This window comes from Microbispora sp. H11081 (assembly GCF_012999535.1).
In the GTDB taxonomy this organism is placed as follows: Bacteria; Actinomycetota; Actinomycetes; order Streptosporangiales; family Streptosporangiaceae; genus Microbispora.
Window position 1 is genome coordinate 1 of sequence record NZ_JABBWV010000004.1, and the last position, 55,956, is coordinate 55,956.

Here is a 55,956-nt window from a genome sequence, read left to right on the forward strand (position 1 = left end):
GTTACGGCGGTTATAGCGGTAGGGAAACACCCGGTTACTTTCCGAACCCGGAAGTTAAGCCTGCCAGCGCCGATGGTACTGCACCGGGGACGGTGTGGGAGAGTAGGACGCCGCCGGACAATCTTTCAAGTAGTACATGTGTGAAGGCCATCCCTCTGGGGTGGCCTTCACGCGTTTTGAGCCCCGGCCGACGGCCGGGGCTTTCGCATACCCAGGACCAACGCGCACACCGTCCAAGGCTCATGAGGGAGGCAGGGCATATAGTCGCGACCTGCCGGTATCCAACGAGGGAGACAGGGGGATCTTCCTGATGAGCAGCCGCTTCGGTCCGATCGCAAAACTGAGCGGTTGGTGGACGTCCGCACTGCTGACGGGCCTGGGACTCGGTGTTGTCACCAATCTTGCCCAGGGCTGGCTTCCAGGCGCCTGGAACCAGGTCGCCAACTCCGGTGCTGTCTGGTGTGTCCCGGCGTTCGTCGTCGGCGCCGTGCTTGCCGACTGGGCGTCAGCGCGGTCAGCCGCCGTCGCCGGCCTGTGTGCCTCGGTCGGTCTGGTCGTCGGTTATTACGGGTACGCGGAGTTCGGCCGTGACGGCATGGGCAGCCTCGCCTATCCGCTGATGTGGCTTGTGATGGCGGTCATCAGCGGCTCGTTGTTCGGTGTGGCCGGGCTGTGGTGGCGGAACGGACGCACCGTCCGTAATCGTGTCATCGGGCTCGCCGCGCTGGGCGGTGTCTTCGGGATGGAAGGCATCATGTATGCCTTCGTCCTGCATTACGCCCCGCAGGCATGGGCCTGTCTGGCCATCCTCGTCCTTGTGCCGCTGGTGATGGCACATCGGCGTAGAGAGCGGTTGCCGACCCTGCTGACGGCCCTGGCCCTCGCGCTACTGGCGTACTTGGTCGTCGAATTCCCACTTCAGTACGTGACGATATGAGGTGGATCGCAGACCGCGGGCGCAGTGGGGCCGGTCTCCTTGCCGACCACACGCTTCGTTTGTTCAGGCGTTCTGAGTCGCCGGGGCGTTAGCACCGAGGGAGCGGAGCGGGCGGGAGGGAGGACCGCAGCGAAGGCCCAGCGAAGCGGGCTTCGCGAGGACCGGACCTTCCGGCCGGCGCAGTGACACCCCACAATGCCGAGTCCGAAAAGGCCAACTCCCCGACGCACCCACGGCTCTATGCCGAGAGGCCGACGCTCGGCACTGTGAGGCTCTCGAAGGCTCGCTAGTGCTCGCGAAGGCTCGGGGAGACGCGCGGAGACGCGCGAAGGCTCGAGGAGACGCGTTGGGACGCGGGGAGCGGGCTCTTGCCGCCGTTGGGGTCGAGCCCTGATTTCTGGGGGTGGGGGGCCATCGACCGCGCTGTGGTCCCCGCGAGAGAATCGGCGGGTGCTACTGGAGACGAGCGGCGAGGCCGAGGATCGACGGCAGGGCCGGATGCGGATGCCTTGCCATCCTCTTTTCGCTGGCCGGGCCGGCGTTCGATACCGCTCGGCAGGCGTGAGGGGAGGCTTCGTCCGGGGTCGATATCGGTGCGGAGGGACAGGCCATGTGGAAAGCGCGGCTATCAGCCGCACTGCTGCAGTCGTACTCCCAGTGGTGATCATTAGCGGTCGTACCGGTGCCCCGGACGGTGCTACCGGGCCGGTCCGACGATATCGAAAATGCTTTCGATATCGAAATTATGTGGGTCTTCCCGGCGTAATTCGATCTTCCTTGGCGTTGTCGGTAATCGCACCTCATGGGAGTCCCATGGCCGGCCTACCAGCAAGATCGTGTCTTGGGGAACCCGTCCTCCACGGCGTCCGTTGTGATCTACTGAAGGCGTGCCGTCGTTCGGGATGACTGTGAAAAATGTTTGCGAAGGGTTCCGTGGGGTAGGCGGGTTTAAGAGTTACCCTGGAAGGGCTGACGGAATTGGCGATGAAGACACGAGCACCCGGCCTGTACATTATCCAGCCAGCAACGCTTAAACGGCCGGGCGTGTCGGTGGGGGTTCGCTGAATCGTCGATTACGGTTCCGTGTGTCGGGACGAGCCCGGAAAAGGACAAGCCGGAAAAGGACGAACCGATGGGGGCTGTGCGCAAGGTGGCGAGCTACCTTGGCCTAGGTGGGGCAGACCAGTACGACGACGAGACCTATGCCGAGGACGAGTACGAGGACGACTGGATGCCGGCGGCCGAGCGTGCCGCCAAGCGGTGGCAGCCCAATGCTGACCCCGCCCGGATCGTCATGGTTCGCCCACGGAAATACGACGACGCCCTGACGATCGGCCGGCACTTCCGTGAGGGCCACACGGTGGTCATGGATGTGGTGAGCATGTCGACGGCTGAGGCCACGCGAATGGTCGACTTCGCCGCGGGGCTCGCCTACGGCTGTGAGGGCCGTATCGAGCGGATCGCGGACAAGGTGTTCCTGATCACTCCGGCCACGGTGGAGGTTTCCACCGCCTGAAGCCGGGCCTGAGCCGGGCCTGAAGCTGGGCCTAAGGCCGAGATCGAAGCAGGGCCCGAAGGCATGGCCGGAAGCACCGCCTGAAGGCTGAAGCGCGGCCGTGGTGACCGCTGAGGCGTGTTTCTGAAGAAGAGCGAACTGTGCCCGCCACCCGGAAGGGTCGGCGGGCACAGTCGTCCGTGGTGGCGTGTCGCTACGCGGCCCGTGGGCCCCGGCGCAGGAGCGTGGAGACCTCGGTCAGGTCCCGGGCGGCGGCGGAGGCGCGTTCCTCGGACTCCCTGGCGTACTCGTGCAGGGCCCAGACGGCTTTGTCCGCGAGGTCGGAGAGCTTGCCGGCCCGTGTCTGGACGTACCGCACGTCCGAGTGTTCCTTGATGCGGTGCCGCCACAGCAGGTGCCCGCCCGCGGCGCCGATCATCAGGCCGACGAGGGCGAGCGGCAGCGAGACCACGAACCCGGCGGCGAGGACGGCGACGGCGAGGACCAGGAGGACGTATCCGGCCCAGGGCCGCCCACGCTTGGGCACGTGGTCGGTGACGAGCCGTTGCTCGGCCGCCGCCATCGTCTCCTGGTCGGGGCCTTCGGGCCTGAGCGTGATCGGGTAGCCGAGGATCGGCACGCGCAGGGTGTCGGGCGGCGGTTCGCGCACGACCTCGACGAGAGACTCGGCGGCCGCCCTGATGGCGGGCGCGGCCACGTGCAGGGCGAGCGCCGCCAGGTGGGGGTCGGCGTCGGGGCGCAGATCCTGGAGCAGATGCCCGGTGAGCGAGCTGAGCGGCCCTTCCTGGCCGCCCTGGCCCGCCAGGGCGCGGAGCACGGCAAGCGGCTCGTCGTCGGCCCACACCGTGCCTGCCACGACCTTGGTGACCTCGCCGGCCTTGCGGGTGGAGGTGATCTCGGTGCAGCGCTCGCGCAGCCGGTCGAGGGTGACCGAGGCCCGCAGCGACCGCTCGATCTCGGGGACCTTGGCGAGCTCGGGGAACGCGGCCAGAGAGTCGGGCACAGCCGTTTCCGGCAGGCCGGGCACCAGTGCCTTGAGCCACCGCTCGTCGGTGGCCGGCACGTTCACCGCGTCCAGCTTGCGCAGTACGAAGATCTTGCCGACCGGTCCGTACGCCCCGCGGGCGGCGGCGAGCCACAGCGCCCGCTGACCGGGGGCCACCGGACGGTCCTCAGAAAGGTCGCCGAAGGCGGTGCCGAGCCATGAGGCGTGGATCCGGTCGCCGTGGCCGCATACGGCGAGGGCCAGGCAGAGGAACAGCGCGGTGCGCCGCTCGTCGAGCTGGTTGGCCAGCGCCAGCGGGTCCAGGGCGTCCTTGCCCGACATGATGAGGACGAGGGCCTCGACGGCGGGCCCCAGCCAGTAGCCCGGCACGTCCGTGATCCCCGGAGGCAGGTCGGGCACGATGCCTTCGGCCGCCAGGCTCACGATCAGCGCCTCGGCGTACCGGTGTAGCTCCGTGGCCTCGGCCAGGTTTCCAAAGTCCGGACTTGTGGTCAGGTCCATGCTCACGCGGAACGCTCCCCGAGGGGTCGGCTGGCACTCCCTTGACCGCGCCAGACTAGACGCTTGGTGCGACAGTCACGGGCGAGGCGCGCCGTGGCCGGCCCTGACCCGGGGAAACGGGGCGGCCATACCGCCGCAGAAGGGGCGGCGGGCCCCGATGAGAGGGGAACGCCATCCCCGGAGACGGGGATGGCGTTCACGGTTCCGACGGGGCCGCTCCCGGTTCCGGGGAGGTCCTCCCCGGTGTCCGCCGGAGCGGGATCGGGCACCGCGCTCACATCCGCTCGGGGACTTCGATGCCGAGCAGGTCGAGCCCGCGCAGCAGCACCCGCAGGGTGAGCGCGGACAGAGCCAGACGCGACTGCCGTACGGACTCCTCCTCGGCCTTGAGGACCGGGCAGCCCTCGTAGAAGGAGGTGAACGCCTGGGCCACGTCGAACAGGTAGTTGCACAGCCGGTGGGGCTCGGAGAACTCGGCGACGGCGGTGACGACCGAGCCGAATCCGAGCAACTGCAGCGCGAGCGCCCGCTCGGCCGGGTGGCCCAGCGTGATCGGACCGGTGACCGACTCCGGCTCGATGCCGCCGTTGCGGAAGATCGACCGGATGCGGGCGGTGGCGTACTGGAGGTAAGGCCCGGTGTTGCCGGTGAGGGCGAGCATGCGGTCGAAGTCGAACACGTACTCGCTGTCGTGGCTCACCGACAGGTCGGCGTACTTGACGGCGCCCATGCCGACCTGGCGCGCGATCTGCCGGCGGGCCTCCGGGTCGTACCCGCGGTCGGCGATGACGGCCTCGGCCCGCACGATGGCCTCGTCCAGCAGTTCGGTGAGCTTGATCGAGGCGCCGCTGCGGGTCTTGAACATCTTGCCGTCGCTGCCGAGCACGCTGCCGATCTGGACGTGCTCCGCCTTCACGTCGTCGTGCAGCCAGCCGGCCATCCGCGCGGAGGCGAACACCATCTGGAAGTGGAGCGACTGGGTGGCGCCCACGACGTACAGGATCTGGTCGGCCTTCAGGTCGCGCACCCGGTAGCGGATCGCCGCGAGGTCGGTCGTGGCGTAGCCGTACCCGCCGTCGCTCTTGCGGACGATGAGCGGCAGCGGCTGGTCGTCACGGCCCTTGAATCCGGGCGGGAACACGCACAGCGCGCCCTCGCTGATCTCGGCGACGCCGGTGCGCTCCAGTTCGTCGCAGACGTCGGCGAGCATGGGGTTGTACATGCTCTCGCCGGCGATGTCGTCGTCGGTCAGCGTGACGCCGAGCATGGCGTACACGTTGTTGAAGTACTGCTTGGTGTTGTCGATGAACTCGTGCCAGAGCCGCAGGGTCTCCGGGTCGCCGCCCTGCAGCAGCGGCACCCGGCGGCGGGACCGCTGTTGGAACTCGGGGTCGTTGTCGAACTTGTGCCGCGCCGCCTGGTAGAACGCGTTGCCGTCGCCGGCGGCGAGCATGCCGAGGGCCGCCTCCTCGCCGATGTCGAGGAGGTGCTCGATGAGCATGCCGAACTGGGTGCCCCAGTCACCGAGGTGGTTCTGCCGGATCACCCGGTTGCCGACGTGTTCATGGGTGCGCGCGAGGGTGTCGCCGACGATCGTGGTGCGCAGGTGGCCGACGTGCATCTCCTTCGCGGCGTTCGGCGCCGAGTAGTCGACGATCACGGTCCGCGGGGCAGGCTGCGGCACGCCGACGCGCTCGTCGAGCAGCCGCTGCGCGGCCTGCTCGGCGATCCAGCCGTCGCGGAGCGTCAGGTTGAGGAACCCGGGGCCGCTGACCTCCACGCTCACGTCGTCCGTGCCGAGGTGGTCGGCGATCGCCTGGGCGACCTCCCGCGGGGCACGTCGGAGCCGCTTGGCCAGGCTGAGCGCGACGTTCGCCTGGTAGTCGGCGAACTGGGAGGGCCTGATCAGCGGATCTTCTGTGGCGTACTCCGGACCGAAGGCGGAACCCAGCGCCTGCTGGACCCGCTCGGTGAGCACGAGCTGCGGGTCGGTCATGCGTCAAGCTTATCGGCGCGCGGCTTCCGCCCGCCGTCCTATATACGCCGGTCACCGGCGGCGGTGCTGCTTGCCGCCGGAGGCGAACCGCTCGCCGATCCTGGCGACGATGCCCTGGGCCGACAGGCGGGCCGCGAGCTCGCAGGCGGCGGCCACGCCACGCGCCCGCGACGACCCGTGCGCGATCACCACCGTGCCGTTCAGGCCCAGCAGCACGGCCCCGCCGTGCGACTCGGGATCGAGCCGGCCTGCCAGCTCCCTGAGCCGGGCCCGCTGCAGCATCCCGCCGAGCCTGGCCGCGCGGCTCTCCGCGATCGTCTCCCTGAACTGCTCGAAGGCGTACCGCACCGCGCCCTCGACGGTCTTGAGCGCCACGTTGCCGGTGAACCCGTCGGTGACGATCACGTCGGCTCTGCCGCTGAGCAGATCGTGCCCTTCGATGTTGCCGGTGAAGTCGATGCCGGGCGTGGCGGCGAGCAGTTCGTGGGCCCGTTTGGCGAGTTTGTTGCCCTTCGAGGCCTCGGCGCCGATCGTGAGCAGGCCGACCCGGGGACGTCGCAACCCGAGCGCCGCCTCGGCGTACGCCACCCCGAGGTGGGCGAACTGCACCAGCATCTCCGGCTTGGCGTCGGCGGTGGCGCCCGCGTCGAGCAGCACGGTCGGATGGGGCAGGGTCGGCAGGCCGACCGCGATCGCGGGGCGCATGACCCCTTGCTGGGCGCGCAGCCGCAGCCGGCCGGTGGCGACGACGCCCGCCGTCGACCCCGCGGACACCACCCCGCAGGCGTCGCCGCGCCGGACGAGGTGGCAGGCGACGGCGATGCTGGACCGGGGCCGCCTCAGGCTCGCCAGCGCGCCCTCGTCCATCGCCAGGGCCTCGTCGGCGCGGACGATGGGGATCTCGGTGACGGCGTCGTGCTCGGCCAGTTCCTGGTAGAGCACACGGGGGTGGCCGACGAGCACGACGGGCACGCCCCGCTCCCGTACGGCCCGCACCGCTCCCGCGACGATCTCCGCGGGTGCGTTGTCGCCGCCCATGGCGTCGAGTGCCACGGGAAGCGCACGGCCGGTGGGCTGCATGGCCGCATCGTAGGCCGTCAGCGACGTCTCCCGCGGTAGACGACTATCTTGCCGAACCTCGCGTTGCCGGTGACGCGGATCAACGGGCCGTCGCTGTCGCCTTCGCCGTCCCCGCCGGTCACCGAGCGCTTCGAGAAGACCGCGCTGCCCTCGTCGATCACCCTGGCGTCGGCCGGAACGGCGACGATGACCTTCCCGCAGAAGGAGTTCAGCTCCAGCGTCACCTCACGCCCGGGCAGGACCGCGTCGGTGAGGTCCACGATCAGCGCCCCGAAAACCGCGCTGAGCTCGGTGTGCCGGCCAGGGACCCAGCGCCCGCGCCGAATGATCTTGCTGCCCACCGCGGCGATCCGCTGCCGCTCGGTGGAGGGCGTGCCCGGGGGGCGGGCCGCGTCGGGCAGGTCCCTGACCAGGGGAACGAGGTCTCCGACGGTCATCGCGCTGTAGGCGGCTTCGAGCCGGTCGGAGTGCTCGACGCTCGTCAGGCGGCCGGTGGCCAGCGCCTCTCCGAGGATGGCCGCGACCCGGTCGCGGTCGGCGTCCGAGGCGCGCTGTGCGGGGTCGTCGCCCGCATGGGGGATGAGGGACGTCACTCCGCCAGCGTAACTCCAATCGAGATATGTCGCGATAGTGCGCGCGCTCGTGGACGGCTCGAACGGGCCGGGTCGCGCGGCCCGCCGGCGCGTCGCTAAAAGCGAGCGGAAAGATCTGTCGCCGGGCCTGGGCGTCGTGTTTACCGTGGCTTTCTCCTGAGGCGGGATTGCGGTGACCGTGAAGTGGTTGTCCGATGCTCGATATACCGACTTTCCGGGCGGGCGCGGGCCGGGGATCCCCTGGTCGGCACGGCTTTCGGCCGTGATCGGGGGTGATAGAAATGCCGACGTCTTTGTCGGCGGGCTCGCCGACGCACGGGGGTTCTTGGGTTCGTCATTCCCACTCTCGTGAAAAGGAATATGAACCGGGGGCAAGTTAATGAAACGAGTGGTTAGGACAGCCGTCGTCGCCGTCGCGATCGGCATCGCCGGCATGCTCGCCGCGCCCGCGCAGGCCGACGCGTGCGCAGAGAAGTGCACCGAGCACCGGGTCGCGTCGCTGGCGAGGCTCCTCGCCGATCTTCAGGGCACGGCCGTCGGCGGGGTGACGAGCGGCGTCGCCGCGCAGGCCGACGCGGCCGCCGAGGTGGCGGTGAACCTGACCGCTGACATCAGGGCCGACCTCGTCGCCGTCGCGAAGCTCAGCGGCACGGTGACGGCCGCTCTGTCGGCCGAGGCGAACGCCCAGATCAACGCCGCGGCCGACATCGCGGCCGACATCGTGGCCGACGCCACCGTCACCGTCAACGCCAACGTGGTCGCCCGGCTGCAGGCACACCTGACGGCCGCCCTGGTCGCGGTCGCGGACGTCAACGCCAACGTCAACGCGGCCGTGGCCGCCAAGGCGAACATCGCCGCGGACCTGGCGGCCCAGGTCGGCAAGCCGGTCGTCGCGGCCTCCGGCCAGGCCGCCGCCGCCGTGGACGCCTCGGCGGCGGCCGTCGCCACCGCGGGCGCCGCGGTCAACGCCGGGCTCAACGTCACCGCGAGGCTCAACGCGCTCCTCAGCCTCAAGGGCGCCGTCGCGGCGACCGCGGGCAGCGCGGGTGGCCTGCTGGCTCTGGTGCCGTGCGAGACCCCGGCGGACGCCGCCGTGAGCGGCGCGCAGGCGACCGTCGTCGACGCCGCCGCCAAGGCCGACGCCAACGCCAACGCGACCACCAAGGTCGTCAGCGGCACCACGGACGCCCCGGCGCAGGGGGCCGCCGCGACGGCGGGAGCGGCCGCCGATCTCGCCGCCTCCGCGACGGCCACGGCCGACGCCGCGGCGTCGAGCACGGTCTCGTCCGCCCCGGGCACGGTGTCGAACCTCGCGCCGCAGAACGCGCGCAAGGGCGCGTACAACAGTAAGTGATCCCCGCCTGAGGCTGCTGTCGACCGGCGTCTGAGGCTCCGCGTACGGCAGGGCCGTAAGAAGACGGCGATGACGCCGATGACGAAAGCGGCCGGCGCCCCCTGAGGGGGCGCCGGCCGTCCGGCGTCTTGCCAGAACCCTGAACCGTCGTCGCGGCTCTAGTTCGGTGAGTCGGAACGCGCGCGCAGGTGGGTGCGCCTGGCGATCTGGGCCTGCAGACGGGCCATCTGCCAGTGCAACTCGATGAGCTGCTCGGCGATCAGTCCGACGGGAAGCTCCGAGGGATCTTCGGTGGCCAGGTTGTCGATCGCCGTCGCCAGGTCGCTCATCCGCCCCTCCCCTATGTCGAATCTCCGTTCGAATCATAGTGGAACGAGCGGCGCTCGCGCATCAGGTTTCGTACACAGGTGCGATATAGCCCCGGGCGAGCGTGTTGGCCGTGACGTTGAACCCGACCACGGCCGGCGGCGTGTCGGTGTCGACGCCGAGGGACTCCACGCCGAGGGCGTGCACGGCGAAGAGGTACCGGTGGGGGTAGCCGGGGGGCGGCGCCGCCCCGCCGTACTCCTTGGTGCTGAAGTCGTTGCGCGCGTGCTTGGCGCCCTCGGGCAGTCCCTTGAAGTCGGGGCCGTTGCCCGCGCCCGCCGGCAGTTCGGTGACGCCGGCCGGGATGTCGAACAGCACCCAGTGCCAGAAGCCGCTGCCCGTGGGCGCGTCCGGGTCGAAGCAGGTGACGGCGTAGCTCTTGGTGCCCTCGGGGGCGCCCGACCAGCGCAGGTGCGGGGAGATGTTCTGCCCGCCCATGCCCCAGTCGTCGAACACTTGGGCCTCGGGGAGCCGCTCGCCGTCGCGCACGTCGTCGCTCTCGACGGTCAGCGCGGGCACCTCGGGCAGATGGTCATACGGGATCGGTGGCGGCGTCGGCACGGTCGCCCCTCCGTTTCTCTCAGGCTTTGTTGTACGCCTCCAGGACCTCCTGGGGGTCGCCTTCCATTCTGATCTTCCCCTTGTGCAGCCAGATCACCCGGTTGCACGTCTCCTCGATCACGTCGAGGTTGTGGGCGACCAGGAAGACAGTGCCGGCGGAGTCGCGCATCTGCTTGATGCGCTGCTGGCTCTTCCGCTTGAAGTCGCGGTCGCCGGTCGCGAGTGCCTCGTCGATGAGCAGCACGTCGTGCGTCTTGGCCGAGGAGATGGCGAAGCGCAGTCGCGCGCCCATGCCGGACGAGTACGTCGACATGGGGAACTGGACGAAGTCGCCGATGCCGGAGAAGTCCACGATCTCGTCGTACTTCTCGCGGACCTCGGCCGGGGACATGCCCATCGCGTAGCAGCCGAGGATGATGTTGCGCTCGCCCGTCAGTTCCTTCATGAGGGCCGCGTTGACGCCGAGGAGGGACGGCTGGCCGTTGGTGTAGACGGCGCCCTTGTGCGGGGGCAGGAGGCCGGCGATCGCGCGCAGCAGGGTCGACTTGCCCGAGCCGTTGCGGCCGATGATGCCGATGGCGTCCCCGTGGTGGGCGACGAAGCTCACGCCCTTGACGGCGTGGACCTCTTTCATCTGCGGCCGGCCCTGCCGCCGCAGGATGCGCATGAGGGCGTTGGCGGCGTTGCCCTTCTCGGACTCGCTCGCGGCGCCGTACACCTTGTAGACGATGTGCAGATCGTCGACGATGACCGTCGGGCTCCCGACCTTGGGATTGCGGGTCTCGGAATTCTGGGTCTTGGAATTCTGGGTCTCGGAATTCTGGGGCGCCACCTGTGACAGCTCCTCGGTCAGCTCAGCCACGGCCGTACCTCTCCTCGGCCCGCCAGAAGTACCAGAAGCCGACGATCAGCGCGAACACTGCCCAGAATAGACAGGTCACCCAAGCCCAGCGCTCGGGGAACCGCTGGTAGATCAGCAGATCGCGCATGAACTCGATGTAGGCGGCGGCGGGGTTGAACTCCAGGACCCAGCGGAGGATCTCCGGCAGGTCCCTGGTCTTGTCGTCGATCGCGTAGAAGACGCCGGAGGCGTACAGCCAGGTGCGGGTGATGAACGGCATGAGCTGGTTCAGGTCCCGCATGAACGCGCCGAGGCGTGCCATGAACATGGCCATGCCGATGTTGAAGACCAGCTGTGTGAGCAGTGTCACGGGGATGAGCAGCCATAGCCAGGTGATCGGCTCTCCGGTGACGAGCACCAGGAGGACGAGCACGGCCATGGAGTAGCCGAGCTGCTGGAGCTCCTGCATGGTGTACGCGAGCGGGAGCGAGGCGCGCGGGAAGTGGAGCGCCCGGATGAGTGACAGGTTCGACGAGATGGACTTGGCGCCGCTGATCACCGTGCGCTGGGTGAAGGTGAAGACCATGACCCCGGTGATGAGGAACGCGGGGTAGTTCTCGATCGACTTGCTCTGCCCCAGGATGACGCCGAACATCAGCCAGTACACCGCGGCGTTGAGCAGCGGGGTCAGCACCTGCCAGAGCTGCCCGAGCATCGACTCGGAGTACTTCGAGACGTTGCGCGAGGTGGCGTACGTGAGGATGAAGTGCCGCCGGTCCCACAGTTGACGCAGGTAGGCGGGCATGCTGGGGCGTGCGATGGCGCGTCGTAGTCCGTGACGCTCGGCTAGCGCGGCCAGCGACTCCGGGGCTCGGCCGCCACCCTGGGCCTCCGCGAGCGCGGATTCCGGCTGGCTCATGGCATGGACTCTATTGGATGGAGGTCGGTGGGACGGCTGTCGCACCGAACGTGGCTGCGACTGGTCAAAGGTAGCTCAGGACACCGCCGTCCGGGGACCGGGAGGTGGGGTGTTGCCACCCAGATTGGGGCAAGGACCTGCAATTTGTCGGTATATGTACGTTAAAAGAGAGTTTGATGCCGTGCTGGGCATTTAGGGTTGGGCCCACAGGAATGTGTGTGACGCCCGACTGACGCACGTGTGACCGAACTGCAACGTGCTGGAGACTCCTCTGGTGCGTCCGGTAAGGGATGCTCCGGACGACTGGCAGGACGTCATCTGGATTGACGAAACCCGGCAAACCGGGGTCGACCAGCATGAACGCCCATCCTTAGAGGGAGGACCAATCCACTATGCGCGTGACTAAGGGCGCGAAGATCGCCGCCGGCACCGCGCTGCTTGCGCTCGGCGTCGCCGCGTGCGGCGGAGGCGGCGGCGGGGAGGGCGGCTCCAGCAGCGGCGGGGACAACCCCAGGGCCGCGTCGGGGACCGTCTACATCCGTGGCTGTGAGCCCCAGACCGGCTTCGTTCCCGGAAACATCAACGAGACCTGCGGCGGCACGATCAACGACTTCGTGTACAGCAAGCTCGTGAAGTACAACTCGGACACGGCCGCTCCCGAACTCGACCAGGCGGAGTCGATCGAGACCACCGACAACAAGGTGTGGACGATCAAGCTCAAGCCCGGTCTCAAGTGGACCGATGGCACGCCGGTCACCGCGAAGAACTACGTCGACGCGTGGAACTACACGGCCTACTCCCCGAACGCCCAGCTCGGCAGCTTCTGGTTCGGCGACATCGTGGGCTACGACAAGGTCAACACCGCCGACCCCGACGGCCCCGACGGGCCGAAGGAGGCTCCGAAGCCGGAAGCCGACAAGATGGAGGGCCTCGAGGTCGTCGACGACCTCACCTTCAAGGTCACGCTGACCGCGCCCATCTCGGTGTTCCGCACCAAGCTGGGTTACTCGACCTTCTCGGCGCTGCCGGAGGCGTTCTTCAAGGACCCGAAGGGCTTCGCGCAGAAGCCGATCACGAACGGCCCCTTCAAGTTCGTGCAGTGGGACCACAACTCGCAGATCATCGTCGAGGCCAACCCCGACTACCCCGGGCCGGAGAAGCCCAAGGTCAAGAAGATCGTCTACAAGATGTACAAGGACGACAACGCGGCCTACGCGGACCTGGTCTCCAACAACCTCGACTTCACCGAGCTGATCCCGCCGTCCGCCCTCGCGGGTGACAAGTGGAAGACCGACCTCGGCGACCGCGCCATCGACGGCCAGCAGGGCGTCATCCAGACGCTCACGTTCCCCGTGTACAACAAGGAGTTCGGCGGCAACGCGGACTTCCGCAAGGCCGTCTCCCTCGCGATCGACCGGAAGACGATCACCGAGAAGATCTTCAACAGCGGCCGCACGCCCATCAACGGCTGGGTCTCCCCGATCGTCGAGGGCTTCAAGGACGGCGCCTGCGGCGACCTGTGCGCCTACGACCCCGCCAGGGCCAAGGAGCTCCTCGCCAAGGCCAAGGCCGAGGGCTACACCCCGCCGGCCGAGTACCCGATCTGGTCCAACGCCGACGGCACGCACAAGGACTGGATCGAGGCCACGGTCAACAGCATCAACCAGGCCTTCGGTCCCGACGCCGGCTTCAAGTTCGTGCACAAGGACATGCCCACCTTCGCCGAGCTGCGCGACGTCGTCACGCAGCACAAGCTCAAGGGCGCGCACCGCACGGGCTGGCAGATGGACTACCCGCACATCGAGAACTTCCTGAACCCGCTGTACAAGACCGGCGCGTCCTCCAACGACGGTCTCTACAGCAACAAGGCTCTCGACGAGAAGCTCCACGAGGCCGACACCACCACCGACCCCGCGCAGGCCAACGCCCTCTACCAGGAGGCCGAGGCTATGCTGCAGCAGGACATGCCCGCGATTCCGCTGTGGTCGTACGGCCTGCAGGCCGGCACCTCCAAGTGGGTGACCGGCGTGAAGGTCACCCCCTTCGGCGTGCTCGACCCGCTGTCGATCGCGATCAAGGAAGCGTAAGGACAGCTCGTACGTGAAACCCCCGAGGCCGGTTCCCCACCGGGGCCGGCCTCGTGGGCTGTCCATTCGCGAAATCCCGTGTTGACCCACGGGGTGCGTGTGTACGACCTTTAGCGTCAGATCGGAGGTGCGCATGGGCCGATACGCGATCCGGCGCCTGTTGCAACTCGTGCCCGTCGTGCTCGGCACGACGTTCATCATCAATTTCATGGTCTGGCAGCTGCCGGGCGACCCGTTCGCGGGACGATGCGGCCAGCGGCCGTGCCCGGATGCCTACATCACGGCCATGCGCGAGCAGTTCGGGCTGGACCAGCCGCTCCTGGTGCAGTACTGGAACTTCCTGAAGAACCTTCTCACCGGCAACCTCGGCACCGACTTCAACGGGGTGTCGGTGGCGGGCCAGCTCGGCGACGCCTGGCCGATCACCATCAGGCTCGCGCTGATGGCGGTGGCCTTCGAGGCGATCATCGGCATCGGCGCCGGCGTGCTGTCCGGGCTCAAGCGCGGCGGCTTCATCGACAACGTGGTGACGCTCTCCACGCTGTTCCTGCTCTCCATGCCGATCTTCGTCACCGGCTACCTGCTGCAGTGGCTGCTCGGCGTGCGCCTCGGCATCATCACGCCGACCGTGCCGGACGAGGCGACGGTCCCGCAACTGATCGTGCCCGCCCTGGTGCTGGCCAGCCTCAACATGGCGTTCACCGCCAGGCTGACGCGTACCAGCATCGTGGAGAACCTGCGGTCCGACTACGTGCGCACGGCCGTGGCCAAGGGGCTGACCAACCGGCGGGTGGTCGGCATCCATCTGCTGCGCAACTCGCTCATCCCCGTGCTGACGTTCCTCGGCACCGAGGTCGGTTCGCTGATGTCCGGTGCGATCATCACCGAGGGCATCTTCAACATCCACGGCATCGGCGGCCTGTTGTGGCGGGCCATCAACGGACAGGACTACACGATCGTGGTCCCGGTGGCGACGCTGCTCGTGCTCGTGTACCTGGTCTCCAACCTGCTCGTCGACCTCCTCTACGGCGTGCTCGACCCGAGGATCCGCTATGAGTGACCCGACCGCGACGCAAGACCTGATCAAGGGTGCGGACGATCCGGCCGAGAGCCCGGTCACGGTCAAGGACAGCCAGCGCAGCCTCTGGCGCGACACGTGGGACATCCTGAAGCGACGCAAGATCTTCTGGGTCTCGTTCGTGATGCTGCTCGTGTTCCTGCTGATGGCGGCGTTCCCGTCGCTGTTCACGCACAAGGACCCCGAGTACGCGACGCTCGCCAAGAGCATGGAGCTGCCGAGCTCCGAGGCATGGTTCGGCTACGACCTGCAGGGCCGCGACGTGTGGGCGAGGGCCGTCTACGGCGCCCGCACCTCGATCATCGTGGGCGTGCTCGCCACGCTGGCCACCGTCCTGCTCGGCGGCCTCATCGGCGTGCTCGCGGCCTACTTCGGCCGCTGGTTCGACGCGATCACCTCCCGCCTCGGCGAGATGTTCCTCGGCCTGCCGTACGTGCTGGGCGCGATCATCATCCTCGGCACCGTCGCGCCGGCCCAGTCGAACCCCGGCAAGGTGACGATCATGGCGGTCGTCATCATCGTGCTCGCCGTGCTGGGCTGGCCGATCCTGATGCGCATCGCCCGCTCGGCCGTCATCCAGGCCAAGCACCAGGACTACGTGCAGGCCGCCAGGGCGCTCGGCGCGGGGCCGCTGCGGATCATCTTCAGGCACCTGCTGCCGAACTCGCTGGCGCCGATCCTCGTGTACGCCACGATCACGATCGGCAGCTACATCGGCGCCGAGGCGACGCTGTCGCTGCTCGGCATCGGCCTGCGCTCGCCGGTCATCTCCTGGGGCATCGCGATCGCCGACCACACCTCGTACATCAGGACCGGCCCGCACGCCATGTTCTTCCCCGCCGGGTTCCTGTCCCTGTGCGTCCTGACCTTCGTCATGCTCGGCGAAGCCGTACGCGACGCCCTCGACCCGAAGCTTCGATGAGGAGGCGCAGCGAATGACGGAAGTGCTCTCCGAGCAGACGGGCAGGGGCGCCCACAGCGGCGCACTGCTGGAGGTCGACAACCTCCACGTCGAGTTCCGCACGCGGGCGGGCGTGGCCAAGGCCGTCAACGGCGTGACCTACAGCGTGGACGCCGGCGAGACGCTCGCCGTGCTGGGCGAGTCGGGCTCCGGCAAGAGCGTCACAGCCCAGACCATCATGGGCATCCTCGACATGCCCCCCGGGAAAATCACCGGAGGCGAGATCCGCTTCCGGGGCGTCGACCTGCTCAAGCTCCCCGAGGACCAGCGCAGGAAGATCCGCGGGGAGAGCGTCTCCATGATCTTCCAGGACGCGTTGTCCTCGCTGAACCCGGTCTTCCCGGTCGGCTGGCAGATCGCCGAGATGTTCCGCATGCACCGCGGCAGTTCGCGGTCGGACGCGAAGAAGAAGGCCGTCGAGCTGATGGACCGGGTCAGGATCCCGGCCGCCAAGGACCGGGTCAACGACTTCCCGCACCAGTTCTCCGGCGGCATGCGGCAGCGCATCATGATCGCCATGGCGATCGCGCTCGACCCGGAGATCCTGATCGCCGACGAGCCGACCACGGCGCTCGACGTGACCGTACAGGCCCAGATCATGGGGCTGCTCGCGGAGTTGCAGCGCGACAGCAACATGGGCCTGATCCTCATCACCCACGACCTCGGCGTCGTCGCCGACGTCGCGGACAAGATCGCGGTCATGTACGGCGGGCGCATCGTCGAGAACGCGCCGGTGCACGACCTGTACAAGACGCCGGCCCACCCCTACTCGAAGGGGCTGCTTGAGTCGATCCCCCGGGTGGACCAGAAGGGCCAGGAGCTCTACGCGATCAAGGGCCTGCCGCCCAACCTGCTGGAGATGCCGCCGGGCTGCGCCTTCCACCCGCGGTGCCCGTACCGGCGGGACAACTGCGTGACCGAGGTTCCCCCGCTGTACACGATCAGTGGCACCCGCGGCAGCGCCTGCCACTACTGGAGGGAGGTCATCGATGAGGGCGAACGCTGAGTCGATCCTCGAGGTCCGCGACCTGGTCAAGCACTTCCCGCTGACCCAGGGCGTCGTCGTCAAGCGGCAGATCGGCGCGATCAAGGCCGTCGACGGGGTCTCCTTCGACCTGCACAGGGGTGAGACGCTCGGAGTCGTCGGCGAGTCGGGCTGCGGCAAGTCCACGCTGGCCAAGCTGCTGATGGCGCTCGAACGGCCCACGTCGGGCTCGGTGCGGGTCAACGGCAAGGACATCACCGCCGCCAGGGGCGCGGAGCTCAAGCGGATGCGCCGCAACATCCAGATGGTGATGCAGGACCCCTACACCTCGCTGAACCCGCGGATGACGGTCGGCGACATCGTGGGGGAGCCCTTCGAGATCCACTCGGACGTCGTGCCCAAGGAGGGCAGGCGGCGCCGGGTGCAGGAACTGCTCGAAGTGGTGGGTCTCAACCCCGACCACATCAACCGCTATCCGCACCAGTTCTCCGGTGGCCAGCGCCAGCGCATCGGCATCGCCCGCGGTCTGGCGCTCCAGCCTGAGATCATCATCTGCGACGAACCGGTCTCCGCGCTGGACGTGTCGATCCAGGCCCAGGTCATGAACCTGCTGGAGCGGCTGCAGAACGAGTTCGACCTCGCCTACATCTTCATCGCGCACGACCTGTCGGTGGTCCGCCACATCTCCGACCGGGTCGCGGTGATGTACCTCGGCAAGATCGTCGAGCTGGGCAGCGACGCCGAGATCTACGACGCGCCGACGCATCCGTACACGCAGGCGCTGCTCTCGGCGGTGCCGGTGCCGGATCCGGACGGCAGAGACAGGCGTCAGCGGATCATCCTGCAGGGCGACCCGCCCTCGCCGGCCAACCCGCCGTCGGGCTGCCACTTCCGCACGCGGTGCTGGAAGGCGCAGGACATCTGCGCCGAGCAGACGCCCGCGCTCGAGGTGCGCCCGGGCAGCGATCACCCCAGCGCCTGCCACTTCGCGGAGGCCCGCGACGTGGTGAACGCCCAGTAGGACCCGCGGGTCAGCGCCCGGGCGACAGCCGTACGTGCGCGCCCGGGGGCAGACCCAGGCGGTCGGCGGCGTCCCCGGCGTTGATCGCCATCGCGACCAGGCCGGCGGAGTCGGCGAACGCCACGAGGTCGCCCGGAGGCACGGCCGTGAACGTCTCACGGAACGGCACGACGACCTGGCGGCGCCCGAGCCACACGGCGATGGTGTCGCCGAGCCGCACGCCGAGCTCGGCCAGGTCGGTGGCGGTGATCGACAGCTGGACGTTGCCGTGCCTGTCCACCGACAGCACCTCGCCCTCGGCCGCGCCGTCCCGCAACCTGCAGGTCGGCGCGGGCAGGGACACCAGGCGGTTCACCGGCATCGGCGGCCCCACGTCGGCGACCACGCGACCGGTGCACAGGTGGGCGGCCACCGGGGCGAACAGGTCACGCCCCTGGAAGGTCGGAGAGACGTCGGCCAGGAACAGCTGCGAGTTCGTTATCTCGTAGGCGGCGTCCGCGCCTCCCGCGGCGCGGACGGCCCAGGACAGGACGCCGTTGTCGGGGCCGAGGAACACGCGTCCCCCCGCCTCCACGGCGACCGGGCGCCGGTTGCCGCCCACGGAGGGGTCGACGACCGCGAGATGGACGCCGGCCGGCAGGTAGGGCAGGGTCTGCGCGAGGATGGCCGCGCCGCGCCGTACGTCCCCCGCGGGGACGAGATGACCCACGTCGATGATCCGAGCCTGCGGGGCGATGCCCGCGATCACGCCGTGGCACGCGGCGACGAACCCGTCCTCCAGCCCGTAGTCGGTCAGAAGCGTGATTACAGAGCTCACATCACGTGACACTACGTCTGTCCCGCCCGGCCTGAACACCCCGGGTTCGTCTGAAGGGTGAGCGCATTACCATGGGACGGCCTTGCGAGCCGATCGAGGAGGAGCGGATGGACACCGAACCGGCCGGCGGCGACGGGCTCGACCTCTCGGAGCGCGACCGCGAGATGCTCGCGTTCGAGCGCCAGTGGTGGCGTTACGCGGGCGCGAAGGAACAGGCGATCAGGGAGGCCTTCGGCGTCTCCGCGACCCGGTACTACCAGTTACTCGGGGAGCTGATCGACCGGCCAGAGGCGCTGGAGCACGACCCCATGCTCGTCAAGCGGCTGCGCCGGATGAGAGCCGGCAGGCGGCGTGACCGCTCGGCCCGCAGGTTCGGGCTCAACCCCTAGCTTTCCCTTCGCACGCATGCGCCCCGCCACCGGGGCATGAGGCCGTCGAGGCGTACTCATCTGACCCCCCTTCGGAGTGAGGCCATGACCCTGCCCGCGCACGCAGGACTCGACGCGATCGTCGCCGACCCGGCCGGCGCCGTGATCGGGCTCGACTACGACGGCACGCTCTCCCCGATCGTGCCCGACCCCGCCGCCGCCCGGGTGCATCCCGGCGTGCCGGGCGTGCTGGCCGCCCTTGCGCCGCTGGTGCGCGCCGTCGTGATCGTCACGGGCCGTCCGCCGCGTACGGCGCTCGCGCTCGGCGAGGTCGCGGGCGGGTCGTCCCTCGCCGGCGTGCCCGGCCTGGTGATCCTCGGCCACTACGGCCTGGAGCGCTGGGAGGACGGCCGGATCACGGCGCCGCCGCCCCCGCCGGGGCTCGACCTCGTCCGCGCCCGGCTGCCCGAGCTGGTGGCGGGCCTCGGCGGGGCGTGGATCGAGGACAAGCACCGGGCCGTCGCCGTGCACACCCGGCGGTGCGCCGATCCCGCCGGGGCGCTGGAGGCGCTGCGCGGGCCGGTCGCCGCGCTGGCGGCGGAGGCCGGGCTCGTGGTCGAGCCGGGTCGTATGGTGCTGGAGCTCCGGCCGGCCGGGATGGACAAGGGACGGGCCCTGTCGGCCTTCCTCGCCGAGCGCGGCGCCCGCTCGGTCATGTTCGTCGGCGACGACCTGGGGGACCTCGCCGCCTTCCGCGCGGTCGAGACGGCGGGGATCCCCGGCGTGCGCGTGTGCAGCGGGTCGGCGGAGGTGACCGAGCTCGCGGAGCGCGCCGACCTGGTGGTGGCCGGGCCCGACGGCGTCGTGACGCTCCTCGGCGATCTCGTGGCGACGCTCGGCAAGCCGTCTGCAACCGGCCGGGCGTAACGTCCGGGCCATGAGAACGACGATCTCGGCCGCGGCCGGGCTGGCCGTGCTCGCGGCGTCTCTGGCGGTTCCGGCCGCGGCGTCCGCGAGCACCGGCGCGGCCACCAGGACGCTGCACCTGCGCAAGGGCCTGACTCTCACGATCCCCTCGGCCTGGCGGGTCGACGCCGTACGGCGGGACTGGCTGCGCGTCATCACCGGCTCGTGCCCCACCAAGGGCACGGACACGTACGGCTTCCGCGACTCGGGGTGCCGCAGCTTCTGGATCCTGGGCCCCAAGGCCATCAAGGTGGGCCATGAGCTGTTCCAGCCGTACACGCCGGACGGCCCGTTCTACCCGGCCACCGACGTCGGGCCCTGCCCGGTCAGGAAGGGTCTCTACATCCACAGGACGACGCTCGCCGAGAAGGGGCTGCGGCAGGTCGGGCCGGGGCACAAGGCGTACTACCGCGACTGGGCGGGCACCTGCGGGCCGCTGGGCCCGGGCAAGCGGAGAGCCGGCTTCCACCAGCGCGAGTGGTATCTGCCCACGTCCAAGATCCTGGTGGTCGACCAGTGGGGGACCCCGGGACTCGCCGCCATCCTCAAGAACGCCACCTGGAACTGACGCCGCGTTCGGCGACCTTTCGCCTATCGGGCCACAAGTCGTCCGCAAGTGAACGCGCCTAATGTGCCGGACATGTTCAAGAAGACGATCTCGGCCGCGGCGGCCGGCCTGACCGTGCTCGCGGCCACCCTGGCGACCCTGGCCGCTCCGGCGGCGGCGTCCGCGAGCGAAAACCGCGCCACCAAGCAGGTCCATCTGCGGAACGGCCTGACCCTCACGATTCCCGCGTCGTGGAAGGTGGCCAAGGACGACAAGGACTGGGTGCGCGTCATCACGGGCCCATGCCCCACCTTCGGCACCGAGGACTTCGGCTTCCGTGACTGGGGATGCCGCAGCTTCTGGGTGCTGGGCCCGAAGGCGCTCAAGATCGGGCTCCGCACGTTCCAGGCGTACAAGCCGAAGTACGGCTACGACCCCGCGACCGACGTGAGCGTCTGTCCCAAGAGCTACAAGCTCTACAAGGGCGACTGGAAGATGGCGGACAAGGGGCTGCGGCAGGTCGGGCGCGGCCACAAGGCGGACTACCACAGGTGGGCGGCGACCTGCGTCGACAAGAAGTGGCGGGTGAAGCTGCACTACAACCAGCGCGAGTGGTATCTGCCCACGTCGAAGATCCTGGTCCTCGACCAGTGGGACCACCCGCAGCTGAGCTCGATCCTCAAGAACGCGACCTGGCGCTGACGCCGGCCCGCCGCTCCACTGGCCCGGCGGTGTTCAGCAGGGAGCGGCGAGCCGCGGGTGTTCAGCTCTGCGCGGCGAGCCGCGGGTGATCAGCTCTGCGCGGCGAGCCGCCGGTGTTCAGCGCAGTGCGGCGAGCTGGTCCTCGAACCAGCGCTGGGGCGGCAGGGCGGTGGCGGCCTTACGCAGCCGCAGGCCGCGCGTGAGGCGTTCCTGCTCCGGCATCGTCAGCGCCTCGTGCAGCGCCGCCGCCGTGCCCGACACGTCGTACGGGTTGACCAGCAGCGAGTCCGCCCCCAGCTCGGCCGCCGCGCCCGCCTCGCGCGACAGCACGAGCGCGCACCGCGGCGACAGGATCGGGCCCTCCTTGGCCACCAGGTTCATGCCGTCCCTGATCGGGTTGACGAGCAGCACGTCGGCCAGCCGGTAGGCGGCCAGGGAGCGCGGGTAGTCGTCGTTCACGTTGAGTATGAGCGGGTCCCAGTCCTCCGTGGCGTACTCGTCCTCGATCTCCTTGGCGCAGCGCTGCACCGCCGCCGTGTACTCGCGGTACTCAGGCAGGTCGTGCCGGGAGGGGTAGGCGAACGCCAGGTGGACGACCCGGCCGTGCCACTCGGGATGGGCGGCCAGGAACTCCTTGTAGGCCCGCAGGCCGCGCACGATGTTCTTGGACAGCTCGGTGCGGTCGATGCGCACGATCAGCTTGCGGTCGCCGACGTGGTCCCTGATCGCGGCCATGTGCGACTCGACGTCCGGCTCGGCCGCCCGCGCCCGCAACTCCTCGCCGTTCACCCCGAGCGGATGGACGCCGATCCTGGTGGTCCGCCCGTCGTAGGTCACCGTACGGGCGGAGTGGTCCACCCGCGCTCCGAGCAGCACCTCGCAGCAGTCCATGAAGGAGCGGGCCCAGCGGGCGGTGAGGAACCCGGCGTGGTCGGCTCCGAGGATGCCGGTCAGCACCTCCGCCGCGACGTCCTCGGGCAGCAGCGCGAAGTATTCCGGCGGCGCCCAGGGCGTGTGCGAGAAGTGGCCGATGCGCAGGTCGGGCCGGTCGATCCTGAGCATCGCCGGGGTGAGCGTCAGGTGGTAGTCCTGCACGACGACGCGCGCCCTGGGCGCCGCCTCCTCGGCCAGGGCCAGCGCGAAGGTCCCGTTGTACGTGCGGTACGACTCCCACTCGCGCCGGAAGCGCGTGCCGAACTCGGGGGAGAAGGGCGTGTTGTACAGCAGGTGGTTGACGAACCAGAGGGTCGAGTTGGCCACGGCGTTGTAGGCACGGTGGAAGATGGCGGGCGGGATGTCCAGCATGCGGATAGCCCCCGTCTCGAAGACCTGGTCGAGCCGGCCGCCGGGCGCCTGGCGCACCGCGCCCCGGTCGCCGTCCGACAGCGCCGCGCAGACCCACACGACGTCGGTGTCCCTGACCACCTCTGACAGCCCGGAGACCAGGCCGCCCCCGCCCCTGCGCATGGTCAGGCCGCCGTCCTCCGACAGCGTGAAGGACACCGGGCCCCTGTTGGAGGCGATAAGAACGGTGCTGCTCATCTGGGTCGTCCCTCGATCAGAGCGGGCGCGCATGCCGGAAGATTAATAAAAGCCGGCCGCCGTCAATAGGATGTCAACCGATTGCGGGAGGGCTGGATACGGCATGGCACTGGACGACACGACCGAGGACCTGGCCCGATCGGCTGCCCAGGGGGACCATCGCGCGCTCGGTGAACTGCTGCGGCGCATCGAGCCCGACGTGCTGCGCCACTGCGAGCGGCTCCTACCGTACCGGCAGGACGCGGAGGAGGCGGCACAGGACACGCTGCTCGCCGTGGCCCGCAACATCGCCAGGTTCGAGGGACGCGCGAAGTTCAGCACCTGGTTGCACATCGTGACCGTCAACTGCGCCAGGACCACCTATCGCTCGCTCAAGCGGCGCTCGTCGGAGCAGGCGGAGGAACTGCCGGAGCAGCGGCCCGATCCCCGGCGGGTCAGCGTCATCGCCGGGTCGCGGCTCGACCTGCTCGACGCGATGGAGGCGCTGGAGACCGAACGGCCCGACCTCGCCCAGGCGCTCGTGCTGCGCGACATCTGCCAGCTCGACTATGCGGAGGTCGCCGACCAGCTGAAGATCCCCCTCGGAACGGTCAAGTCCCGCATACACCAGGCGCGCAAATACGTGCAGGCGGCCCTCGGCGAGGCGTACGGCTGATACAAATCGTCTCATTATACGAGACGGCGGAACGGACAGAGGGGACGCCGGGGTACAGTGCTAGGGACCTTCCGTCGAAGGTTCCACAACTGAACATGCTCATCCAGAGGGGTGGAGGGACCGGCCCTGCGAAGCCCCGGCAACCTCCCCGGTGTCGAACTCGTGCCCACGAGGCCCGGCCGGGACAGGTGCCAATTCCGGCTCGCGGCCAGGGTGGTCGCGAGCGAAGATGAGGGAAAGGCCTCGCTTCATGGCGCACACCAGCACTGCCGCTACCACCGTCGAGTTCGGCCCCGCCACCGGTCTTTCGTGCCGCGAATGTGGTGCCCTCTATGAGCTCGGCCCGAACTTCGCCTGTACGGAGTGTTTCGGCCCCCTTGAGGTGGCGTACGAATTCGGTGACATCCGCCGGGAGGACATCGAGTCGGGCCCGGCGAACATCTGGCGGTACCGCTCCCTGCTCCCCGTCCCCGCCGACGTGGCGGCCAAGCCCAACCTCCAGCCCGGCTGGACCAAGCTCGTGAAGGCCGACAGGCTGGCGGCCGAGCTGGGCCTGCGTTCGCTCCACGTCAAGGACGACTCCGGCAACCCGACCCACTCCTTCAAGGACCGGGTCGTCGCGATCGCGGTCGAGGCCGCGCGCAACTTCGGCTTCCACACCCTGTCGTGCTCCTCCACCGGCAACCTCGCCGGCGCGGTGGGCGCGGCGGCCGCCAGGGCCGGGCTGGACTCCTGCGTGTTCATCCCCGCCGACCTGGAGGCGGCCAAGGTCACCATGGCCGCCGTGTACGGCGGGCGCCTGGTCGGCATCGACGGAACCTACGACGAGGTGAACCGCTTCTGCTCCGAGCTCATCGGCGACGAGCTGGGCGAGAAGTGGGGCTTCGTCAACGTCAACCTCCGGCCGTACTACGCCGAGGGTTCCAAGACGCTGGCGTACGAGATCGCCGAGCAGCTCGGCTGGCGGCTGCCCGACCAGATCGTCATCCCGATCGCGTCGGGGTCGCAGCTCACCAAGATCGACAAGGGCTTCCGCGAGCTGGTCAAGCTGGGCCTGGTCGAGGATCGGCCCTACCGGATCTTCGGTGCGCAGGCCGAGGGCTGCTCGCCGGTCTCCCAGGCGTTCAAGGCCGGTCAGGACGTTGTGCAGCCGGTGCGGCCCGACACCATCGCCAAGTCCCTCGCCATCGGCAACCCGGCGGACGGGCCGTACGTGCTCGACATCGCCCGGCGTACGGGCGGCGCGGTGGAGGACGTGAACGACCACGAGGTGGTCGAGGCGATCCGCCTGCTGGCCAGGACCGAGGGCGTGTTCGCCGAGACGGCGGGCGGCGTGACGGTCGGCGTGCTGCGCAAACTGGTGCGCGAGGGCCGCCTCGACCCCGACGCCGAGACCGTGGTGCTGAACACCGGCGACGGGCTCAAGACGCTCGACGCGGTGGCCGAGCACGCCCGTCCCGCCGCCGTCATCCGCCCCTCTCTCGAGGCGTTCCGTACGGCATTCGCCAACTGAAAGCGTTTCTCAAGGCCCATCAGCAGCGACGAAAGCGAGCGAATAATGAGTGTTTCCGTGCGGATTCCGACGATTCTCCGGACGTACACCAACGGAGCCGCGGAGGTGAGCGGCGAGGGGGGAACGCTCCGCGAGGTCCTGCAGAAGCTGGACGCGGACTATCCCGGCATCGGCGGTCGAATCCTGGACGAAACGGGTAAGATTCGGCGTTTTGTCAACGTCTATGTAGGGGAAGAGGACGTCCGATTTGCCGAGGGCCTGGACACCGTAACCCCGGACGGGGTGCAGGTTTCGGTCATCCCCGCCGTGGCCGGAGGCTGAGCCGCCGCGCGGGGGCGAGCATCTGACATGCGCTTCTGTCCCGATGAAGTCGGGTGATGCAATGTCAAAAGGTGCAGCTCTCAACTATTCAACAGCAAAGTGAATATTCTTCGGTCCCGCTTAGAGTGAACGCCACGTAGTAGTTTGCGGATTGACTCTGTTGTCCTACGCCTTGACACAGGTATGGTCGAGGCGATCGACAAAACCGGGGGCTTCTTGGTGGTCCCCAGCCCAGCAAGAGGAGTCGGAAGTGGCGCAGGGCACCGTCAAATGGTTTAACGCGGACAAGGGCTACGGCTTCATCGCGGTAGACGGTGGTAAGGACGTGTTCGTCCATTACTCGGCAATCATGATGGACGGCTACAAGGCCCTCGAGCAGGGTCAGCGGGTGGAGTTCGACATCACGCAGGGTCAGAAGGGCCCCCAGGCGGAGGCCGTACGGGCCGTCTGATCCCGTCAACGACCTTGGAGGGCCCGGTTCGCGGTTCCGCGCACCGGGCCCTCCGCTGTGTCTTCCCCTGCTCTGGAGTCGCCCGTTCCGCTTCCGCCGAGGTCCTGCGGGCTCGCGAGGCGCGGACCTGGGGCGGGGTTCCGGACATACCGTCCAAGCTGGTCAGGCTGGCTTCCGCTTGCACTCTCAGGGGGAGAGTGCTAAATACTTGTTTGGCACTCTGAGGTCGAGAGTGACAACAACCGGGATCGGGGCGATGGGGCCCGCGCAGGGATAGCGGGTCCAAGCCGTCGCGGGCGTCGGCTCGGTCCGTTGAAGACACCCTGCTACTGGGAGGTCTAGCCTTATGGCAGCCAAGATGATCGCGTTTGACGAGGACGCCCGGCGCGGTCTCGAGCGCGGTATGAACCAGCTCGCCGACGCCGTCAAGGTGACCCTCGGCCCCAAGGGCCGCAACGTCGTGCTGGAGAAGAAGTGGGGCGCCCCCACGATCACCAACGACGGTGTCTCCATCGCCAAGGAGATCGAGCTCGAGGACCCGTGGGAGAAGATCGGCGCCGAGCTGGTCAAGGAAGTCGCGAAGAAGACCGACGACGTCGCCGGTGACGGCACGACGACGGCTACCGTGCTCGCCCAGGCGCTGGTCCGCGAGGGTCTGCGCAACGTGGCCGCCGGCGCCAACCCGATGGCGCTGAAGAAGGGCATCGAGGCCGCCGTCGAGCGCGTCAGCGAGGAGCTGTCGAAGCTCGCCAAGGACGTGGAGACCAAGGAGCAGATCGCCTCCACCGCCTCCATCTCCGCCGCCGACACCGAGATCGGCTCGCTCATCGCCGAGGCGATGGACAAGGTGGGCAAGGAAGGCGTCATCACCGTCGAGGAGAGCAACACCTTCGGTCTGGAGCTGGAGCTCACCGAGGGCATGCGCTTCGACAAGGGCTACGTGTCCGGCTACTTCGTGACCGACCCCGAGCGCATGGAGGCGGTGTTCGAGGACCCGTACATCCTGATCGTCAACTCCAAGGTATCGGCGAACAAGGACCTCCTGCCGCTGCTTGACAAGGTCGTGCAGTCCGGCAAGCCGCTCGTCATCATCGCCGAGGACGTCGAGGGCGAGGCCCTGGCGACCCTGGTCGTCAACAAGATCCGCGGCCTGTTCAAGTCCGTGGCCGTCAAGGCCCCCGGCTTCGGCGACCGCCGCAAGGCCATGCTGGGCGACATCGCCACCCTCACCGGTGGCCAGGTCATCAGCGAGGAGGTCGGTCTCAAGCTGGAGAACGCCACCCTCGACCTGCTCGGCCGCGCCCGCAAGGTCGTCGTGACCAAGGACGAGACCACGATCGTCGACGGCGCCGGTGACGCCGAGCAGATCGCCGGCCGGGTCAACGAGATCCGCGCCGAGATCGAGCGCACCGACTCCGACTACGACCGCGAGAAGCTCCAGGAGCGCCTCGCCAAGCTGGCTGGCGGCGTGGCCGTTATCAAGGCCGGCGCGGCGACCGAGGTCGAGCTCAAGGAGCGCAAGCACCGCATCGAGGACGCCGTCCGCAACGCCAAGGCCGCGGTCGAGGAGGGCATCGTCCCCGGCGGTGGCGTGGCCCTGCTGCAGGCCGGCGCCAACGCGTTCGACAAGCTCGAGGTCAGCGGCGACGAGGCCACCGGTGCCGCGATCGTCCGCAAGGCCCTTGAGGAGCCGCTGAAGCAGATCGCCGTCAACGCCGGCCTCGAGGGCGGCGTCGTGGTGGAGAAGGTTCGCAACCTTCCGGCCGGTGAGGGCCTCAACGCCGCGACCGGCGAGTACGTCAACATGTTCGAGACCGGCATCATCGACCCGGCGAAGGTCACCCGCTCGGCGCTGCAGAACGCGGCGTCCATCGCGGCGCTGTTCCTGACCACCGAGGCCGTCATCGCCGAGAAGCCCGAGAAGGAGAAGGCCCCCGCCATGCCCGGCGGCGGCGACATGGACTTCTGATCCATAGTCTTCCTCGTCTCAGCGGAAGGGCGGTTCCCACGGGAACCGCCCTTTCCGTTTCCGCTGTGGCGTCGGGCCAGGTGCCCGGCCCGCGCCTGGCAGTCATCACGACTGGTGGCGGGCGAATCCCAGCCGCTCCGGGCGGCGACGTGGTTCCGACGCCGCCGGCCGGCGGTCCCGGCCGGCGGCGGTCCCCCGGTCCTGGCGAAAAGCGTGCTCGCCCCCGCTGTCAGCGGGCGTAGCGTCCGGCGGGGCGGGCGAGGGACAGGCCCGGGATGAGTTCCTGGCGGGCGTTCTCGTACTCCTCCCACTTGGCGTACTCCGGCAGCGAGGGAATAGTGACCAGTTCGCCGGCGTCGAGACCGGCGAGCCCGGCCCGCGCGGCGTCGTGGGGCGACATGACGGCCTCCTTGGGCAACTGGTCCAGTTCGATGCCCGAGCCGTCCCAGATCGCCGTCTCCAGCGCTCCCGGCACCACCACCTGCACCCGGACGCCGGAGCCGGCGAATTCCTGCGCCAGAGCCTGGGTGAACGCGATCACGTAGGCCTTCGTCCCGCTGTACACCGCGCCCACGGGCAGGATGTTGAGGGCGAGGGCGGACGAGACGTTGACGATCGTGCCCGAGCCCCGGCCGGCGAACGCCTTCGCGGCGGCGGCCGCCAGCCGGGTGACGGAGGTCAGGTTGAACGTGACCAGCCACTCCAGCCGGTCCGGGTCCGCCGCGGACAGCGGGCCGAACAGCGCGCTGCCGGCGTTGTTCACCAGCATGTCGATCGAGGGGTCCGCCGCCAGGCGGTCCTCGACGCTCCGCATGCCCTTCGGCGTGGACAGGTCGGCGCTCAGCACCGAAACCTCGACGCGGAAGCGCTGCGCCAGGTTCGCCGCGGAAGATTCCAGCCGCGCCTGGTCGCGAGCGACAAGCAGCAGGTCGTGCCCCCGCGCCGCCAGTTCCTCGGCGTAGGCGGCGCCCAGGCCTGCGGTCGCGCCGGTGACGAGTGCCGTACCTGTCTTCTGTGTGGACATGGTCGTCTTCTTTCCTCGGTGGATGTGGCCCGTTAGATGTCATGTGTAATCTAAATTTCCGCGCTTGCCAACTTCGGCGCTTGTGACCAGGCGTACGGCCGGCGGCCGGTGCAGAGCGTGGGCGCCTGGGTGGGGGCGGCGGGCGGGGGTTATTCCGTCCGGTCGCATAGATTGTTAGTGGCATCTATCACGTAGACGCCGCGAGGCGGGGGCCTGCATGATTGGCTCATGCCCGACGCCTCGCCTGCCCTATGAGGTTCGAACGATCACGCCGTCGCCGTTGCTCGTCAGCCGTACCTGCCGTGGCTGTGCGACCCGACCACCTCTGCGACGTGGTGCCTGGTCCGCGCGTCCCCTGGCGAGCAGGAGACCACACCCCGTGACCTGGTCCATCACAGACGACCCAGAAGTGTTCCGCTCCGAGGCGGGGTCGTTCCTCGCCGCGCGTCCCGATCTGCACACCATGTTGCTGTCCGGGCTGGAGGCGATCGAGCGACTGCGGTCCGGGGGCAAGAACCCGCCCACGGTGCTGGGCTGGTGGCAGGAACCGGAGGAGACGGCGACGACGGCCGCCTTCGTCTGGGCGCCGCCGCACCTGCTGGCCGCGAGTCGCCTTTCCCAGGTCGCGGCAACGCACCTGGCCGAACTTCTCTCCGCCCAGGCTCACCCGTTCACGCAGTTCCTGGCCGACGCCGCGTCGGTCCATGCCTTCTCCGAAGCGTGGCGGACGACCACCGACTCCACGCCGAAGGACGGACCGCACCTGCGCCTCCACCGTCTCGAACGGCTCGTGGGCCCTGACGTCGCACCGCCAGGGGCGCCGCGGGAGGCGACCGACGGTGACCGGGCTCTTCTCCACGACTGGTGCACCCGTTTCGTCATGGAAGCCGGCTCGCTCGGAGCCGATCTCGACGCGTTCGTCGACGAGCGGCTGAGCCTGGGCGGCTGGCGGTTGTGGGAGGTCGGGGACGAACCCGTGGCCATGGCCGCCATGACGTCGGTGGTGGCCGGTGCGGCCCGCATCACTCCCGTCTACACGCTGCCCGTACACCGCGGCCGGGGCTACGGCTCCGCCGTCACCACAGCCGTTTCCCAGGCGGCTCGCGACGCCGGTGCGGAACACGTACTCCTCTTCACCGACCTCGCCAACCCGACGAGCAACAGCGTCTACCAGCGCATCGGATACCGCCCCGTCCTGGACTACCGGATCGTGGTGCCCTGACACCGCAATCGACGAAAGGCCGTTCCGGACAGGCGATCAACGCACTACCGGTGAGGGGACACCCATGACGAACGTATCGAGCGGAGCCGATGAACGGCTCACGGCGGCCGCGCCGGGCAACGGTGCCCTCCGAGACCTGCGGGACCCCGGGAGCATGGCCCGCGTGACCGCCAACTTCCGCCAGTACCTCACCGGCTGGGGCGTGGCGGACCGCGGTGAGGGTGACCTCGACTACTTCCGCAGCGGGCTGGCTCAGCCACAGTTCAACGGAGTGGTCCGGGTCCGCTCCCTGGACGCGGTAGAGCAGATCTCCGCCACCGCGCGAGATCGGCTCGCGGGAGTGCCCTGGTGGTGGTGGGTCGGCCCGGACAGCCCCGCGGGCACGTCGCTCGCCCTGACCACGCACGGAGCACAAGAAGTCACAACGCTGCCCGTGATGGTCAGATCGCTCGACCAGGCCGTGGATCCGGTCGATCCGCCGGCCGGCCTGCGGATCGAGGCGGTGACCGATCACGACCGGCTGCCGGAACTGGTGCGCACCTACAGCGCTTCCATGGGCGTCGCACCGAGCCTCGAACCCGACATCGTGCGGATCGAGTCGCGACGCCGGGACAACGCGGACATCGTCCGCCTGGCGGCGGTTCTCGAGGACCGTGTGGTCGGGACGACCACAGTGATCGCAGCCCACGACGTGGCCGGGATCTTCCTCGTCCACGTCGCGGACACGCATCGCCGGCGCGGCATCGGCGCGGCACTGACCGCGGCAGCGCTCCGCGTGGGACGGGACCGCGGTACGCGGCTGGCGGCACTCGCCGCGAGCCCGGCCGGTGAGCCGCTGTACCGGCGGTTCGGTTTCGTCGAAGTCTCGCGGTACCGCCTCTTCGCCTTCCCCGCCTAGCGTGATCCGCGGCGAGCCGATGACCTTCCTGTTGTCGATCGAGGCCGCCGACGCCAGGGCGAGGTCAGCGCAGCTCCTCGGGCAGGTCGCGGCTGTGCAGGATGGCCAGCGACGTCACCGCGCGGGTGAGGACCACGTAGAGGCGGGCGAGGCCGCGCTCCTCCGCCTCCGCGACCTCGGCGGGCTCGGCGACGATCACATGGTCGTACTCCAGGCCCTTGGCGAGCGTCGCGGGCACGAGCAGCACCCGGTCGTCGCCCGTCGAGTCGGGGCCGAGCACCGCGTGCGGCACTCCCGTGGCCTCCAGGGCCGCCGACAGCGCCGGAAGAGCCGCGTCCGCGGCGATGACCGCGACGGAGCCCTCCTGCGCGAGTGCCCGCGCCACGGTCTCGGGAAGGGCGGCGGCGACGTCGGCCTCGCGGCGTACGGACAGGGAGCCCGCGCCGGGACGCAGTGAACGCGGCGGGGCGAGCTCCGGCGCGACGGAGGGCAGCAGCCGTGCCGCGAAGTCGAGGATCTCGCGGGGCACGCGGAAGCCGAGCGTGAGCTCGGTGACCTCGCCCGACGGCTGACCGAGGTGGTCGAGCACCGTCTTCCACGAGCGCGCCGACCAGGGCGTGGTGCCCTGCGCGAGGTCGCCGAGCACGGTCGCGGAGCCCGTGCGGCAGCGGCGTCCGAGCGCGCGCAACTGCATCGCCGACAGGTCCTGCGCCTCGTCCACCACGAGATGGCCCTGCGACGGCGTCCGCTCGATCAGGTCGGCGAGCTCGTCGAGCAGCGCCGCGTCCGCGGCCGTCCACTTGGCCGACCGGTGCGACTTGTACGGCTTGCGCCACAGGACGAGCTCCTGCTCCTCCGGCGAGAGATCCGACCGGGCCGCTCTGGCCAGGAACTCCGGGTCCGACAGCAGCCGGAACAGCACCTGCTCGGGGACGAGCTTCGGCCAGACGGCGTCCAGCACGGCCTTGACAGGCTTCGACCTGGCCACGGCGTCCTGCACCCGGTCGTCGGGCGACTCGCCGCGCCGTTCCATCTGGACGAGCACGGCGTGGGCGAGCCGCTGGGCCAGGGCGGCGCGGCCGGGGCCGTACCTCGTCGTGCCGCGCAGCGAGGCGACGATCTCGCGCACTTCGTAGTCGGGCACCCGGTAGCGGTTGACGCCCTTGGTGAAGAGCACCCCTTCGACCGGCTTGGTGACGTGCAGCCACAGGGCCCGCCGCACCACTTCGGCCATGCGGGCGTCACCCTTCACGGCGGCCGTCGCGGGGTCCTCCGGATGGGCGTGGTCGCCGAGGACGCCGGCCACCGTCGTCTGGTCGACCTTCACCTCGCCGAGCGCGGGCAGCACCGAGGAGATGTAGGCGAGGAAGGCCCGGTTGGGTCCCACGATCGTCACGCCCGAGCGCGACAGCTTCTCCCGGTGGGTGAACAGCAGGTAGGCCGCGCGGTGCAGGCCGACGGCCGTCTTGCCGGTGCCCGGCGCGCCCTGCACGCAGACGGTCACGCCGAGGTCCGCGCGGACGATCTCGTCCTGGTCGGGCTGGATGGTCGCGACGATGTCCCGCATGGGGCCGGTGCGGGGCCGCTCGATCTCCTCCGTCAGCAGTCTGCTCTGCCCGAGCGCCCTGCCGTCGAGCGGTTCGTCCTCGTACGCCGTGAGGTCGCCGCCCTGGTAGCCGAACCTGCGGCGAAGCCTGACCCCCATGGGGTCGGCGGGGCTGGCCTGGTAGAAGGCGCGCGAGATCGGAGCGCGCCAGTCGATCACGAGGGGCCGGCTGCTCTCGTCGTGGACGTGCCTGCGCCCGACGTAGACCGTGTCCGGCAGGTCGTCGCCGGGCGCGCGGTCCAGCCGGCCGAAGAACAGCGGCGTGTCGGGATGGTCGGCGAGGGCGGCCACTCTCTGGTCGAGCAGGCCCTGCAGGACCTGTTGCGACACCCAGTCGCCTGCGGCGTCCGCCGACAGCGACTGCGCGTGCTCACGCATCGCGCGCAGGGCGGCGCGTGATGCCGCCAGATGGGCGCGCTCGTCTTCGAGCACATTTCCGGGCATGCGGAAGCTCCTCCGGACATGACGAGGACAGGACTGGTGGAAGCGGGAAACACAAGAGCTTAGCGACCGATCCCCGTGATGCCGAAACGGTATTCCTCGCGCGTGTCGTCGTTCGGCGTGAGGGGTATCTGTACCCGGGTGACGCGCACCGTGGTTCCTCCGGCGATCCAGGCGGCGGCGAGCCTGTTGCTCGCCACGCTCTGGGGGTTCGCGGTCTTCGGCGGGTGGAGCACGCAGGCCTTCTGCACGACGAGCCTGGGGCCCTCGCCGGACTGCGCGGACCGGATCGCCTCGGTGGTCGCGTTGTCCGTGCTGGTCGGGGTGGTCGCGGCGGGCGCGACGGGGGTCGCGTGGCTCGGCCGGCGCGAGTCGCTGTACGGCGCCGCCGCGGTGGCCTGGGTTGTCGCGCTGGTGGTGCTGTTCGTCGGCGGCCTGGCCGCCCGATGACCGGGCCCCCGTGACCTGGTCACTGTGACCTGGCCCGTGGTGACCTGGCCCGTGTGACCTGGTCAGTGTGACCGGGTGGGCGTGACCGGGTGGGCGTGACCGGTCGGAAGACTTCCCGGCGGGCCGAGGGGGGTGTGCCTCTCCCCGGCCCACGCGGGCATCGTCATGCGGTAGTGGGGTGATTTGTCATGAGATGTGCCGTTGCGTGAGCTTCGGGCGCGCGCAGCAGCGGGATAACGGGCGGCGACAAACCGAGACCAGGACGAAAAATGCGCATATTGCGTGATTTGCCTCGTCTGTTGGGTATTGCCGCCATCGCGACTGCATCATGGAGGGGTAAAGGCGCGAGGGGGTGATGTGGTGACAGCGCCGAAGGGTATCTCCTGGACTTAGCCGCGCCCGGCGCCCGGCCGAGCCCTTATTCGGGGGCCTGGATCTTGCCGATGCCGAGGGTCGTGACGGAGGGCAGCAGGCCCGACTCGAACACCGCCCCGAGCAGCGGCAGGTTGAGCTCGGCCAGTCGCCCGGCCCCTTCCTCACCGAGCGTCCGCCACGGACCCGCGGCCAGTTCGTCGGTCATGCGCTCCACCTGGTCGCGCAGCGCCCGCCCCTCGGGGGTGGCGTTCCCTTCGCCGTCCACCAGGCCGCGTACGGCGAGCCGTTCGCGTGCGGCGGCCCACTCCTCGTCGGTCCATCCGCGGCCGGCGAAGGCGTCCGCCGGGGCCGCCCCGACGGCGGAGAAGGAGACCAGGGCCTCGCACGCGTCGAGGCCGGCGGCGTGCAGGGCCGTCAGGTGGCCGTCGCCGCGGTGCTCGCGCAGCACCGTGTAGGCCTGCCACAGCGCGAGGTGCGGCTCCTCCGGCCACGGAAGGTCGAGGTTGGCCGCGGCGAGCGGCCGGTGGGCGACGTCCACGCTCTCCGCCGCCCGGATCGCCAGTTCGGCCGCCTCCTTCACGCCCTCGTCGATCCGGCCGCCGAGCAGGCCGCGTAGCGTCCGGTCCATCGCGCGCAGTCGCGCGTCGAGCACCTGCCGGGGCGATGCCGTCGCCCAGATGTCCGGGACGAGACCGGCGATCATGCTCGGGCTGAAGCTGTAAAAGGTGGCGGCCACCAGCGCCGGGCCCGCCTCTCCGAGCGGCGCGGTGCGCCAGGCGAAATAGCTCGGCCACCGGGCCGAGACGTCGTAGCCGAGCGCGGCGGCCTCCTCGGAGGCCTGCGGGCTGTAGTAGAGGGTGGCGTGGACCGGCTCGATCTGATGCCACATGGTGCGGGCCAGGCGTGCGGACATCCCAGGAACCTCACTGTCTATATAAGCTATGCCAGTGACGATAGAGCCGTGGCGCATCACTGGTCAACCAGAAATAGACAGTTATGTCGGGCGCTGGGCGGAGCTCGCCGTCCTCCTGGTGAACGTCCTGGCGGTCGACGCGTCGCACGGGCGTCGCGTCACGCCACCCCAGACGGGCGAGGAACGCCTGGCCGCGATCCTGGCCGGACTCGCCGCCGCCGGTCGCCCCGCCCCCGGACCCGCCCAAACCGGACCCGCCCAAACCGGGCACACAGATACAGGGCTCACCGCCGCGGGCGCCGACCGGCTCGCGGAGATCGCCGCCGAACTGCGCCCCTTGTACGGCGCGGGGGACCGGCTGCCCGAGGCCGCGGAACGGCTCAACGACCTCCTGGCCCGGCACGGCGCCGTGCCCACGGTGTACGCCGACGACGGCAAGCTCAAGCTGGCCTTCCACCGCTCCGGCGCGACGCTCGTGGACGCCTGGGCGGCCGACATGGGCACGGCGCTGGCCATGGTCGCCGGGGTGGGCCAGGGGGCGCGGCTCGGCGCGTGCGAGGCCGCCACGTGCTCCCTGGTCTTCTTCGACACCACGCGCAACGCCTCGCGCCGGTTCTGCGACCTGTCGTGCCAGAACCGGGCCAAGGCCAGCGCCTACCGGGCGCGGCGCCGTACGTGACCCGAGGAGGTCACCTCGCCGGGTCCTCCTCGCCCACGTCGTCGGCGTCGATGATGTGGTAGGCGTAGCCCTGCTCGGCCAGGAAGCGCTGCCGGTGCGCGGCGAACTCCTGGTCGACGGTGTCCCGGCTGACGACCGAGTAGAACCGCGCGCCGCCGCCGTCCGCCTTGGGCCGCAGCACGCGGCCGAGCCGCTGGGCCTCCTCCTGGCGCGAGCCGAACGTGCCGGAGACCTGGATCGCCACGGCCGCCTCCGGCAGGTCGATGGAGAAGTTGGCGACCTTGGAGACCACCAGCACCCGGATCTCCTTGTCGCGGAACGCCTGGAACAGCCGCTCGCGCTCCTTGATCTTGGTCTCGCCCTTGATGACGGGCGCGTTCAGGTGCTCGCCCAGCTCGTCGAGCTGGTCGATGTACTGCCCGATGACCAGCACCTGCTCGTCCGCGTGCCGCCGCACCAGCGCCTCGGTCACCCTCGTCTTGGCGGGCGTGGTCGAGCAGAACCGGTAGCGCTCGTCGCTCTCCGCCATGGCGTAGGCGAGCCGTTCGTCGTCACCGAGCGTCACCCGCACCTCGACGCACTCGGCGGGGGCGATGTAGCCCTGGTTCTCCATCTCCTTCCAGGGCGCGTCATACCGCTTGGGGCCGATGAGCGAGAAGACGTCGCCCTCCCGGCCGTCCTCGCGCACGAGCGTGGCGGTGAGGCCGATGCGCCGCCGGGCCTGCAGGTCGGCGGTCATCCGGAAGATCGGCGCGGGCAGCAGGTGGACCTCGTCGTAGACGACCAGCCCCCAGTCACGGGCGTCGAACAGCTCAAGGTGCCGGTAGGTGCCCTGCCGCCGGGTCGTCATGACCTGGTAGGTGGCGATCGTGACCGGGCGGATCTCCTTCTTGGTGCCGGTGTACTCGCCGATCTCGTCCTCGGTCAGCGTGGTGCGCCTGAGCAGCTCCTGCTTCCACTGGTGGGCCGAGACCGTGTTGGTGACCAGGATCAGCGTGGTCGCCCTGGCGTGCGCCATCGCCGCCGCGCCCACGATCGTCTTGCCCGCGCCGCACGGCAGCACCACGACGCCTGAGCCGCCGTGCCAGAAGGCGTCGGCCGCCTCGCGCTGGTAGGGCCGCAGCGTCCAGCCTTCCTCGCGCAGGTCGATCGGGTGGTGCTCGCCGTCGACGTAGCCGGCGAGGTCCTCGGCCGGCCAGCCGAGCTTGAGCAGCGTCTGCTTGATGTTGCCGCGCTCGGAGGGGTGCACGGCCACCGAGTCGGCGCCCAGGCGCTCCCCGACCAGCGGCTGGATCTTCTTGGAGCGCAGCACCTCCTCCAGCACCGCGCGGTCGACGCTGGTGAGCACCAGACCGTGGATCGGGTGCTTCTCCAGCCGCAGTCTGCCGTACCGCGCCATGGTCTCGGCGACGTCCACGAGCAGCGCGTGCGGCACGGGGTAGCGGCTGAAGCCGATCAGCGCGTCGACCACCTGCTCGGCGTCGTGCCCGGCGGCGCGGGCGTTCCACAGCGCCAGCGGGGTGACCCGGTAGGTGTGGACATGCTCGGGCGCGCGTTCGAGCTCCGCGAACGGCGCGATGGCCTTGCGGCATTCGTCGGCCCTGGGGTGGTCGACCTCCAGCAGCAGGGTCTTGTCCGACTGGACGATCAGCGGCCCGTCACTCAATGCCTGCTCCCCCTCGTACGGCTATCGCCTATCAAACACGAGGCGGGGCCGAATCAGTCCCGGTCTCGCGGATGCCGTACGGATGCCGCATGGCCGGCGCCGGTCAGTCGAGGTAGCCGTTGGCCCCGGCGACGATGAGCCCGCCGAGCCCCAGGATGAGCAGGACGACGTTGATGCCGATGGCGATCCACGTCCACTTCAGCAGCCCGCGCGCCTGGTCGGGCGCCGTGTCGACCTTGCTGAGCGCGATGCCCGACAGGATGGCGCCCGCGATGCCGCCGAGGGAGACGTAGCAGCTCAGGGCCAGCACGAGGCTGATGACGAGGGCCACGATCGCGTGCGTGCGCGGGCCCTCCTGCCGCGGCGGGTATCCGCCCGGCGGGTAGTAGCCGTACGGCTGCTGCTGCTGGTAGGGGTTCTGTCCCGGCTGGCCGTACTGCCCGTACTGGCCATGTTGCCCGTACTGCCCGTACTGCCCGTACTGCTGGTTGGGGTCGCCCGCCGGCGGCTGGCCGTACTGACCGTACTGACCGTACTGGCCGTACGGGTCCTGGGGCTGGCCGTAGGGGCCGGCGCCGGACGGCGGTCCGTACGGGTGGTTCGCCGGGGTCTGCCAATCCTGGGGTCCCTGCCCCGGCTGCTCAGGAGGAGGAGTCGTCACCGTGTGATCCTTTACTTACGCGGACCTCAAGGTTTACCACGGAAGTGTCATCCGCCGATCTCCCCTATGCCGGTGATCCGGTGCAGGGCGAAGCGGTGCACCGTCGCCCGGGTCTCGTCGTACGCGGTGAGGTAGCCGCCCTCCATCCGGGCCGGTTCGAGGATGCGGCTGGTGGCGTGCCCCTGCGAGTCGAGGTAGCCGATCCACACCCGCGACCCCTGCCTGATGGCCTCCTGGAGCGCGCTGATCGTGGCGGTCGCGGGGGAGCGGGGCACCTCGCCCCCGGGCGCCTCGACTGGCCGCCTGCGCGAGTCTCCGGCCCGCATCGCGCGTACGGCGGCGGTCACCGTCTCCGGGTCGGGCGCGGCGGCGGCGGTCACGCGGGCGGCGAGCCGGCCCTCGGTGCGCCGGGCGTCGGCCCGCGCGACGACCACGTCGCCCTCCAGAGACTCGGCCACCGGCGCGTATCCCATCGCCCGCAGCGAGTCGACCAGCGCCGCCCGGGAGGTCTTCGAAGCCAGCACGGTCGGCGCGAGCCGCCGCAGCCGCAGCAGGTGGGCCCGTTTGTCGGCGAGCACCTCGTCGAGCAGGGCCGGGTCGTCGCACCGGATGTAGGCCGACGCCACGCCGACGCGGATGCGGCCGTGGCGGCGCGCCACGTCCCCGACCAGGTAGGCCAGCGGCTGGGGGACCGGGGTGGCCGAGTGGCGCTCCAGCATGGCGAGCAGGTCGCCGGCCGAGTGCCCCGCGTCGAGCGCGCGGCGGATCGACTGCTCGGAGAAGCGGTAGACCGTCGCCCCGCCCTTGCTCTCCACGTCGGCCATGAGCGCGAGCCTGCGGCCGAGGTCGGTGGTCAGCGGGCCCGGCGCCACGGCCGTCAGGTCGGCCTGCAGCAGCACGTGGTCGACCGCCTGCGGCAGCAGCGGCGCGAGCAGGCCCGCCGCGCCGCCGTCTCCGCGCGCGACGGAACGGCCGTGCGAGGACGGCACGCCGAGACCGGTCACGCCGATGTGCTCGGCCTCGCGCAGGGCGAAGCGTACGAGCCGGTCGCGCAGCGCGGGGCGGCGGCGGGGCTGCTCCCAGGCGAGCCTGGCCAGCACGGACTCGGGCGTCGGCGCGAGGCCGGGCGGCGCCGACTCCAGCACGGCGAGCGTGCGCGCCCGCATCTGGGCGGCCCCCGGCCTGCGCAGGTCGGGGTGGAGGGCGTTCAGAGGGCGGTCCCGGTCGTCCCGCTCGCCGATCAGCCCCGGGGCGCGTTCCATCGTGGCCCAGGCGTCGGCGAGTACGGCCCACCGGTCCTCGGTGGCCTTGATCCGCCAGCCGTCGTAGCCGCCGGTCGGCAGCCAGTCCCCCTCGCCCACGGCGACCAGCCCGGCCGCGTGCGCGACCTCGACGACCAGGCCCGCCGCCCACTCAGGCAGGTCGAGCAACTGCGCCGTCCGTCTCAGGTCGCGTACGGCGAGGCCGCCCGCGCGCAGCACCCCTGGCGGGTCCACGCTCCACACCTCGCACAGCTCCTCCACCGTGCGCACGAACGCGAACGCCTGCCCGGCGGCCGTGCGGTCGGCGAGGTCCTGGTCGCGCACCGGTCCTTCCAGGGCGGGTGGGCCGGGGGAGAGGTCACGGTGCACGCGGCCGTCGCGCAGCACGAGGGCGACCTCCCGGGGGAGCGCGACGGTCTCCTCCCCGGTGGCGCCGAGCAGGCCGCGGGCCAGCAACTGTTCGATGGGCGACTGGGCGCTCGCCGCGTCCACGTCGCGGCGGGCGTTCGGCAGCCGTCCGCTCGCCGGGCCCCACACCAGCTCGTCCAGGGCGGCCCTCGCCTGGGGGGAGACCTCTCCTACCAGGCGGGCGACCGTCGCGGGGTCGGCGAGCAGCGCCGCGAGACGCGCCACGGCGGGCCCGCCGCCCTTGTACGCCGGGTCGATGTCCCGCAGGAGCACGTCGAGCCGTTCGGGCGGGTGGTGGCGGAAGACCTCGGCGACCGGCGGCCCGAGGGCGGCCGGGGGGTCGAGCGCCTCGGCCACGCCGGGCGCGGGCCGCAGCGCGTCCTCCGGCCCGTAGATCAGGGCGCGCGTCGCCAGCAGGTCGAGCGCGGCGTCGAGGGCGGGCCCGAGCGCCTCGCCGACGGAGCCGCCGGAGCCGTCTGAACCGCCGGGCACGGCGCGGGCGAGCAGGGCGAGCAGCGTCTCACGGTCGGCGGGACCCGGCCGCAGGACAAGCGTCTCCAGCACCGAGAGCGAGAACCGGTCGAGCCGGTCGAGCGCCCGTCCGATGGCCGAGGGGCTGCAGGCGCGGGCGGCGAGACCGTCGATGTGGGCGGGGACGGGGGTCACGAGTTCGGGCCGCGCCGCCACGAGCGCCCGCAAGCGCTCGTCGGAACGGCCGCGCAGCCACTCGCCGAAGTCCGTACCCGTCATCTTCCTCATGGTAGGGCTCGGCCTTCATCGGGCCGCCGGAGCGCCCGTGTGGCAGGGGTTTGCGCATATGCGCGGAAGATCCACAAGAATCTCTTCATGGGATGCTTCATTGGCCTCCGAGTGGGTCCACGGGGCCGGTCTCTGGGCATACCCTACCTACAGTCACCTTCACGACAGTCTGAACGAGGTCACCCCTGTGCCGAGTGGCAAGGTCAAGTGGTACGACGCCGACAAGGGTTTCGGCTTCCTCACCCGCGACGACGGCGGCGAGGTCTTCGTGCATTCCTCCGCCCTGCCCAAGGGGGTCGAGGCGCTCAAGCCCGGGCAGAAGGTCGAGTTCGGAGTCGCCGAGAGCCGCCGCGGACAGCAGGCGCTCTCGGTGCGGGTGATCGACCAGCCCCCGACGCTGGCCAAGACCGTCAAGGCCAAGCCGAAGCGGAAGAAACCCGACGAGATGGTCGTGATCGTCGAGGATCTGATCAAGCTGCTCGACGACATCTCGAACTACTACCAGCGCGGCAAGCACCCGGACGTGGCGCACGCCAAGAAGATCGCGACCGTGCTCCGGGCCGTCGCGGACGACCTCGACGCCTGAGGACGCCGCCCGCCGCCCCTGTCCTCCGTACGGCCGGCGACCTCCGTACGGCGAAGGGACGGCGGGCGTCCTCGCGGTTTTCTGATCTCGCCCCGCTCACGTCCGGGCCGCGTCCGGCCGCGTTCAGGTCGCGGGGGCGGTGCCGGCGGCGAGCCTGCGGCGGCGCAGCATGATGAGGCGGCCGAAGGAGAGCGCCAGGGCCGCGGACATCACGCCGAGCCCGGCGGGACCGGCCACGAACAGCGACATCACCAGGCCGAGCAGGCCGCCCAGCACCCAGGCGATCTGGAGCAGCGTCTCGGCGACGCCGAACGCCGACGAGCGCACCTCCTCGCCGATCTCGCGTTGCACGATCGCGTCGAACGCGAGCTTTCCGAGGCCCTGGGCGAAAGCGCCCACGAGGGCGACGACGGCGGCGGTCCACACGGTGAAGAAGAACGCCGCCGCGACGGTGGCCACCGTCGCCAGCGCGAGCGTGGCCATCACGGTCAGGTGCGGGGACCGTGACCGCGACCAGGAGCCCGCGGCGGCCCCCGCGAAGCCGCCCATGCCCGCGGCGGCGGCCAGCAGCGCCAGCGCGACCTTCGGGTCGACGCCGCGCAGGTGATCGTCCTGGACGAGGAACAGCAGGAAGAACACGAGAAAACCCGACTGCACCCGGATCGCGGCGTTGGCGCCCATGGCCTCGCCCACGACAGGGCCGAGGTTGAGCACGGTCCGCCACCTGGGCCGCGGCTCGTCCTCCTCCAGGTCGGGCGCGTCCACGTGCCGCGGCAGCCGTACGGCGAACACCCCGGCCAGCAGGAACAGCGGCACGGCGCCGCGCAGCACCCAGTCGGGCCCCACGAGGGCGGAAAGGCCCGTCGCGAGGCCTGCGCCCACCCCGGCCGAGACCAGCGCGAACAGCGCGACCCTGGCGTTGGCGGTCACCAGCGGGATGTCGGCGGGCAGCACGCTCGGCATGATCGCCGCCCGGGACACGTTGTAGGCCTTCGACAGGACCAGCACGGCGAGCGCGGAGGGGAACAGCGTGACGGCGTCGGAGGCGTGGACGGCCCCCGCCATCCCCCAGCACAGCAGGCCCCGCGCGAGCAGGGTGCCCGCCATGATGTAGCGGCGGCCAGAGCGGAGCCGGTCGAGCACCGGCCCGACGAAGGGCGCCACGACCGCGAAGGGCACCATGGTGATCAGCAGGTACGCCGCGACCTGACCGCGCGCCTGGCCGACCGGGAGCCCGAACAACAGCGCCCCGGCGAGGGCCACCGTGACCAGCGCGTCCCCGGCCGAGTGCGCGGCCGTCAACTCGATCAGGCGGCCGAGACCGGTGCGGCCGGCTCCCTGGGCATGCGTCAGCCGGCGTGCCACCAGCGCCGGTGCTCTCACGACACGCGTGACTTTCGCCCAAATCTCCACCATAGGCACCGAGGGTCCTTCCATGATTTACCCATCCAGCCGGTGCGGTCCGCTCGCGGCGTGGGTGAAAATGGAGTGTGAGTCGTACCCGAATCCGTAGCACTCCAGTCGACCAGGCCTGTGCGGCGGCGGTCGACATCGCCCGCCGGGCCGCCGAGGAAATCGCGCGCCCGGGAGAGGTGGGAGAGCACCTGGGCTTCGACAGCGAGGGCGACCGCCTTGTCGCACACTACTTCGAATGCCTCGACCGCGCGTACCGCGGCTGGCGCTGGGCGGTCACCGTCACCCGGGCCTCCCGCGCGCGTGTCGTGACCGTGAGCGAGACCGTGCTGCTGCCCGGCTCGGGCGCGCTGCTCGCCCCGCGCTGGGTGCCGTGGAACGAGCGGCTGCGCCCGGGCGACCTCGGCGTGGGCGACCTGCTGCCGGTCGAGGCCGACGACGACCGCCTCGTGCCCGGCTTCGCCTCCGGCGACGAGGAAATAGACAAGCAGATGATCTTCGAGCTGGGCCTGGGCCGCGCCCGCGTCCTGTCGGTGATCGGCCGGGACCTCGCCGCGCGGCGCTGGCGCGCCGGTGACGCGGGCCCGCACACCCCGATCGCGAGCGCCGCCCCCGCGCAATGCTCCACCTGCGGCTTCTACTGGCCGCTCGCCGGCGCGCTCGGCCTCGGCTTCGGCGTCTGCGCCAACGAGTACGCGCCGGACGACGGTCGTGTCGTGTCCGCCGACCACGGCTGCGGGGCGCACTCCGAGGCGACGACCGTGCCCTCGATGGTCACGGACCCGGCGCCGCCCATCCTGGACGACCTGGACTACGACCTCAGCGAGCCGGGCTCCGCCGGCGACGGCTCCGAGCCGCTGGGCCACCTGTGACCACGTCCGACAGCGCGTTCGGCACCGCGCGCCTGCGTGACACCGTTCTCGCGGCCTGGACGGCCTCGCCCGCCCGGTTCCGGGAGGACGCCAACGCCGAGGAGGACTTCGCCCTCGGCGGCTACCGGGACCGGCTGGTCGTGGAGCTCGCCCAGAACGCCGCCGACGCCGCGCTGCGCGCCGGCGTCCCCGGCCGGCTGCGGCTGACGCTCGCCGACGGCGTGCTGCTGGCCGCCAACGTCGGCGCCCCGATCGACGAGACCGGTGTCGAGGGCCTGAGCACCCTGCGCGTCTCGGGCAAGAAGGGCGAGGCGGGAGCGGCCGGGCGTTTCGGCGTCGGCTTCGCCGCCGTGGTGTCGGTGACCGACGCGCCCTCGATCGCCTCCCGTGCCACCGGGGGCGTCCGCTGGTCCCGCGAGGAGAGCGCCGCGCTGGTGGCCGGCAGGCCGGAGCTCGCCGCCGAACTGGCGGGCCGAGAGGGGCACGTGCCGCTGCTGCGGCTGCCGTTCTCCGACGACTCGCTCGACGTGCCGGAGGGCTTCGACACGGTCGTCCGCCTTCCGTTGCGCGACCAGGCCGCCGAGCAGGCCGTACGGCGCATGCTGGAGGAGGCGGGGCCCGCGCTGCCGCTGTCGATGCCGGCGCTGGAGACCGTCGAGATCGAGGTGGACGGGCGGACCCGCGAGATCTCGGCCGACGGCTGGCACGTCGTCTCCGAGTCGGGGACGTTCACGCCCGAGCAGGTGGCCGAGCTGTTCGCCGACCGGCCGACCGAGGAGCGCGCCCGGCCCTACTGGGAGGTCCGCTGGGCCGTGCCCGTGGGCCGCAGGAGCGACGTCCCCAGGGTGGTGCACGCGCCGACGCCCAGCGACGAGCCGCTCGACCTGCCCGCGCTGCTGATCGCGTCGTTGCCGATGACCACGGACCGGCGGCACGTCGCCCCCGGGCCGCTCACCGACTTCCTGGTCGCCAGGGCCGCAGAGGCGTACGTACGGCTGCTGCGGGAGCTCCCGGCAACCCCCGCCCTGCTCGACCTCGTGCCCGGCCTGATGGGCAAGGGCGCGCTCGACGCCGCCATCCGGCGGAAGATCGTCGAAGCGCTGCCGGACACGCCGCTGCTGCCGTCGCTCACGGACGGGGGCGCGCAGGCCGACGGCGTCATCCCGGGCAACGAGGCGCGGGCGGTCGAGGGCTCCGCCGAGTTCCTGGCGCTGATCGCCGGCATCGTCCCCGGGCTGCTGCCCGCGGGCTGGGCGTCCAGGCACCCGGCCCTGACCACGCTCGGCGTGCGCAGGGTCGACCTGGCCGACGTCGTGGACATGCTGACCGGCGAGGCCGTGGAGGACAAGGACCCGTCGTGGTGGCGGTCGCTCTACGAGGTGCTGCCCGCCGACGACCTGGAGGCGGTCGGCGCGGTCGCCGTGCCGCTGGCCGACGGCCGGCTGGTGCGGGGCCCGCGCGGCACGCTCGTGCTCTCCGCGGAAGGCTCCGCGGACAGCTCCGTGGACCCCGCCCTGCTGGCGCCGCTCGGGTTGCGGATCGTCCACCCCGACGCCGCTCACCCGCTGCTGCTGCGGCTGGGCGCGGCCGAGGCCACCCCGCGTACCGTTCTCGAGGACCCGCTCACCCACGCGGCCGTGTCCGAGTCGCTGAACAGCGCCGACCCCGAGCCGGTGGCCCAGGCCGTGCTGGCGCTGGTCGACGCGGCGGGCCTGACCGCGGGGGAGGCTCCCTGGCTGGCCGAGCTGGCGCTGCGCGGCGCCGACGGCGAGCTGTACGCGGCGGGCGAGCTGCTGCTGGCCGAGGGCTCGCTGGCCGGGCTGATCGACCCCGAGGTGCCGTTCGGCGTCGCCGCCCCCGAGCTGGTGGAGAGGTTCGGGCCGCACGTGCTCGCGGCGGCAGGGGTGCTCGACGGCTTCGCCGTGGTCAACGACTCCGACGTGCTGCTCGACCCGGCCGAGTGCGACCACGACCTCGATCTTGAGGACGAGTGGCTGGAGGCCGTGCTCGACCTGCTGCACGACTCGCTGAAGACCGGGCTCGACGTGCCGCCGGTGGTCCGCGAGTTCGCCGCCGTCCGCGACCTGGAGTACGTCGCCGACTGGCCGAACGCGCTCGCGCTGCTGTCGCGGCCCCCGCTGCGCGCCGCCCTGCGGCCCATGCGGGTGCTCGCGGCGGGAGAGATCGTCGAGGTGCCGTCGTACACCGCCTGGTGGCTGTCACGGCACCCCGTGCTCGGCGGGCGCAAACCTACTGAGCTGCGGCTTCCGGCGGGCGACCCGCTGCTGTTCGGCCTGTACGGCGAGGCGCCCGCGGGGATCGACGAGGAGGCGCTGCGGCTGATCGGCGTGCGGTCCACCCTCGCCGAGCTGCTCGACGGGCACGGCGGCCCAGAAGAGCTGCTCGACCTGCTGGCCGACTCGTCCCTGGAGGTCGACCGGGCCCAGCTGCGGTCCCTGTGGATCGCGCTGGCGGCCGTCGATCCCGCCCGGGTGAGCCCGCCGGAGGCCGTACGCGCCGTGCTGAAGGGCATGGTCACGGTCGCGGACGTCGAGGACGGCCCGGTCGTGGTGGAGGCGCCCGACCTGCTCCCCCTGGTCGAGGACCGGCCGCTCGTGCTCGCGCCGTTCGACCTCGCCGAGGCGCTGTCGGAGGTGCTCGACCTGCCGCTCGCCGGGGAGGAGGTCGCCGGGGCGGTGACCTCGACCGGCACGGAGAGGCCCGTGCCGCCCGAGGTGCGTTCGCTGCTGCCCGGAGCGCCCTCGACGTACGTCGAGCACGACCAACTGCTCGTGGACGGCAGGCCGGCGCCGTGGCGGTTCTTCGAGGGCGTGGTGCACGCCTCCGGCGTCGACGGCCTGGCCAGGGGCCTCGCGTGGGCGTCCGGCCAGTGGGGCGACCGCCTCGCCGTGGCGGCCCTGCTGCGCGACCCCGCCCGGGTCCCCCTGCTGCTCGCCGAGGCCGACCTCGATCCCACGGCCTCGATCTAGTCTTCAGCGCGAGGCCGGCAGGGCGTAGTCGGGCAGGTCGATGCTCGACGCCTTGGTGAACTGCGAGGCGATCAGGTTCCGCATCGGCCAGCGCGTCATGGCGCGCATGGACGCGGCCCGCATCCGGATCGCGAGCGCGGTGGACGGCGCGAAGCCGTTCACGCCGCCGGGCGGCAGCTTCTGCGCCTCGCCGACGTAGGGGCGCATGATCCGGTCGTAATCGCGCCGCACCTGTCCCACGGGCTCTAAGAAGAAGTCGGACGCCTCGGCCATCGCGGCGAGCAGGCGCGGCGTCTGCCACCCGGCGCCCGCGAAGCGGTCGGCGACGATGGCTTTCTGCCCCGCGACGTCCCTGCGGTCGTAGGCGATCGGAGCGGAGCGGAACGCGAAGCTGACCTTGACCTCGCCCGCCAGGCGCCCGGGCCGCGCCGAGGCGACGAGGCCGCCGGGGGCGTTGTACATCTGGTACCAGCCGTCGAGGTCCAGTTCGTCAAGGGCCGTGGAGATGTGGAGACCCAGTGGGTGGATGTGGTGCGCCTCAGGGCCGAAGGCCAGCGCGCGTACGGCCGAGTGCAGCCCGTCCGCGCCGACGACCAGCGCGAACCGGCGCGGTGCCGACTTCTCGAAGGTGACGTTCACCCCGTCGTCGTCCCGCTCCAGTCCGGTGACGGTGTCGTCGAACACGTGCTCCGTGTGCGGAAGCGACGCCTCGTGGAAGAGACGGGCGAGGTCGCCCCGCAGGATCTCGATCTCGGAGACGATGCCCTCGCCGCCGAAGCTGTCGGCCGGGAGGCGAGCGGTGATACGGCCTCTCCCGTCGACCATGGCGACGCCGCGCTGTTCGACGGCGATCGCCCGCGCCTGGTCCAGCAGGCCCATCCGGTCGACCACCGTACGGCCCGCGCCGCGCATGGCGCACTAGTGCGGGGAGGTGTCGTGACCGGTCGGAGCGCAGGGCGCTACCAGGAGATCGCCGCCGGGATACGCCGGCGGATCGAGGCGGGCGAGCTCCGGCCGGGCGACCGCGTGCCGTCGACCCGGGAGATCGTCCGGGAGTGGGGCGTCGCGATGGCGACCGCGACGAAGGTCCTCACCGAGCTGCGCCGCGAGGGGCTCGTCCACGCCGTTCCGGGCGTCGGCACTGTCGTGGCTCCAGTAGCAGGCCCGGTCGCCGGCGCTTGTTCAACCACATCCGCGGCACCGCGATCAACCTGGAGTTCGAGGCGGAGGCCGAGGCGGTGACCGGGATGGACGCCGACGCGTGGATGGACGCCCGCAAACCGGCGTTCGAGGCGATCACGGCCGACGGTGGGCTGCCGCTGTTCGAGCGGCTCAGCGCGGCCGGCGGATACGACTTCGACATGGACGCGCTGTTCGAGTTCGGCCTGCAGCGGCTTCTCGACGGCATGGAGACGCTCATCGCCGGGACGCGCTGAGCCGAGAATCCTCGGTCAGGGGTGGCGGGACTCCGATCCGGCGGTCTCGTCGCCGGCCGGGGCGGTCTCGTCCAACCGGGCGTCGCGGCGGCGGACGAACCAGAGCCCGAAGAGGCCGAGGCCGATGCCCGCGACGCAGACCCAGACGGGGCGGGGATCGGCGGGCCTGACCACCAGCAGCACGACGACCATGGCGATCACCCACAGCACCGTTCCGGTCAGGATGGTCGGGGTGTCTCTCGTCCTGAGGGGCAGGGGATCCGGCTGGCGTTCGCTCACGTCAGCCAGCTTAGAAGGTCGCGCAGGGTGAGCCGTTATCTCTATGACAAACCCGTCACGAATGGACAACGCTGCTCCCCTGGCTCTTTCCCTGGTCGGGGAGGTGCTGCCACTCTGCGCGCGTGAATGCTAACCCTACGAAGACCACTGGTTTCCTCGATCGATACTTCTCCATCTCGGCCCGTGGATCCACCATCGGGCAGGAGGTCCGTGGCGGTGTGGCCACGTTCTTCACCATGGCCTACATCGTGGTGCTGAACCCTCTGATCATCGGCACCGTCGCGGACAAGACGGGCCAGTTCCTCGGTGACGGGGCGAATCCCAACATCCCGCTTGTCGCCGCGGCCACCGCGTTCGTCGCGGGCATCCTCACGATCGTCATGGGCGTCTTCGGCCGGGTGCCGTTCGCCCTGGCCGCCGGCCTCGGCCTGAACGCCTTCCTCGCCTTCGGCATCGCGAGCCAGATGTCGTGGGAGGACGCGATGGGCCTGGTGGTGCTGGAGGGCATCGTCATCGCGATCCTCGTGCTGACCGGCTTCAGAGTGGCGGTGTTCCACGCGATCCCGACCCAGCTCAAGACCGCGATCAGTGTCGGCATCGGCCTGTTCATCGCGTTGATCGGGTTTGTCGACGCCGGGTTCGTCCGGCGCATGCCGGACGCGAGCGGCACCACGGTCCCGGTGAAGCTCGGCGTGCTGGGCAACGGCTCGCTGACGGGGTGGCCCACGCTCGTCTTCGTCGTCGGCCTGCTCGTGACGGCCCTGCTCGTCGCCCGCAGGGTCAAGGGCGCCATCCTGCTCGGAATCCTCGGCACCACCGTGATCGCCGTCATCGTCGAGGCGATCGCCAAGATCGGGCCGCAGGTCCCCGACGGCAGCAACCCCAACGGCTGGTCGCTCAACGTGCCCACGTGGCCGGGGAACTTCATCGACCTGCCCGACCTGTCGCTGCTCGGCCAGTTCAGCCTGTTCGGCGGCTTCGCCAAGGTCGGCGGCCTGGCCGCGGTGATGTTCGTCTTCACGCTCATGCTCGCCGACTTCTTCGACACCATGGGCACGATCGTCGGGGTCGGCCGCCAGGCGGACCTGGTCAGGGAGGACGGCAGCGTTGAGCGCACCAAGGAGATCCTGCTGGTCGACTCCGTCGCGGCGGCGGCCGGCGGCGCGGCCAGCGTGTCGTCCAACACCACTTATATCGAGTCGGCGGCCGGCGTCGGGGAGGGCGCGCGTACCGGTCTGGCGAGCATCGTCACCGGCGTGCTGTTCCTACTGGCCATGTTCTTCGCCCCGCTGACCGAGATCGTGCCGTTCGAGGCGGCGAGCCCGGCCCTCGTGGTCGTCGGCTTCATGATGATGACGCAGGTCAAGGAGATCGACTTCAGCGACTTGGAGACCGCGATCCCGGCGTTCCTCACCATTGTGCTCATGCCGTTCACGTACTCGATCACCGCCGGTATCGGCGCGGGCTTCGTGAGCTACATCGTCATCAAGGCGTTCCGCGGCAAGGCGCGCGAACTGCACCCCCTGCTGTGGCTGGTGGGCGCGCTGTTCGTCGTGTACTTCGCGCTGGAGCCCATCAAGGCGCTGCTCGGGCTGTCCTGAGCCTGCTCGTCCTCGGGGGATGGCCACGGGCCGCCGGAGTTCCGTTCCGGCGGCCCGACGCATGTCCCCGGATCTGCCGCTGGGCCGGACACGATTTAGGGTCGAGACGTGGCTGTGAGGGGACGGCGTACGGTGCCGGTGGATCTGCTGCCCCGGCTCCGGCTGGCGCGCGACAGCATCGACCGCGACTACCGCGCTGACCTGGATCTCGACGGGCTCGCCGCGGTGGCCGGGATCTCCAAGTTCTACTTCGTCCGCTGCTTCGAGGCGGCGTACGGCGAGACGCCGATGCGCTATCTCACCCGGCGCCGCATCGAGCGGGCCCAGGACCTGCTGCGGGGGGCCAACCTCACGGTCACGGAGATCTGCATGGCGGTGGGGTTCACCAGCCTTGGGTCCTTCTCGGCGAAGTTCCGTCAGCTCGTGGGCGAGAGCCCGAGCGGCTACCGCGACCGGTGGGCGGCGCGCGGCGGGCCGCATGTCCCCGGATGCTGGCTGTTCATGCGCGGCGTGCTCGACCTCACCGGCACGGCCGAGCCTGACAAGAGGCAGCCGGATTGTGCAATTTTCGAGAAGCCCAGGTCAGAGGGGCCGCAGTAGCGTCCTCGGCATGATTAGGAACGTCTCCCTGACGACCGTTTACTGCCTCGACCAGGACACGGCGCGGGACTTCTATGTCGACATACTCGGCTTCGTCCCGCGCACCGACATCAGCATGGGCGAGGACTTCCGCTGGGTCACCATCTGCCACCCCGACCACCCCGAACTCGAACTCACGCTCATGAAGCCGGGGCCGCCGCTGGACCCCGAGACCGCGGCCTTCTACCGCCGCCAGTTGGAGAAGGGGCAGATGGGCGGTCTCGGCCTGCGGGTCGACGACTGCCGCAAGACCTGTGCGGAGCTCACCGCCAAGGGCGTCACGATCCTGCAGGAGCCCGCGGAGCGCCCGTACGGCGTGGAGGCGGTCATCCGCGACAACCAGGGCAACTGGCTCGTCCTGGTCGAGCCGAAGGAGTTCACGCCGGACGACTTCGCCTGACGAGGGAGCGCCTCCGGGCGGCCCGGTCCCCCTCGGGGGCCGGGCCTTTCTCGTTCCCGGACGCGCCGACTCTCGTTCCCGGACGCGCCGACTCTCGTTCACGGACGGGTCAACGCGCGGGTACGGTGTGTCACGATCCGAAAAACTGGACGATTTGGAGGAATGCGGGTATGCGGCATATAGTTAGCAAAGGTAATGACTCATGCTAACGAACCCCCAGAACTTGCGCAGCGACGCCGCGCTCGCGTCCGCTTTACGCGTGTCCCTCGCCCGGTTGACGCGACGGATGCGCAGACAAGCCGCGCACCACTCGTTGACGGCCACGCAACTAGGGACGCTTGTCGCCGTCGAGCGCCACACCGCAATGACCCCCGGAGAGCTCGCGGAGCACGAGAAGGTGCAGCCGCCCTCGATGACCCGAGTGATCGCCAAGCTGGAGGCGCGGGGCCTGCTGGAACGCAGCCCGCATCCGACCGATCGCCGGCAGGTGATGGTCAGCGTGACGCCGCTGGGAGCGGAGTTGCTGAACGAGGAGCGCAGAACCAGGGAAGCCTGGCTGGCGCAGCGACTCAAGGAGCTGACGCCGGAGGAGAGGGCGACGCTGCGGGCGGTGGCGCCGATCCTGGAGAAGCTCTCGACGATGTAGGCGGCATGTTCCGCTCGCTGCGGAACCACAACTACCGCCTGTTCGCCGCCGGGGGCGTCGTCTCCAACGTCGGCACCTGGATGCAGCGCACCGCCCAGGACTGGCTGGTCCTCGACCTCTCGCACGGCAGCGGCTCGGCGCTCGGCCTCACCGTGGCGCTGCAGTTCCTGCCGACGATGCTGTTCGGCATGTTCGGCGGAGTGATCGCGGACCGCTACCCCAAGCGCCGGATCCTCATGGTGGCCCAGACGCTCATGGGCCTGCTGGCGCTCACCATGGGCGTCCTGGTGCTCACCGGGTCGGCCGAGGTCTGGCACGTGTACGTGATGGCGTTCACGCTCGGCCTGGTGTCCTGCGTCGAGGTGCCCACCCGGCAGTCGTTCGTGGTGGAGATGGTGGGCAGGCGTGACCTGCCGAACGCGATCGCGCTGAACAGCTCGACCTTCAACCTCGCCAGGGTCGTCGGCCCCGCGGTGGCCGGACTGCTGATCTCCTGGATGGGCACCGGCCCGATCTTCGTGCTGAACGCCGTGTCGTTCGCCGCGGTGATCACCGGCCTCGCGCTCATGCGGGTGTCGGAGCTGCGGTCGCCGGTGCCCGTGCCACGAGGCAAGGGTCAGCTGCGGGCGGGCCTGCGCTACGTCGGCGACCGGCCCGACCTCCTGCTGCCGCTGCTGCTCGTGGCCTTCATGGCGATCTTCGCGCAGAGCTTCTCGACCAGCATCGCGCTGATGGCCAAGCAGGCGTTCGGCGCGGGCGCGTCCTCCTTCGGCGTCGCGTCCAGCGCGTTCGCCGTCGGGGCGTTCGGCGGGGCGCTGCTCGCCGCGCGCCGGGTCAAGCCGAGCCGCCGCTTCCTGATCGCCGGAGCGTTGTGCTTCGGGGTGTTCCAGGTCGCCGCCGGGCTCGCCCCCGCGTACCCGGCCTTCCTGCTGATGCTCGTCCCCGCGGGCATGGCGATGATCACGGTCAACACGACCGCGAACACGATCGTGCAGCTCGGCGCCTCGCCCGAGATGCGCGGCCGGGTCATGGGGATCTACGTGCTTGTCTTCACCGGGGGAGCCCCGATCGGGTCGCCGCTCGTGGGCTGGCTCGCCGAGCAGGCCGGCCCCCGGGTCTCGGTCGTGGTCGCCGGTGTGCTGAGCATCTGCGGCGTCTTCCTCGCGGTGCTGGTGACCCGGATGGTCGCGGCCCGCAAGGCCCGCAGGCAAGAATCGGCATGTGAGCAGATTGTTCGTGGCGCTGCTGCCACCGCCTGAGGCGCTGGCGGAGATCGCCGCGGTGATCGGCCCCATCCGCGCCGAATGGTCGCAGCTGCGCTGGGTCGATCCCGCGCTGTGGCACGTCACCGTCGCCTTCCTCGGCGAGGTGCCCGACGAGGTCCTGCCCGAACTGCGCGTACGGCTGGCCAGGGCGGCCGGTCGCCACTCCGCGCAGACCGTGGCGTTCGGCGGCGCAGGCGCCTTCCCCTCCGCCTCCAGGGGCCGCGTCCTCTGGGTGGGCCTCGACGCCGGAGTGGCGCTGACGCGTCTCGCGGGCTCGGTCGCGGCCGGCGCCCGGCGGGCGGGGGCGGTGGAGACGGACCGCAAGCGGTTCCGCCCCCACCTCACCCTGGCTCGCTCCAGGACGCCGTCACGTGAGGGCGACGACCTGCGCCCCCTGGTCGGCGCTCTGGGCGCCTTCGGCGGGCGGCGCTGGGAGGTGTCGTCTGTCCACCTCGTGCGCAGCCACACCGGGGCTACCGTGCGCTACGAGCAGGTCGAGGCGTACCCACTGGCAGTCCGCGACTAGGCTCCATGACGTGGATCGTCCTCGACGCTGGCTGCTGCCCACGGTGCTCGCGCTGCTCGTGCTCATCGTGCTCGTCGGCGCATGGCTGGGACGTGTCTGACGGATCACGGCCCTGCCGCGCGTGAGGCGGCGTTCGCGAGGCACTCCACAGGCCGTCGCAGGCACAGCCTGATCACCAGGCGTACTCCTCCGGGGCGGTCTTGTAGCCGGGGAAGATCTCGTCGAGCCGGGCGAGCGCCTTGTCGTCGAGCTCGATCTCCAGCGCCTTGAGCGTGCCGTCGAGCTGCTCGACCGTACGGGGGCCGATGATGGGCGCGGTGACCGCCCGCTGGTGCAGCAGCCACGCCAGCCCGACGTTGGCCGGGTCCTCGCCGAGCTCGTCGCAGAACGCCTCGTACCGCTCGATCTTGTCGCGGTGCCTGTCGAGCTGGGCGGCGATCTGGTCGCTGGCGGAACGACCCTTGTCGATCTTCCGGAGGATGCCGCCGAGCAGGCCGCCCGCCAGCGGGCTCCACGGGATCAGGCCGAGGCCGTAGTCCTCACAGGCCGGGATGACCTCCAGCTCGGGCGCGCGGACGAGCAGGTTGTAGTGGGACTGCTCGCTGACCAGGCCGAGGGTGTTCCGGCGGCGGGCCGCCTCCTGGGCCTTGGCGATGTGCCAGCCGGCGAAGTTGGACGAGCCGACGTACAGGATCTTGCCCTGCTGCTTGAGGATGTCCATGGCCTCCCAGAACTCCTCGAACGGGGTGTCCCGGTCGATGTGGTGGGCCTGGTATACGTCGATGTAGTCCGTCTGCATGCGGCGCAGGGAGGCCTCCGCCGCCCGCCGGATGTTCAGCGCGGAGAGCTTCTCCTCGTTCGGCCAGTCGCCCATCGAGCCGTACAGCTTGGTGGCGATGACCGTCTTCTCCCGGCGGCCGCCGCCCTGGGCGAACCAGCGCCCGATGATGTTCTCGGTGATCCCCTCGCCCTTGACCCAGCCGTACACGTTGGCCGTGTCGAAGAAGTTGATCCCGAGTTCGTGCGCGCGATCCATGATCGCGAAGGAGTCCTCCTCCGAGGTCTGCGGACCGAAGTTCATGGTCCCCAGGCAGAGCTTGCTGACCAGCAGGCCGGTGCGGCCCAGATGTCCGTATTCCATGCCCTACACCCTAGGTACCTGGAGTGGACTCCAGGCGAGCCCGGCGCGCGTCAGATACGGAAATCCCAGGTGAGGCGGCCCTCGCCCAGGTCGTCGGCGAGGCCGCGCACGAACTCCAGTTCAGCGGCGACCTGGGCCCGCTGATACTCGGACTCCACGAGGAAGAGGCGGGGCACGAAGGTCAGGTTGTCGGCCATCTCGGCGCCGAGCACGGCCAGCCGTGCCTCCAGCGCCGCGATCCGCTGCCGCAGCGCCGCCAGCGCCTCCTCCGGAGTCAGCACGGGCAGGAAGGCGAGGGCGGCGGGGAACTCGGGGAACTCCCTGGCCGGGGTGGACAGCATGGTCCGCATCCACTGCTTGAGCGTCTCCCGGCCCGTCTCGGTGGCCTCGTAGACGGTCCGCTCCGGCCGGTTCTCCTCGCGGGTGGTCTCACGGACCGCCAGCAGCCCGTCGCGGAGCAGGCGCTCGATCGTCTGGTAGACGCTGTTGCGCTGCGCCACGTTGACCACGTCGTCCTGGTGCCGCTCCTTGATGAGCTGCTGCATCCGGTACGCGTGCATCGGCGACTCGCAGACCAGGGCGAGCACGGCCGTGGCCAGGGGAGAGCGCCGTGTCGACATGGCGCCCATCATAGGGCCCGTGGCGCCGTATAGTCATAATATGTATAGTCATTGCATGACCAAGAAAGCTCTGATCATCGGGGGCGGGATCGCGGGTCCCGTCACGGCCATGGCGCTGCTGCGCGCCGGAATCGACAGCGAGGTCTTTGAGGCCTACGACCGGGGGGCCGAGGGCGTCGGCGCCTTCCTCACGCTCGCGGTCAACGGGCTGGAGGCCCTGCGCCTGCTCGGCCTGCACGACCTCGTCGCCGGCCTCGGCATGGACACGCCGGTCATGGAGATACGCAACGCGCGCGGCAGGGCGCTGGCCACCGTCCGCCAGCCGAGCCGTACGCTCAGGCGGGCCGACCTCTACCAGGCGCTGCGCGACGAGGCCGTACGGCGGGGCGTGCGGATCCACTACGGCAAGCGGCTCACGGACGCCTCGGCATCCTCGGGCGGCGTGCGGGCGGTCTTCGCCGACGGGACGCAAGCCGAGGGCGACCTGCTGGTGGGCGCCGACGGGCTGCGCTCGCGGACCCGCGCCCTCATCGACCCCGGCGCCCCCCGCGCCCGGTATGTCGGGCTGCTGAACACCGGCGGCTACGCCGATGGGGTGCGGGTGCCCGGCAGGCCGGGGATCAGCAACTTCGTCTTCGGCAGGCGGTGCTTCTTCGGGTATCTGATCCACCCCGAGGGGCAGGTGTGGTGGTTCGCCAACCCGCCGAGCCGCAGGGAGATGACCTCCGAGGAACTCGCCGCGATCACTCCCGAGCGGTGGCGGGCCAGGCTCATGGACCTGTTCGAGGGCGACACGGGCCCGATGCGGGAGATCATCGACGCGACCCCGCACATCCTGCCGCCCTGGAACACCTACGACTTCCCGAGCGTGCCGAAATGGTCGGGCGAGCGCATGGTCATCGTCGGGGACGCCGCCCACGCCACCTCGCCGTCCTCCGGGCAGGGCGCGTCGATGGCGATCGAGGACGCCGTGGTCCTCGGCAAGTGCCTGCGCGACCTGCCGGACACCGCGGCCGCGTTCGCCGCCTTCGAGCGGCTGCGGCGCGGGCGGGTCGAGCGCGTCGTCGCGCAGGGCAAGCGCAACGGGGACGGCAAGGCGCCGGGCGCCGGCGGCGCCTTCGTCCGCGACCTGGTTCTTCCCGTGGTGCTGCGTCAGGTGGAGAAGCGGAACGCGCTGGCCTGGATGTACGACCACCGGATCACCTGGGACGAGCGCGTCTCAGCGTAATTGACCGATCGTTCTCGAATGGTCTAGGGTGCCGGTATGGCGAGGACCAAGGAGTTCGACCCCGACGTCGTGCTGGAGCGCGCCCTGGACCTGTTCTGGCGGCGCGGCTACGAGGCCACGTCGATGGCCGACCTGGTCGAGCACCTCGGCATCGGCCGCGCCAGCCTGTACGCCACCTTCGGCGGCAAGCACGACCTCTACCTGAAGGCGCTGGAGCGCTACGTCCAGACGCGCGACCCCGACCCCGTGGAACTGCTGTCGCAGCCGGGTCCCGCACTGCCGGCCGTACGGGCCCTG

Annotated in this window: 55 protein-coding genes, 1 rRNA gene and 1 riboswitch (1 of these 57 only partly in view); of the genes, 35 read left to right on the forward strand and 21 right to left on the reverse strand. The window is 70.4% G+C overall.

Annotation, left to right across the window (positions count from 1 at the left end; all coding sequences use genetic code 11):
• Positions 1-2: 2 nt before the first annotated feature.
• From rrf to HHX31_RS12350, 3 genes are all read left to right on the forward strand, one after another.
• Positions 3-119 (forward strand): 5S ribosomal RNA (gene rrf, locus HHX31_RS12340).
• 191 nt (positions 120-310) lie between these two features.
• Positions 311-937: a DUF6518 family protein gene (locus tag HHX31_RS12345; protein ID WP_169948368.1), complete on the forward strand. Its 627-nt coding sequence runs from the start codon at positions 311-313 to the stop codon at positions 935-937.
• Between the two features lie 1,132 nt (positions 938-2,069).
• Positions 2,070-2,453: a cell division protein SepF gene (locus HHX31_RS12350; protein ID WP_169948370.1), complete on the forward strand. Its 384-nt coding sequence runs from the start codon at positions 2,070-2,072 to the stop codon at positions 2,451-2,453.
• A 193-nt stretch (positions 2,454-2,646) separates the two neighbouring features.
• Here the strand turns inward: HHX31_RS12350 and HHX31_RS12355 are convergent, their stop codons facing one another.
• From HHX31_RS12355 to HHX31_RS35615, 4 genes are all read right to left on the reverse strand, one after another.
• Positions 2,647-3,960: a hypothetical protein gene (locus tag HHX31_RS12355; protein ID WP_169948836.1), complete on the reverse strand. Its 1,314-nt coding sequence runs from the start codon at positions 3,958-3,960 to the stop codon at positions 2,647-2,649.
• A gap of 274 nt (positions 3,961-4,234) precedes the next feature.
• A complete protein-coding gene (gene argS / locus HHX31_RS12360; protein ID WP_169948371.1) occupies positions 4,235-5,956 on the reverse strand; it encodes an arginine--tRNA ligase in 1,722 nt (573 codons plus the stop codon).
• Between the two features lie 51 nt (positions 5,957-6,007).
• Entirely contained in the window at positions 6,008-7,036 is a 1,029-nt protein-coding gene (gene plsX, locus HHX31_RS12365) for a phosphate acyltransferase PlsX (RefSeq protein ID WP_249345937.1), read from the reverse strand.
• 17 nt (positions 7,037-7,053) lie between these two features.
• Positions 7,054-7,629 (reverse strand): DUF1707 domain-containing protein, encoded by a 576-nt coding sequence (locus HHX31_RS35615; protein ID WP_311931746.1) that lies wholly within the window; start codon positions 7,627-7,629, stop codon positions 7,054-7,056.
• Positions 7,630-8,017: 388 nt separating this feature from the next.
• On the opposite strand from HHX31_RS35615, the gene HHX31_RS12375 reads away from it, so the two are divergent.
• On the forward strand, positions 8,018-8,983 hold the full coding sequence (locus HHX31_RS12375) for a hypothetical protein (protein ID WP_169948375.1): 966 nt from the start codon (positions 8,018-8,020) through the stop codon (positions 8,981-8,983).
• Between the two features lie 158 nt (positions 8,984-9,141).
• Here HHX31_RS12375 and HHX31_RS12380 read toward each other — a convergent pair whose 3' ends face one another.
• The 4 genes from HHX31_RS12380 to HHX31_RS12395 all read right to left on the reverse strand — a co-directional run bounded on the left by HHX31_RS12380 (position 9,142) and on the right by HHX31_RS12395 (position 11,670).
• Positions 9,142-9,312: a hypothetical protein gene (locus tag HHX31_RS12380; RefSeq protein ID WP_169948377.1), complete on the reverse strand. Its 171-nt coding sequence runs from the start codon at positions 9,310-9,312 to the stop codon at positions 9,142-9,144.
• 61 nt (positions 9,313-9,373) lie between these two features.
• The gene (locus HHX31_RS12385; protein WP_169948379.1) at positions 9,374-9,910 is read right to left on the reverse strand and encodes a YbhB/YbcL family Raf kinase inhibitor-like protein; all 537 of its coding nucleotides are present in this window, start codon (positions 9,908-9,910) and stop codon (positions 9,374-9,376) included.
• Positions 9,911-9,929: 19 nt separating this feature from the next.
• Positions 9,930-10,658, reverse strand: a complete 729-nt coding sequence (locus HHX31_RS12390; RefSeq protein WP_311931791.1) for an ABC transporter ATP-binding protein — start codon at positions 10,656-10,658, stop codon at positions 9,930-9,932.
• A gap of 106 nt (positions 10,659-10,764) precedes the next feature.
• A complete protein-coding gene (locus HHX31_RS12395; protein WP_169948381.1) occupies positions 10,765-11,670 on the reverse strand; it encodes an ABC transporter permease in 906 nt (301 codons plus the stop codon).
• A 392-nt stretch (positions 11,671-12,062) separates the two neighbouring features.
• On the opposite strand from HHX31_RS12395, the gene HHX31_RS12400 reads away from it, so the two are divergent.
• From HHX31_RS12400 to HHX31_RS12420, 5 genes are all read left to right on the forward strand, one after another.
• Complete coding sequence (locus HHX31_RS12400) at positions 12,063-13,757, forward strand: ABC transporter substrate-binding protein (protein ID WP_169948383.1); 1,695 nt, start codon at positions 12,063-12,065, stop codon at positions 13,755-13,757.
• A gap of 133 nt (positions 13,758-13,890) precedes the next feature.
• Entirely contained in the window at positions 13,891-14,817 is a 927-nt protein-coding gene (locus HHX31_RS12405; RefSeq protein WP_169948385.1) for an ABC transporter permease, read from the forward strand.
• Positions 14,810-15,757: an ABC transporter permease gene (locus HHX31_RS12410; RefSeq protein ID WP_169948386.1), complete on the forward strand. Its 948-nt coding sequence runs from the start codon at positions 14,810-14,812 to the stop codon at positions 15,755-15,757. Before HHX31_RS12405 ends, HHX31_RS12410 begins: the two co-directional genes overlap by 8 nt.
• A 13-nt stretch (positions 15,758-15,770) precedes the next feature.
• The gene (locus HHX31_RS12415) at positions 15,771-16,802 is read left to right on the forward strand and encodes an ABC transporter ATP-binding protein (RefSeq protein WP_169948388.1); all 1,032 of its coding nucleotides are present in this window, start codon (positions 15,771-15,773) and stop codon (positions 16,800-16,802) included.
• On the forward strand, positions 16,786-17,802 hold the full coding sequence (locus HHX31_RS12420) for an ABC transporter ATP-binding protein (RefSeq protein ID WP_169948390.1): 1,017 nt from the start codon (positions 16,786-16,788) through the stop codon (positions 17,800-17,802). The genes HHX31_RS12415 and HHX31_RS12420 overlap by 17 nt, the downstream gene beginning before the upstream one ends.
• A 10-nt stretch (positions 17,803-17,812) precedes the next feature.
• On the opposite strand, the gene HHX31_RS12425 is transcribed toward HHX31_RS12420, so the two are convergent.
• Positions 17,813-18,619, reverse strand: coding sequence for an S-adenosyl-l-methionine hydroxide adenosyltransferase family protein (locus tag HHX31_RS12425; RefSeq protein ID WP_169948392.1), 807 nt, complete (start codon positions 18,617-18,619; stop codon positions 17,813-17,815).
• Positions 18,620-18,726: 107 nt separating this feature from the next.
• Between HHX31_RS12425 and HHX31_RS12430 the strand changes: the two genes are divergently transcribed.
• The 4 genes from HHX31_RS12430 (at position 18,727) to HHX31_RS12445 (ending at position 21,202) form a co-directional block, all read left to right on the forward strand.
• Positions 18,727-19,008 (forward strand): DUF3263 domain-containing protein, encoded by a 282-nt coding sequence (locus HHX31_RS12430; protein WP_169948394.1) that lies wholly within the window; start codon positions 18,727-18,729, stop codon positions 19,006-19,008.
• A gap of 84 nt (positions 19,009-19,092) precedes the next feature.
• The gene (gene otsB, locus HHX31_RS12435) at positions 19,093-19,914 is read left to right on the forward strand and encodes a trehalose-phosphatase (RefSeq protein ID WP_169948395.1); all 822 of its coding nucleotides are present in this window, start codon (positions 19,093-19,095) and stop codon (positions 19,912-19,914) included.
• A 10-nt stretch (positions 19,915-19,924) separates the two neighbouring features.
• Positions 19,925-20,521, forward strand: a complete 597-nt coding sequence (locus HHX31_RS12440; protein WP_169948397.1) for a hypothetical protein — start codon at positions 19,925-19,927, stop codon at positions 20,519-20,521.
• Positions 20,522-20,593: 72 nt separating this feature from the next.
• Positions 20,594-21,202, forward strand: coding sequence for a hypothetical protein (locus tag HHX31_RS12445; RefSeq protein ID WP_169948399.1), 609 nt, complete (start codon positions 20,594-20,596; stop codon positions 21,200-21,202).
• A 117-nt stretch (positions 21,203-21,319) separates the two neighbouring features.
• Here HHX31_RS12445 and HHX31_RS12450 read toward each other — a convergent pair whose 3' ends face one another.
• Positions 21,320-22,744 carry a trehalose-6-phosphate synthase gene (locus tag HHX31_RS12450; protein WP_169948401.1) on the reverse strand — a complete coding sequence of 475 codons (1,425 nt, stop codon included), beginning with the start codon at positions 22,742-22,744 and terminating at the stop codon, positions 21,320-21,322.
• A 103-nt stretch (positions 22,745-22,847) separates the two neighbouring features.
• Between HHX31_RS12450 and HHX31_RS12455 the strand changes: the two genes are divergently transcribed.
• The 5 genes from HHX31_RS12455 (at position 22,848) to groL (ending at position 27,653) form a co-directional block, all read left to right on the forward strand.
• On the forward strand, positions 22,848-23,399 hold the full coding sequence (locus tag HHX31_RS12455; RefSeq protein ID WP_169948403.1) for an RNA polymerase sigma factor: 552 nt from the start codon (positions 22,848-22,850) through the stop codon (positions 23,397-23,399).
• A gap of 96 nt (positions 23,400-23,495) precedes the next feature.
• Positions 23,496-23,635: riboswitch (SAM riboswitch) on the forward strand.
• 14 nt (positions 23,636-23,649) lie between these two features.
• A complete protein-coding gene (gene thrC, locus HHX31_RS12460) occupies positions 23,650-24,912 on the forward strand; it encodes a threonine synthase (protein WP_169948405.1) in 1,263 nt (420 codons plus the stop codon).
• 45 nt (positions 24,913-24,957) lie between these two features.
• Positions 24,958-25,233, forward strand: coding sequence for a MoaD/ThiS family protein (locus HHX31_RS12465; protein ID WP_169948406.1), 276 nt, complete (start codon positions 24,958-24,960; stop codon positions 25,231-25,233).
• 250 nt (positions 25,234-25,483) lie between these two features.
• On the forward strand, positions 25,484-25,684 hold the full coding sequence (locus HHX31_RS12470; protein WP_030509192.1) for a cold-shock protein: 201 nt from the start codon (positions 25,484-25,486) through the stop codon (positions 25,682-25,684).
• A 346-nt stretch (positions 25,685-26,030) separates the two neighbouring features.
• Positions 26,031-27,653, forward strand: coding sequence for a chaperonin GroEL (gene groL / locus HHX31_RS12475; protein ID WP_169948408.1), 1,623 nt, complete (start codon positions 26,031-26,033; stop codon positions 27,651-27,653).
• 229 nt (positions 27,654-27,882) lie between these two features.
• Here the strand turns inward: groL and HHX31_RS12480 are convergent, their stop codons facing one another.
• On the reverse strand, positions 27,883-28,677 hold the full coding sequence (locus HHX31_RS12480; RefSeq protein ID WP_169948409.1) for an SDR family oxidoreductase: 795 nt from the start codon (positions 28,675-28,677) through the stop codon (positions 27,883-27,885).
• 379 nt (positions 28,678-29,056) lie between these two features.
• On the opposite strand from HHX31_RS12480, the gene HHX31_RS35620 reads away from it, so the two are divergent.
• Positions 29,057-29,899 carry a GNAT family N-acetyltransferase gene (locus HHX31_RS35620; RefSeq protein ID WP_169948411.1) on the forward strand — a complete coding sequence of 281 codons (843 nt, stop codon included), beginning with the start codon at positions 29,057-29,059 and terminating at the stop codon, positions 29,897-29,899.
• A 64-nt stretch (positions 29,900-29,963) separates the two neighbouring features.
• A complete protein-coding gene (locus tag HHX31_RS12490; protein WP_211589640.1) occupies positions 29,964-30,797 on the forward strand; it encodes a GNAT family N-acetyltransferase in 834 nt (277 codons plus the stop codon).
• A 64-nt stretch (positions 30,798-30,861) separates the two neighbouring features.
• On the opposite strand, the gene HHX31_RS12495 is transcribed toward HHX31_RS12490, so the two are convergent.
• Positions 30,862-32,847 (reverse strand): AAA family ATPase, encoded by a 1,986-nt coding sequence (locus HHX31_RS12495; RefSeq protein ID WP_169948413.1) that lies wholly within the window; start codon positions 32,845-32,847, stop codon positions 30,862-30,864.
• 138 nt (positions 32,848-32,985) lie between these two features.
• Here HHX31_RS12495 and HHX31_RS12500 point away from each other — a divergent pair, with 138 nt between their 5' ends.
• On the forward strand, positions 32,986-33,294 hold the full coding sequence (locus HHX31_RS12500; protein ID WP_169948414.1) for a hypothetical protein: 309 nt from the start codon (positions 32,986-32,988) through the stop codon (positions 33,292-33,294).
• 418 nt (positions 33,295-33,712) lie between these two features.
• Here HHX31_RS12500 and HHX31_RS12505 read toward each other — a convergent pair whose 3' ends face one another.
• On the reverse strand, positions 33,713-34,582 hold the full coding sequence (locus HHX31_RS12505) for an SCO6745 family protein (protein WP_169948416.1): 870 nt from the start codon (positions 34,580-34,582) through the stop codon (positions 33,713-33,715).
• A 34-nt stretch (positions 34,583-34,616) separates the two neighbouring features.
• On the opposite strand from HHX31_RS12505, the gene HHX31_RS12510 reads away from it, so the two are divergent.
• On the forward strand, positions 34,617-35,261 hold the full coding sequence (locus HHX31_RS12510) for a CGNR zinc finger domain-containing protein (RefSeq protein WP_311931747.1): 645 nt from the start codon (positions 34,617-34,619) through the stop codon (positions 35,259-35,261).
• A 10-nt stretch (positions 35,262-35,271) separates the two neighbouring features.
• Here HHX31_RS12510 and HHX31_RS12515 read toward each other — a convergent pair whose 3' ends face one another.
• From HHX31_RS12515 to HHX31_RS12525, 3 genes are all read right to left on the reverse strand, one after another.
• Positions 35,272-36,927: a DNA repair helicase XPB gene (locus HHX31_RS12515; protein ID WP_169948420.1), complete on the reverse strand. Its 1,656-nt coding sequence runs from the start codon at positions 36,925-36,927 to the stop codon at positions 35,272-35,274.
• Between the two features lie 103 nt (positions 36,928-37,030).
• Positions 37,031-37,588: a hypothetical protein gene (locus tag HHX31_RS33610; protein ID WP_211589641.1), complete on the reverse strand. Its 558-nt coding sequence runs from the start codon at positions 37,586-37,588 to the stop codon at positions 37,031-37,033.
• A gap of 47 nt (positions 37,589-37,635) precedes the next feature.
• Positions 37,636-40,008 (reverse strand): helicase C-terminal domain-containing protein, encoded by a 2,373-nt coding sequence (locus HHX31_RS12525; protein ID WP_169948422.1) that lies wholly within the window; start codon positions 40,006-40,008, stop codon positions 37,636-37,638.
• 196 nt (positions 40,009-40,204) lie between these two features.
• Between HHX31_RS12525 and HHX31_RS12530 the strand changes: the two genes are divergently transcribed.
• Positions 40,205-40,603, forward strand: a complete 399-nt coding sequence (locus tag HHX31_RS12530) for a cold-shock protein (protein ID WP_169948424.1) — start codon at positions 40,205-40,207, stop codon at positions 40,601-40,603.
• A gap of 123 nt (positions 40,604-40,726) precedes the next feature.
• Here HHX31_RS12530 and HHX31_RS12535 read toward each other — a convergent pair whose 3' ends face one another.
• The gene (locus tag HHX31_RS12535; RefSeq protein ID WP_311931748.1) at positions 40,727-41,986 is read right to left on the reverse strand and encodes an MFS transporter; all 1,260 of its coding nucleotides are present in this window, start codon (positions 41,984-41,986) and stop codon (positions 40,727-40,729) included.
• Between the two features lie 107 nt (positions 41,987-42,093).
• On the opposite strand from HHX31_RS12535, the gene HHX31_RS12540 reads away from it, so the two are divergent.
• Positions 42,094-42,888 (forward strand): DUF3027 domain-containing protein, encoded by a 795-nt coding sequence (locus tag HHX31_RS12540; RefSeq protein ID WP_169948428.1) that lies wholly within the window; start codon positions 42,094-42,096, stop codon positions 42,886-42,888.
• Complete coding sequence (locus HHX31_RS12545; protein ID WP_169948430.1) at positions 42,885-45,878, forward strand: sacsin N-terminal ATP-binding-like domain-containing protein; 2,994 nt, start codon at positions 42,885-42,887, stop codon at positions 45,876-45,878. Before HHX31_RS12540 ends, HHX31_RS12545 begins: the two co-directional genes overlap by 4 nt.
• A 3-nt stretch (positions 45,879-45,881) precedes the next feature.
• Here HHX31_RS12545 and HHX31_RS12550 read toward each other — a convergent pair whose 3' ends face one another.
• Positions 45,882-46,790, reverse strand: a complete 909-nt coding sequence (locus tag HHX31_RS12550; protein ID WP_169948433.1) for an FAD-binding monooxygenase — start codon at positions 46,788-46,790, stop codon at positions 45,882-45,884.
• A gap of 24 nt (positions 46,791-46,814) precedes the next feature.
• On the opposite strand from HHX31_RS12550, the gene HHX31_RS33615 reads away from it, so the two are divergent.
• Entirely contained in the window at positions 46,815-47,120 is a 306-nt protein-coding gene (locus tag HHX31_RS33615) for a winged helix-turn-helix domain-containing protein (protein ID WP_311931749.1), read from the forward strand.
• Positions 47,057-47,314 (forward strand): TetR/AcrR family transcriptional regulator C-terminal domain-containing protein, encoded by a 258-nt coding sequence (locus HHX31_RS33620; protein WP_249345938.1) that lies wholly within the window; start codon positions 47,057-47,059, stop codon positions 47,312-47,314. The genes HHX31_RS33615 and HHX31_RS33620 overlap by 64 nt, the downstream gene beginning before the upstream one ends.
• Before the next feature lie 15 nt (positions 47,315-47,329).
• On the opposite strand, the gene HHX31_RS12560 is transcribed toward HHX31_RS33620, so the two are convergent.
• Positions 47,330-47,593, reverse strand: coding sequence for a DUF2530 domain-containing protein (locus HHX31_RS12560; RefSeq protein ID WP_169948434.1), 264 nt, complete (start codon positions 47,591-47,593; stop codon positions 47,330-47,332).
• 122 nt (positions 47,594-47,715) lie between these two features.
• Between HHX31_RS12560 and HHX31_RS12565 the strand changes: the two genes are divergently transcribed.
• The 6 genes from HHX31_RS12565 to thpR all read left to right on the forward strand — a co-directional run bounded on the left by HHX31_RS12565 (position 47,716) and on the right by thpR (position 52,670).
• Positions 47,716-49,194: an NCS2 family permease gene (locus HHX31_RS12565; protein WP_169948437.1), complete on the forward strand. Its 1,479-nt coding sequence runs from the start codon at positions 47,716-47,718 to the stop codon at positions 49,192-49,194.
• A 108-nt stretch (positions 49,195-49,302) separates the two neighbouring features.
• Complete coding sequence (locus HHX31_RS12570) at positions 49,303-49,794, forward strand: helix-turn-helix transcriptional regulator (RefSeq protein WP_311931750.1); 492 nt, start codon at positions 49,303-49,305, stop codon at positions 49,792-49,794.
• Positions 49,795-49,804: 10 nt separating this feature from the next.
• Entirely contained in the window at positions 49,805-50,233 is a 429-nt protein-coding gene (locus HHX31_RS12575) for a VOC family protein (protein ID WP_169948439.1), read from the forward strand.
• Positions 50,234-50,597: 364 nt separating this feature from the next.
• Entirely contained in the window at positions 50,598-50,879 is a 282-nt protein-coding gene (locus HHX31_RS12580) for a MarR family winged helix-turn-helix transcriptional regulator (protein ID WP_396710885.1), read from the forward strand.
• Between the two features lie 5 nt (positions 50,880-50,884).
• Positions 50,885-52,138, forward strand: a complete 1,254-nt coding sequence (locus HHX31_RS12585) for an MFS transporter (RefSeq protein ID WP_169948442.1) — start codon at positions 50,885-50,887, stop codon at positions 52,136-52,138.
• Complete coding sequence (thpR, locus tag HHX31_RS12590) at positions 52,101-52,670, forward strand: RNA 2',3'-cyclic phosphodiesterase (RefSeq protein ID WP_169948443.1); 570 nt, start codon at positions 52,101-52,103, stop codon at positions 52,668-52,670. Before HHX31_RS12585 ends, thpR begins: the two co-directional genes overlap by 38 nt.
• Before the next feature lie 172 nt (positions 52,671-52,842).
• Here the strand turns inward: thpR and HHX31_RS12595 are convergent, their stop codons facing one another.
• The gene (locus HHX31_RS12595) at positions 52,843-53,811 is read right to left on the reverse strand and encodes an aldo/keto reductase (RefSeq protein ID WP_169948444.1); all 969 of its coding nucleotides are present in this window, start codon (positions 53,809-53,811) and stop codon (positions 52,843-52,845) included.
• 50 nt (positions 53,812-53,861) lie between these two features.
• On the reverse strand, positions 53,862-54,431 hold the full coding sequence (locus tag HHX31_RS12600; protein WP_249345940.1) for a PadR family transcriptional regulator: 570 nt from the start codon (positions 54,429-54,431) through the stop codon (positions 53,862-53,864).
• Positions 54,432-54,486: 55 nt separating this feature from the next.
• On the opposite strand from HHX31_RS12600, the gene HHX31_RS12605 reads away from it, so the two are divergent.
• Complete coding sequence (locus HHX31_RS12605) at positions 54,487-55,659, forward strand: NAD(P)/FAD-dependent oxidoreductase (RefSeq protein WP_169948445.1); 1,173 nt, start codon at positions 54,487-54,489, stop codon at positions 55,657-55,659.
• 36 nt (positions 55,660-55,695) lie between these two features.
• A protein-coding gene (locus HHX31_RS12610) for a TetR/AcrR family transcriptional regulator (protein ID WP_169948446.1) crosses the window boundary here: on the forward strand, positions 55,696-55,956 show its 5' end (the start). It continues 315 nt past the right edge of the window; only the first 261 of its 576 coding nucleotides appear in the window; it begins with the start codon at positions 55,696-55,698; its stop codon lies beyond the right edge, outside the window.

Excerpts from the sequence above, each read along its gene's own strand:
- HHX31_RS12395 (WP_169948381.1), bottom strand. The coding sequence starts at position 11,670 with ATGAGCCAGCCGGAATCCGCGCTCGCGGAGGCCCAGGGTGGCGGCCGA.
- HHX31_RS12505 (WP_169948416.1), bottom strand. The coding sequence starts at position 34,582 with ATGTCCGCACGCCTGGCCCGCACCATGTGGCATCAGATCGAGCCGGTC.
- otsB (WP_169948395.1), top strand. The coding sequence starts at position 19,093 with ATGACCCTGCCCGCGCACGCAGGACTCGACGCGATCGTCGCCGACCCG.
- HHX31_RS12450 (WP_169948401.1), bottom strand. The coding sequence starts at position 22,744 with ATGAGCAGCACCGTTCTTATCGCCTCCAACAGGGGCCCGGTGTCCTTC.
- HHX31_RS12420 (WP_169948390.1), top strand. The coding sequence starts at position 16,786 with ATGAGGGCGAACGCTGAGTCGATCCTCGAGGTCCGCGACCTGGTCAAG.
- HHX31_RS12595 (WP_169948444.1), bottom strand. The coding sequence starts at position 53,811 with ATGGAATACGGACATCTGGGCCGCACCGGCCTGCTGGTCAGCAAGCTC.
- HHX31_RS12525 (WP_169948422.1), bottom strand. The coding sequence starts at position 40,008 with ATGACGGGTACGGACTTCGGCGAGTGGCTGCGCGGCCGTTCCGACGAG.
- HHX31_RS12465 (WP_169948406.1), top strand. The coding sequence starts at position 24,958 with ATGAGTGTTTCCGTGCGGATTCCGACGATTCTCCGGACGTACACCAAC.
- groL (WP_169948408.1), top strand. The coding sequence starts at position 26,031 with ATGGCAGCCAAGATGATCGCGTTTGACGAGGACGCCCGGCGCGGTCTC.
- HHX31_RS12585 (WP_169948442.1), top strand. The coding sequence starts at position 50,885 with ATGTTCCGCTCGCTGCGGAACCACAACTACCGCCTGTTCGCCGCCGGG.
- HHX31_RS12490 (WP_211589640.1), top strand. The coding sequence starts at position 29,964 with ATGACGAACGTATCGAGCGGAGCCGATGAACGGCTCACGGCGGCCGCG.
- plsX (WP_249345937.1), bottom strand. The coding sequence starts at position 7,036 with ATGCAGCCCACCGGCCGTGCGCTTCCCGTGGCACTCGACGCCATGGGC.
- HHX31_RS12355 (WP_169948836.1), bottom strand. The coding sequence starts at position 3,960 with ATGGACCTGACCACAAGTCCGGACTTTGGAAACCTGGCCGAGGCCACG.
- HHX31_RS12430 (WP_169948394.1), top strand. The coding sequence starts at position 18,727 with ATGGACACCGAACCGGCCGGCGGCGACGGGCTCGACCTCTCGGAGCGC.
- HHX31_RS12455 (WP_169948403.1), top strand. The coding sequence starts at position 22,848 with ATGGCACTGGACGACACGACCGAGGACCTGGCCCGATCGGCTGCCCAG.
- HHX31_RS12405 (WP_169948385.1), top strand. The coding sequence starts at position 13,891 with ATGGGCCGATACGCGATCCGGCGCCTGTTGCAACTCGTGCCCGTCGTG.
- HHX31_RS12445 (WP_169948399.1), top strand. The coding sequence starts at position 20,594 with ATGTTCAAGAAGACGATCTCGGCCGCGGCGGCCGGCCTGACCGTGCTC.
- HHX31_RS12495 (WP_169948413.1), bottom strand. The coding sequence starts at position 32,847 with ATGCCCGGAAATGTGCTCGAAGACGAGCGCGCCCATCTGGCGGCATCA.
- HHX31_RS12400 (WP_169948383.1), top strand. The coding sequence starts at position 12,063 with ATGCGCGTGACTAAGGGCGCGAAGATCGCCGCCGGCACCGCGCTGCTT.
- HHX31_RS12440 (WP_169948397.1), top strand. The coding sequence starts at position 19,925 with ATGAGAACGACGATCTCGGCCGCGGCCGGGCTGGCCGTGCTCGCGGCG.
- HHX31_RS12380 (WP_169948377.1), bottom strand. The coding sequence starts at position 9,312 with ATGAGCGACCTGGCGACGGCGATCGACAACCTGGCCACCGAAGATCCC.
- HHX31_RS12600 (WP_249345940.1), bottom strand. The coding sequence starts at position 54,431 with ATGTCGACACGGCGCTCTCCCCTGGCCACGGCCGTGCTCGCCCTGGTC.
- HHX31_RS12575 (WP_169948439.1), top strand. The coding sequence starts at position 49,805 with ATGATTAGGAACGTCTCCCTGACGACCGTTTACTGCCTCGACCAGGAC.
- thrC (WP_169948405.1), top strand. The coding sequence starts at position 23,650 with ATGGCGCACACCAGCACTGCCGCTACCACCGTCGAGTTCGGCCCCGCC.
- HHX31_RS12550 (WP_169948433.1), bottom strand. The coding sequence starts at position 46,790 with ATGCGCGGCGCGGGCCGTACGGTGGTCGACCGGATGGGCCTGCTGGAC.
- argS (WP_169948371.1), bottom strand. The coding sequence starts at position 5,956 with ATGACCGACCCGCAGCTCGTGCTCACCGAGCGGGTCCAGCAGGCGCTG.
- HHX31_RS12480 (WP_169948409.1), bottom strand. The coding sequence starts at position 28,677 with ATGTCCACACAGAAGACAGGTACGGCACTCGTCACCGGCGCGACCGCA.
- HHX31_RS12345 (WP_169948368.1), top strand. The coding sequence starts at position 311 with ATGAGCAGCCGCTTCGGTCCGATCGCAAAACTGAGCGGTTGGTGGACG.
- HHX31_RS12410 (WP_169948386.1), top strand. The coding sequence starts at position 14,810 with ATGAGTGACCCGACCGCGACGCAAGACCTGATCAAGGGTGCGGACGAT.
- HHX31_RS12605 (WP_169948445.1), top strand. The coding sequence starts at position 54,487 with ATGACCAAGAAAGCTCTGATCATCGGGGGCGGGATCGCGGGTCCCGTC.
- HHX31_RS12580 (WP_396710885.1), top strand. The coding sequence starts at position 50,598 with ATGACCCCCGGAGAGCTCGCGGAGCACGAGAAGGTGCAGCCGCCCTCG.
- HHX31_RS12350 (WP_169948370.1), top strand. The coding sequence starts at position 2,070 with ATGGGGGCTGTGCGCAAGGTGGCGAGCTACCTTGGCCTAGGTGGGGCA.
- HHX31_RS12415 (WP_169948388.1), top strand. The coding sequence starts at position 15,771 with ATGACGGAAGTGCTCTCCGAGCAGACGGGCAGGGGCGCCCACAGCGGC.